The organism is Zeaxanthinibacter enoshimensis (assembly GCF_004362865.1).
Taxonomy (GTDB): domain Bacteria; phylum Bacteroidota; class Bacteroidia; order Flavobacteriales; family Flavobacteriaceae; genus Zeaxanthinibacter; species Zeaxanthinibacter enoshimensis.
This window is the reverse complement of record NZ_SNYI01000003.1, coordinates 346028-402840: the sequence shown is the minus strand read 5'-3', so window position 1 is coordinate 402840 and position 56813 is coordinate 346028. Positions and strand designations below refer to the sequence as shown.

Below are 56813 nucleotides of genomic sequence, written 5' to 3'. Positions count from 1 at the left end.
CGGAACCATCACGACATCCGAATAGTACTCAGGCCTGTTGGGTGATATAAACCTCGGTAGCTCCCATGCCGTATTTCTGGTAATCCGCATCATAGAAGCGCACCCCTTCATACCTGTTGAACAGGTATTTTAATTCTTCCTTCAAAATCCCTTCACCTACCCCGTGGATAAACACCACTTTTTGTATCCGTTTACGAATGGCAAATTCCAGCTGTCTTTTCGCAGTTTCCAATTGCAGTTCGAGTATTTCAAAAGTCTCCAACCGCTTATAGCCCTGGGTAAGTTTCTCTATATGCAGATCCACCTCCATCTGGGGAGCATTACGTTCCTTAGGTCTTGGGGCGGGCTTACGGCGCTTTCCTGACCGTGCTTCCTCGTCCTTCACCCTGGAGATCTCGGAATTACTTATTTCTATAGGGGTCTCCCCGGAGATCCGTACCAATTCCCGCATCTCGAAATTCATAGGGAAACCATCATCAGTCAGGAGTGTAACCACACCACCCTCTATACGGGTCACCGTTCCTGAAATCAGGTCGTCTATAGCCTCTGCCCGGTCGCCCGGTCGCAAAGTGGGTCCTTTCCCATCCGAATTGTATTTGCTCATCCTTCTTCCGGTCTTTCACTGTTCCAGCCCCTGGACGCACGGTATATACCTAGCATCAGCAGAATGATCCCGATACTCATGGCGTATTCATTCTTCAGCAGGGAATTCCCACTGGCCAAAAGACAGGCCCCGGCGGCGATCAACAAAAAATTAATAATTCCTTTTATTTTCATTCCTCAAAAATAGTAGTAATTTTCGGTTGAGGAATCGACCAAGGGATGAAACTCCAACCAACCATACCTGCCATTGCAGGCCAGGAATATATGTTGCCTTGCCTGAACAAACAAATCTTTGGGTTTGAATGCCCCGGTTGTGGAGTACAACGATCCTTTTGGCTGCTGCTGGATGGAAAATTCGGCGAGGCCTTCCTAATGTACCCGGCTATCTATCCTTTAATTCTACTGTTACTTTTTCTCATCGCGGACCGCTTTATCCGGATCCGCTATGCCAACACTATCAGTATCACATTAATGGTCCTCAGCGTTGTAAGTATATTAACCAACTATATTTTCAAATTAATCTAAACCAAATTATGGAACAACAGAAACTACCAAATGTAACCATAGCCATTGTACTCTCTATCTTAGGCTATTTGTGCTGCTGTATCTGGGGAGTCCCCGGGATTGTACTCGGGGGTATAGCCCTCATACTGATCCGCGGGGATGAAAAAAAGTATATGGCTGCCCCGGAAACCTATTCCAATTATAAGCAGCTGAAGACAGCCAAGATCATGGCTATCATCGCTATTGCCCTGGGCGTCCTTACCCTGGTCTATATCCTGTTTACTATATCTCAAATGGGAGGATGGGATGCTTATATGGAGCGTTCTATGGAAATGATGGAAGAATGGGGAATAGAAGAATAAGAATTGTAAATAACTGATATGAACCAATCAACCTTACCGGGTGCGAGTACCACCCTGACCATGGGAATTCTATCTGTCGTGGGAGCACTGATGTGCTGCGGTCCCTTTGCTGCAATATTCAGTGTCATCGGACTTATCCAGGCGAAGAAAGCCAAAAAGCTGTATGAGTCCCAACCCAGCCTGTACACGGGATATGAAAACGTAAAGACCGGGAAGGTCCTGTCCTATGTCGGGCTGGGACTCTCGATCTTCATGCTCTTGTTACTGATCTTGTATTTCGGGGTTATCATTGCCCTGGTGACCACAGGCAATATTGACGATTTCTGAAGTAAAATGTCAGGAAACCTTAATACATAATCTTACAAAATGAAAACACCCCTGGTTTCCCAGGGGTGTTTTTATAGATGCCAACAGGAATCAGTTGGCGACTTCGCTCATAAATTTAAGCCGGTAGAGGCGTAGTTCCTCATCTTCATACTCGCCGTCGAATTCCTTCAGTGCTTTCTCTATATTATCGGAGTCCGCTTCCAGGAAATAATCGTGAATTTCTTCCTGCTGGTCCTCGTCCAGGATCTCGTCTATCCAGTAGCCGAGGTTCAATTTAGTACCGCTAAAAACGATCTGTTCCATTTCCTTGACCAGTTCGGGGATTTCCAGGCCTTTGGCAGATGCTATGTCATCAAGAGGTAATTTCCTGTCAATATTCTGGATGATGTAAAGTTTCAGTGCAGAATTCGCACCTGTACTTTTCACGACCAGGTCATCCGGGCGGACAATATCGTTCTCCTCCACATACTCAGAGATGAGTTTGATAAAGGGCTCGCCAAAGCGTTTGGCCTTTCCTTCCCCTACCCCGTGGATATTGACCAGTTCGTCCATGGTCACCGGGTATTTCAGCGCCATGTCCTGTAGGGACGGGTCCTGGAAAACTACAAAGGGAGGAACATCTCTCTTATGTGCTTCCTTTTTACGTAATTCCTTCAGTAATTTCAACAGGTTTTCATCTGCCACCCCGGCATTAGCCTTGGCAGCACTGACAATAGCATTGTCAGTTTCCTCGTTGTAAGAATGATCTTTTGTCATCATAAAGGAGCCCGGCTTTTCAAGGAAGGCGTGTCCTTTCTCGGTAATGTGCAGTACCCCGTACTGCTCTATCTCTTTTCGTAGCAGCCCTGCTACCAGTACCTGCCTGATCAGTGCCATCCAGTACGACTTGTCACGCTCGGCCCCGCTGCCGAAAACCGACTTGGTATCGGTCTTATGGGATGAAATCAGGGAATTTGTTTTACCGGTCAGGGTTTTAACGATCTCCTTAGCCTTGAACTTTTCACTGGTATCTTTGACCGCCTGCAGTAATTTAACCACGTTCTCTCCGGCTTCTTCTTTTTCTTTAGGATTACGGGAATTATCATCCATGTCTGCACCTTCGCCGTGTACTTCGTCAAAAGCCTCCCCGAAATAATGCAGTATGAATTTCCGTCTCGACATAGAGGTTTCAGCATAGGCTACGATCTCCTGCAATAGGGCGTTACCTATTTCCTGTTCCGCAACAGGTTTCCCGGACATGAACTTTTCCAATTTCTCTATATCCTTGTATGAGTAGAATGCCAGGCAATGACCTTCTCCTCCATCCCTTCCGGCCCGGCCGGTCTCCTGGTAATAACTCTCAATACTTTTTGGGATATCATGATGGATAACATAGCGGACATCAGGCTTGTCTATTCCCATCCCAAATGCGATGGTAGCCACCACCACATCCACTTCTTCCATCAAAAACATGTCCTGGTAGCGGGATCGGGTCTTACCGTCGAACCCGGCGTGGTAGGGAACAGCACTAACTCCGTTCACCTGCAGCACCTGCGCCAGCTCTTCCACTCTCTTCCTGCTGAGGCAGTATATAATTCCGGATTTCCCTGAATTCTTTTTTACAAAGCGAATGATATCAGCATCCACGTTCTTGGTCTTAGGCCTTACCTCGTAGAACAGGTTGGGACGGTTAAAGGAAGCTTTGAATACTTTGGCTTCGGGAATTCCCAGGTTCTTGATGATATCTTCCTGTACTTTTGGAGTAGCTGTAGCCGTTAGGGCGATCACGGGAATGTCATCCCCCAGCCTGTTGATAATACTCCTGAGGTTCCGATATTCCGGTCGGAAATCGTGACCCCATTCAGAGATACAGTGTGCTTCGTCTATAGCGACAAAAGACAGGGGAACAGATCTCAGAAATTCAACATACTCCTCCTTGGTCAGGGATTCGGGGGCTACGTAGAGTAACTTGGTAATGCCCGACTTAATATCGTTCTTAACTTCTTTGACCTCGGTTTTGGTCAGGGAAGAATTGAGTACATGCGCCACCCCGTTATGTGCAGAAACGCTGCGTATGGCATCCACCTGGTTCTTCATCAGAGCAATAAGGGGGGAAACCACAATGGCAGTGCCCTCCTGAATCAACGCAGGTAACTGGTAACACATAGATTTACCTCCTCCAGTGGGCATAACCACGAAAGTGTTATTACCCTTCACTACATTGCTGATCACATCTTCCTGCAGTCCCTTGAACTGCGAGAAACCAAAATATTTTTTTAGTGAGGCATGCAGATCAATCTCATTTAAAATCATGCTGTACTGTTTAATTGCCAATACTTTGTGTCATAGGGATAAAAACCCATTTCATAAAAGGTATGAACTATTTATGGAATTCAGGGTAAGCGGATTCAATTTTAAGACGAACTTTAAGAATCCCTATAAAATAAGTTTCCGTACTTTTGTTTACTTAAATATAAAATAATTCAAAGGATATTATTCCCTCTTAAAGAATAAAATCTGACGCAAATTAGCTAATTTTCAATCGACCTTGAGCAAAAATAATGCCATCCTCGAAATAGCACGAAAAGCTATAGAAACGGAAGCTGACGCTATACAAAATCTAACCTCCTTTCTGGACGATGCCTTCGCAGATGCCGTGACCACTATCCTTGACTCAAAAGGACGGGTCATTGTGTCAGGTATTGGCAAAAGTGCCATCATCGCCTCCAAGATCGTTGCCACCCTGAATTCTACCGGTACTCCCTCCATCTTTATGCATGCTGCAGACGCTATTCACGGGGACCTGGGAATCATTCAGGAGGACGACGTGGTGATATTGATATCTAAGAGTGGGAACACCCCGGAAATCAAGATGCTGGTACCCCTGATTAAACAGGGCCGTAACAAACTGATCGGCATGACGGCTAACCCGGAATCTTCGCTTGGGATACAAGCCGATTACGTGCTGAACACATTTATTGAAAAAGAGGCTTGCCCGAATAACCTCGCCCCTACCACCAGTACCACCGCACAACTGGTAATGGGCGATGCGCTCGCCATATGTCTCCTGGAACTCCGCGGGTTCAGCAGCCGGGATTTTGCGCGCTTCCACCCGGGCGGGACTTTAGGTAAGAAGTTATACCTCAGGGTATCAGATATTATCCTGACGAACATGAAACCCGAGGTCAGTGTAGGATCGGATGTCAAGAAGGTCATCGTGGAGATCTCCGAGAAAATGCTGGGCGTGACTGCAGTAGTTGACGGGAATGAGCTGAAGGGCATCGTAACCGATGGTGATATCCGGAGGATGCTGAACAAATACGACCAGATAAACGGCTTAACGGCCCGGGATATCATGACCACTAACCCCAAGACAATAGAAACAGATGTACTGGCTGTAAAGGCGCTGGAAATCATGCAGGAACATGGAATCTCACAGTTGCTTGCGGTAGACAATGGTGTTTATAAGGGCATAGTACACTTACATAACCTCATTAAAGAAGGTATCCTCTGATGGCAAAAAAGAAAAACAACCCGAACGAGATGTCTTTCCTGGACCATCTTGAAGAATTGAGGTGGCACCTTATTCGTTCTACTGTGGCGGTAGTACTCATCGGTCTTGTTGCCTTCCTGATGAAAGATTTCATCTTTGATACGGTCATTTTCGGACCAAAGAAAGCAGATTTCCCTACCTACGAGATCTTTTGCAAACTCTCTAAATGGCTGGGGTTAAGCGAGGCCTTCTGTGGAGACGGTCCCGCCTTCCGGGTGCAGAGCCGGGTCATGGCCGGGCAGTTCTCCGCCCATATCTGGACGTCGATCTGGGCTGGGTTCATCCTGGGATTCCCCTACATCCTTTACGAGATGTGGAAGTTTATCAGTCCGGGACTCTATGAAAAGGAACGCAGAAGTTCCAAGGGCTTCATCTTTATCGCCTCCTTCCTGTTCTTCCTTGGAGTATTGTTCGGGTATTACGTGGTTGCCCCGCTCTCTATCAATTTCCTCGGTAGTTATACCGTGAGCGATGAGGTATTTAACGACATCGACCTGGGTTCTTATATCTCCACGGTGCGGGCATCGGTCATAGCCTGTGGATTGATCTTTGAACTACCGATCATCATTTTCTTCCTGACCAAAATCGGCTTGGTAACCCCGGAAATCTTAAAAAAATACAGGAAAATAGCCCTGGTAATTGTCCTGATCATCTCTGCCATCATCACTCCGCCTGATGTAGCCAGCCAGATCATTGTCGCAGTGCCCGTACTTATCCTTTATCAAATCAGTATTTATATCTCTAAATTCGTAGTAAAGCGCGATGCAAAAAAAGAACGAAAATAAACCCGATCCCGTAAAGGAATTCAACGATTACCGGGCTCGCATGAATGAAAAGCTGCTCAATAATGACAACAAGATCATTAAACGCATCTTTAACCTGGATACAAATGCCTTTGCCCCCGGTGCCCTGGATGTAAAGACCAAGGAATTACTGGGGTTAGTAGCCTCTGCAGTATTGCGATGCGACGATTGTGTCCGCTACCACCTGGAAAGTTCCATGGAACAGGGAGCTACCAAGCAGGAAGTAATGGAAACCCTGTCTATCGCCACCCTCGTCGGCGGCACCATAGTGATCCCTCACCTCAGGAGAGCCTATGAATACTGGGAAGCACTCGAGGAGAACGAAGGTTAAAAAACCCGTAAAACTTTCGGCTTCCGGAATGAAAGTTTTAGATTTGGCCGAGCAGAACTTATGAAATTAAGGGCAGAAAATATCATGAAATCCTATCGCGGCCGCAAGGTGGTGAAAGGAATTTCGCTGGAAGTGAACCAGGGGGAGATCGTTGGGCTCCTCGGCCCTAATGGTGCCGGGAAAACCACCTCTTTTTATATGATCGTGGGTCTGATCAAACCCAATGGCGGCCAGATCTTCCTGGACTCCATGGAGATCACCAAGTTCCCCATGTATAAGCGCGCACAGAACGGGATTGGCTACCTCGCCCAGGAAGCCTCGGTTTTCCGGAAGCTGAGCGTGGAAAAGAATATCCTGAGTGTACTGCAGCTCACGGATCTCAGTAAGAAAGAACAGCATATGCGTATGGAATCCCTGATCGAGGAATTCGGACTGGGACATATCCGGAAGAACCGGGGAGACCTGCTTTCCGGGGGAGAGCGCCGTAGAACAGAGATTGCACGGGCCCTGGCGACAGATCCAAAATTCATACTGTTGGATGAACCCTTTGCGGGAGTAGACCCGGTTGCTGTTGAAGATATCCAACGGATCGTTGCGCAATTAAAGAACAAGAATATCGGTATTTTGATCACCGACCATAACGTGCAGGAAACCCTGGCCATCACGGAACGCTCTTACCTGATGTTTGAAGGTGGTATCCTGAAATCCGGGATCCCTGAAGACCTGGCAGAAGATGAGATGGTGCGGAAAGTGTACCTGGGCCAGAACTTTGAACTTCGCAAGAAGAAGCTGGATTTCTAAACCGGCATTGCATTTCCTCATTTTTCACTTTAACTATACGGTCTTGCTGGTGGTATCCGATATAAACGATGCGGCCAGGTAGAACAAAAGAATCGCCGGGATCGCCAGGAATTTCAATGTCAGTAACAATACAAAACTGACGATGATAAAAATATAGCGCAGCGAATTATCCCGGAAACTCCAATTTTCAAATTTAAGCGCAAACAGTTTCAAGGAGGAATTCAGGAGATAACTGCTCAGCAATGTTATTCCCAGCAGGAACCAGGTATTCAGGATAATGCTGTTCAGGTAATCATTGGCGTGATAAATTAAAATAAGCGGCAGAGAAAGGATCAGCAAAGCATTGGCAGGTGTAGGCACGCCCACGAAAGAGCTCACCTGGTTCTCATCGATATTGAATTTTGCCAGCCTATAGGCCGAAGCCATGGTGATCAGGAATCCTGCAAAGGGTAAAACAGAAGCAAACCAATCCTCTGAACCACCCAGCATCCCTTCATGATTCCAACCCCCTGTCACCGACATGGATAATAACTGGAACATTACAATACCCGGGACCAGCCCGCTGGTGATCATGTCTGCAAGGGAATCGAGTTGCAGCCCAAGTTCGCTTTTCACGTGTAATAAACGGGCAGCCATCCCGTCAAAATAATCGAAAAAGATCCCGAGAAATACAAATAATGCTGCCAGCTCCATTTGGTTCCGGACCGCAAAGACAACAGCGATACAACCGGATAGTACATTTAAGAGCGTAATTAAATTCGGGATGTGTTTTTTCATAAGGTTGGTATTATTAAAACGAAGATAAATAATAAAATCGCATTATAGCTTAACCGTTTCGGGATGCCACCCGATAACGACAGATCAGAATTAAGCCCTCTTTTGCCCGCAGACATAGCTCAATTATTCTGATATTTGCGCCAGAACCAAAAGAACAGATTTAATTTTTATGCCCATATCCCTGAGAAAGTTATTATTTGCTTTTTTGATTGTGTGGATAACCTCCACGACCTGGTGCAGGGCGCAGTTATCCCCTGAGGCCGAGATCAGCGTGATCACCTGTGGCCCCGGCAGCGAATTGTACGCCTCTTTTGGTCACAGCGCTTTCAGGGTCCGGGATCCTTTAAAGGGGCTGGACCTGGTCTACAATTACGGTACTTTTGATTTTAATACCCCGGGCTTCTATACTAAGTTCGCAAAGGGCCAATTGCTTTACTCCCTCAGCAGGAATTCGTTCGAGAACTTCCTCTATACTTACCAGCTGGAGGATCGATGGGTAAAGGAGCAGCTCCTTTCCCTGGACCAGGAGGAAAAAAACAAGGTATTGCAGTTCCTGGAGTATAACTACCTCCCGGAAAACCGGGATTACCTTTATAACTTCCTGGACGAAAATTGCTCTACAAAGATCCCCGAGGTTCTTGAAAGGGCGCTCCCGGGGCGATTAGCGCTGGACAATAACTACCTGGATCACCGGTATACCTTTCGCCAGCTTATCCAGCAATACCTCAGGACGAACTCCTGGGCCAGCCTGGGAATAGACCTGGCCCTCGGTTCAGTGATCGACAGGAAGGCAAGTCCCAGGGAGCATATGTTCCTCCCCGATTACGTATACCGGCAAATGAATCACGCCCAGCTGAATGGTGACAGCCTGGTAAAAAAAGAACGAAGTATATTGGAGAAGCAGAAGAAAGACCCTCCTGCTGCATTCATATTTACCCCGGCCTTCTGGTTAATTTTATTGTTCATTTTAACTGCCGCTATCACTTATATTGATCTGCGCAAAGGAAGCAGGAGCCGTGCATTGGACGGATTCCTTTTTCTCTTAACCGGGATATTGGGCGTACTGATCATTTTTCTCTGGTTCTTTACTGACCACACGGCCACGTTGTATAATTACAATATTTTATGGGCTTTCCCCTTAAATCTCCTGGCCGGGATAGTATTTCTCAGGAAAAAACCAGGGAGTGAATGGATACCCCGGTACCTTGTCACCATTACCTGCATGCTGTTATTGGCGCCCTTGCTCTGGATATTGAATATCCAGGTTTTCTCACCGCTGATGGTTATTATCTGGGCCTCTCTCGGACTGCGCTACGCTTATTTATACCGTTATTTTAAAACCGGATCAACCCCTGCTCTATGAACCTGATTACTGTTGAAAATATTTCTAAATCTTACGGCGAACGTGAACTCTTCTCCGGAATTTCATTTGGCATTAACCAGGACCAGAAGATTGCATTGATCGCTAAGAATGGAACAGGCAAGACCTCGATATTAAATATCGTAGCGGGGTTAGACAGCCCCGACACCGGCCGAGTTAATTACCGGAAAGGAATTCGAGTCTCCCTGCTGTCCCAGGAACCAGACCTGGACCCTGCACTGACGGTAGAAGAGACGATCTTTACTGCCGATACCGAGATCCTGAAAGTGATCAGGAATTACAACAAGGCATTGGCCGACCCTACGGATGAAACAGCTTATCAAAAAGCATTCGAGGCGATGGAGCGTTTTAATGCCTGGGACTTTGAAACCCAGTATAAACAAATCCTTTTCCAGTTAAAATTACAGGACCTGGATGCTAAAGTAGCGACCCTGTCCGGGGGTCAGAAGAAACGTTTAGCCCTCGCAAATGCCCTGATCAACAAACCCGATCTCCTTCTACTGGATGAACCGACGAACCACCTTGACCTGGAAATGATAGAATGGCTGGAACAATTCTTTGCCCGGGAACAACTTTCCTTCCTGATGGTTACCCACGACAGGTATTTCCTGGAAAGGGTATGTAACGAAATACTGGAATTAGATGATAACCAGTTGTACACCTATAAGGGCAACTACTCCTATTACCTGGAGAAGAAAGAGGCCATGCAGGAACGGCAGGCCATAGAGCAGCACAAATCCAAACTGCTTTACAAGAAAGAACTGGAATGGATGCGGAGGCAGCCCAAGGCCAGGACTACCAAGTCTAAGGCAAGGATAGACGATTTTAAAGACATCAAGGATAAAGCCCACCAAACCAAAGACAGGAGAACGGTAGAACTGGAACTGAATATGGACAGGTTGGGCAGTAAGATCGTAGAATTCCATAAGGTGAGCAAAGCATTCCCTGGCAAGCCGATACTTGACAATTTCTCCTATACCTTTAAAAAAGGAGAACGCGTAGGTATCATCGGGAAGAACGGGACCGGGAAATCTACCTTCCTCAATCTGCTAACCGGCAGAGAATCCCCGGATAACGGGAAGATAGTAGTGGGCGATACCGTCACATTCGGATATTACACTCAAAAAGGAATTACAGATAAAGCAGGCTATAAGGTTATTGATGTCATCAAGGAATTTGGTGATTATATACCTTTAAAAAAAGGCAGGCAGTTATCTGCCCAGCAGTTACTGGAACGCTTCCTCTTTGACAGGAAGAAACAATACGATTTTGTTGAAAAACTGAGCGGGGGAGAACGAAAACGGCTTTATCTCTGTACTGTACTGATACAGAACCCTAATTTCCTGATCCTGGATGAGCCTACGAACGACCTGGATATAGTAACCCTGAACGTGCTCGAGGAGTTCCTGCTCGATTTCCCGGGCTGCCTCCTGGTGGTTTCTCACGATCGCTATTTCATGGACAAGATCGTAGATCATCTCTTCGTATTCAAAGGAGAAGCGGAGATCAAAGATTTCCCCGGCAACTATTCAGATTTCAGGGATTCTGAATCGCTTGCCGCTGCCGAGGAGACCAACAACAAATCAGCCGCCAAAGAAGGCCCGGAAAAGAATACCTGGAGAAATAAAGAGGATGGCAAACTCAGCTATACCGAGCAGAAGGAATACCAGCGCCTGGAAAAAGAAATAGCGAAGCTGGAAAAAGAAAAGATTGCGATACAGGACAAATTCACAGATGAATCCCTGGAAGGGGAAGCAATTGATGCCCTGTCCATCGAACTGAAAACAGTTATGGATCAACTGGAAGAGCAGACCGAACGATGGTTTGAATTGGCTGCAAAGTTGGAATCTCAATAATATAAACCAGAGTAAAAGAGTTTGTTCTACCGTTTCTTAGCATATACCCGGTTTCTTTTCAGGTCGACCAACCAGCATGGAGTTCACTCTCCCTTTGTTTACCAGTATGTGACAAAGGGTCTGTACCGTAATAGTCGTTTCAAAGGCTCCAAAACGGCCAAAGTAGCCCTTAAAAGCCTGGAATATTTTGAGGTCGGCAATATTGATCTCGAAGAAAGTAAGCACGGTCTGGACGCACAGGTAAAATCACACTTCCCGGCCATCAAAAGGAACAGGATGCCGTATGACTTCATTTACCATCCCAGGCCGGAACTGAAAAGCGTGCGCAACCTCCTGGATACGCCGGGCAAAATTCATAACGACACCCTGCTCCTGCTAGACCAGCCCTATCGTAACCCTCAAAGTACCAAGGAGTGGGAAAGTATAAAAGAGATCCCCGGGGTGACCGTCACAATAGACATGTTTCATTGCAGTGCCGTATTCTTCAGAAAGGAACAGGTAAAGGAGCATTTTAGGATTCGAATTTAATGGTGTAATTTTAACCCAATAGTAAAACGCTAATGGAAATCAACATCTATTATGTTCTGGGCGTAGTGATTGTTCTCTACCTGGTCATCACTGTTTACAATAAAAAGAAATCGACCAGGAGACGATCCAGGACCTTTATGGAAGGATACCAGCGCAAGGAAAGAAAGTCCAGAAAATCGCCGGAGACGGATAAAAAAGACCAATGAGCCGAGTCGCTTAATTACTGGCAATAAGAGGAAAACAGACCGATGAAGATATATACGAAGACCGGAGACCAGGGAACAACTGCATTGTTAGGAGGAAAGCGGGTAGCTAAACATCATATCCGTATCGAGAGTTATGGTACGGTAGATGAACTCAATTCGTGGATAGGTCTTATCCGTGACCAGGAAATCCCGGAAAACGCTAAGGACATTCTTAAGAACATCCAGGATAAACTTTTTACTATCGGTTCCATGCTGGCCACTGATCCTGATCAGAAGCCGGGAAAAGCGGGGCAATCCCTGATCAAAATTCCTTCTATAAAAAAAGAGGATATCAGTTTACTGGAAGAAGAGATGGACCGTATGAATGAATCGCTCCCTCCCATGACCCATTTTATTCTCCCGGGCGGGCATACCACCGTGTCATACTGTCATATAAGCAGAACGGTCTGCCGCAGGGCAGAGCGACTGGCATCGCTTCTGAACGAGCACGAGCCCTTTAACCCCGATATCCTTATCTACCTTAACAGGCTTTCTGATTACCTTTTTGTACTGGCACGAAATTTGTCGGATTTTCTCAAAGCTGATGAAGAAAAATGGATTCCTTAAGGAAATACCTAATAATTTTATTATTTCTTCGTTATCTTTTTAATAATTCCGGAAAATCAATCCGGACTTCACGAAATAATCGTGAATTTTCTTGGCTATTTGGCTTTTAAAATTATTTTTGCAAAAAATTAAAATCATACTTGAGCGATGTATTGGACTTTAGAATTGGCATCTTACCTGAGCGACGCACCCTGGCCCGCAACCAAAGATGAATTGATAGATTACGCAATTCGGACAGGTGCGCCACTGGAAGTTGTCGAGAATCTGCAATCCATGGAAGAAGAGGGCGGCGAGATCTACGAATCAATTGAGGAGATCTGGCCTGACTATCCTACAGAAGAGGATTATCTTTGGAACGAGGACGAGTATTGATCCCAAATAACGAATTCGAATTAAAAAGTCTCTTAGGAGGCTTTTTTTTTATGTAATTTTGACAGCCCTTAGGGCCAAAATTGGCATAATTACAATGTGGAATACCTTTTGAGGTTAGAGAAGCACATTATTTGAAATCGATTTTACTTCACAGCAGGTTTCTTCGGGGAGCAGGCTTAATTTACAAGATATACCTATGAATTTTTTAAATTCTGTTTTAAAAGCTTTTGTTGGGGATAAGGCAAAAAAGGATGTTAAGGAATTACAACCCTTGGTTAAAGCGATAAAATCGCACGAAGAAGACCTGGCAAAACTTACACACGACGAGCTTAGAGCAAAGACTACAGGTTTTAAGCAACAATTATCGGAAGCCTGCCTCGAGATCAACGAAAAGATCGCAGAAATAAGGGCCGGGGTTAAGGAGTCTGAAGATATTGATAAGAATGAAGAACTCTACGCCGAGATAGACAAGTTACAGGATGAAGCTTACGTCATACAGCAGAAAACACTTGATGATATTTTGCCGGAAGCCTTCGCAGTCGTAAAAGAAACCGCAAGACGTTTTGCCGAGAACGAGACAATATCCGTAACCGCGACCGAATTTGACAGGAGCCTGTCTGGAGAAAAGGATTACGTAGCACTTCAGGGTGATACCGCTGTATGGCAGAATTCATGGGACGCTGCAGGTAAAGAAGTAACTTGGGATATGGTACACTACGATGTACAGCTCATCGGGGGAATAGCACTGCACCAGGGTAAAATTGCCGAAATGCAGACGGGTGAAGGAAAAACTCTTGTCGCCACCCTCCCACTCTACCTCAATGCACTTACCGGTAACGGTGCTCACCTGGTAACGGTTAACGATTACCTGGCGAAAAGGGATAGTGCCTGGATGGCTCCTATCTTTGAATTTCACGGTCTCACCGTAGATTGTATAGACAAACACCAGCCCAATTCCGATGGCAGAAGGGCAGCTTATAACGCAGACATTACCTACGGTACCAATAACGAATTTGGTTTTGATTACCTGAGGGATAACATGGCGCATAAACCTGACGACCTGGTTCAGCGACCACATCACTATGCTATAGTGGATGAGGTGGATTCCGTACTGATAGACGACGCCCGTACCCCGCTAATTATTTCCGGTCCCGTACCTGAAGGTGACAGGCATGAATTTAATGAACTGAAGCCAAAGGTTGCTGACATTGTACAAAAGCAAAAGCAATACCTTACCGGAGTCCTTGCTGAAGCAAAGAAACTGATCGCTGCTGGGGATACTAAAGAAGGTGGTTTCCAGTTGCTGCGCGTACACCGTGGTCTTCCGAAGAATAAAGCTTTGATCAAATTCCTGAGTGAAGAAGGAATTAAGCAGTTACTGCAGAAGACAGAGAATGTCTATATGCAGGACAACAACCGGGAAATGCACCAGGTTGACGCCGAACTTCTTTTTGTGATCGATGAGAAGAATAACCAGATAGAACTGACCGATAAGGGGATCGAATACATCTCCGGCGACCAGTCCAAAGATTTCTTTGTCATGCCGGATATTGGAAGCGAGATCGCAAAGATCGAGAGCCAGGACCTGGAAATTGAAAAGGAAGCTGCATTGAAAGAAGAGCTCTTCAAAGATTTTGCGATCAAAAGCGAGCGGATCCATACCATGAGCCAGCTGCTCAAAGCCTATACCCTGTTCGAAAAGGATGTAGAGTACGTTGTTATGGATAACAAGGTCATGATCGTTGATGAGCAGACCGGTAGGATCATGGATGGGCGTCGTTATTCTGACGGACTTCACCAGGCTATAGAGGCCAAGGAGAATGTGAAGATCGAAGCTATGACGCAGACATTCGCCACGGTTACCCTGCAGAACTATTTCCGGATGTATAAGAAACTGGCAGGTATGACCGGTACTGCTGTAACCGAAGCAGGGGAATTCTGGGAGATCTACGAATTGGATGTGATGGAGATCCCTACCAACAGACCGATTGCCAGGGATGATAGGAACGATCTTATCTACAAGACCAAAAGGGAAAAATACAACGCCATCATTGATGAGGTGACAAAACTTTCAGAACAAGGCAGACCGGTACTGATCGGTACCACATCTGTAGAGGTTTCTGAATTGCTTTCCAGGATGCTTACCCTCAGAAAGATCAACCATAACGTACTTAATGCCAAATTACACAAGAAAGAAGCGGATATCGTTGCCGAAGCCGGTAAAGCCGGAATAGTTACTATCGCGACCAACATGGCCGGTAGGGGAACGGATATTAAGCTGAGTAAAGAAGTAAAGGAAGCAGGTGGTCTTGCGATCATCGGTACGGAACGGCACGATTCACGTCGTGTGGACCGACAGCTGCGAGGACGTTCGGGGCGCCAGGGAGATCCGGGAAGTTCACAGTTCTACGTGTCCCTGGAAGACAACCTGATGCGCCTGTTCGGATCTGACCGGGTTGCAAAAATGATGGACCGTATGGGGCTTGAAGAGGGCGAAGTGATTCAGCACTCTATGATGACCAAATCCATTGAGCGGGCCCAGAAAAAAGTTGAGGAAAACAACTTCGGGATCCGGAAGCGACTCCTGGAATACGATGATGTGATGAACGCCCAGCGTGAGGTGGTATATAAAAGAAGGAGACACGCTTTACAGGGCGACCGCCTGAAACTGGATATCGCCAACATGATCTACGATACTTCCGAGGTGATCTCCGAGTTTAATAAAACCGCCAATGATTATAAGAACTTCGAGTTTGAACTGATCAAGTATTTCGCTATCACGGCCCCGGTCACTGAAGAGGAATTCGGTAAAATGGGTATTGCTGAACTGGCGAATAAAGTTTACCACGAAGCCTATAAGAACTACCAGCTGAAAATGGAGCGGAGTGCTGCTGCTGCACTACCCGTGATCAAGAGGGTATACGAAGACAACTCGAATTCCTTCGAGAGAATAGTGGTTCCCTTTACAGATGGCATTAAGACCCTGAACGTTGTTACTAACCTGCAGGAAGCCTATGAAAGTAACGGGAAACAACTGGTCAATGATTTTGAAAAGAACATCACCCTCGCTATTATTGACGATGCCTGGAAGACCCACCTGAGAAAAATGGACGAATTAAAACAGTCCGTACAGCTGGCAGTACACGAACAAAAGGATCCTTTACTGATTTACAAGTTTGAAGCCTTTGAGCTCTTCAAAGAAATGATAGAGAAGGTCAACAAAGAAGTAGTTTCTTTCTTATTTAAAGGAGAACTACCATCGGCCAGTACTAACGAGATCCAGGAAGAACGCCAGGTAAGGCGTCCGAAAGAAAAACTGCAGACCTCTAAAGAGGAGATCCCTAACAGTGATGAACTTGCCGCCCAGAACAGGGCTGCAGGACAGACACAGGGTAACAGGCCGTCGGTAACGGAGACCATTACCAGGGAAAAGCCAAAGATCGGGCGAAATGACAGGGTCACTATAAAGAATATCCGCTCCGGGGAGAGTAAGGTTGTTAAGTATAAACAAGCCGAACCGCTGATAGACCGGGGAGAATGGGTCCTGATCGACCAGGATTAAAGCAGTGAACAGAGAAAAAAAGCGACTTTTGCCAGTCGCTTTTTTTATTCTGTGCTGTTGTGGGACAGCCCTGTCTCTCATAATTTTAGGTATAATACCAGGCTGGAAACCAATCAATTCTCCTGGTCATATTTGTAAGAAACTTCTTAAAAGTTTTTGATTATATGACAAAACATATTTAGCTTTACGCCATGTAATTACGTTGCTGCGCTATATTATATCGGTTCTTTTCGTATTTTGAGCAGGCCAATGAACGTAGAAAAAATTGCTCCATGCTTACAACCATACTAGACCAGGACAGGCTGAGAGATAAAGTAAGCCTGACCCTGAGGGTTAGTTATTTCTCTTCTATATTTTCATTTGTCTTCGGCTTGCTGTGCATTTTCTTACTGGATATCATGGAGGTTGTCCCATATATCTTCATAGGATTTGGTGTGCTTAACTTGCTGAATACCCTGGCGTATAAGTATCACAAGAACCTTACGCTTACCTATAATGTTATTTCGATCTCAGGGCTGATCTCGTCCATCATTATTACCCTCTTTACCGGGGGAATCAACAGCTCCTTTATTTTTGTACTGGCCGTGGTTGTCTTCGCAGGTTATACATCTACCCGGAATTACGGGAAGATCTACCTGTATATCAGTATACTCCTGATCATACTGATCTATGTGCAGGGAATCTCCGAGTACTCGCTCACGCAAAACGTGGTGCCTGCTGATTCCCAAAATCTCTTCAGTTTCCTCAGTATCCTTTTTTCTGTGTACCTGCTCGGAGGCGTACTGGGAAAGAACCTTTTAAGAGCGCATCATAACCTCTATAAGACCAAACACGAACTGGAGCAGCAGATCAAAGAGAAAGAGACGCTGCTGAAAGAGGTTCACCACAGGGTAAAGAACAACCTGCAGACGGTTTCCAGCCTGCTGAGCCTGCAGGCGCGCAGTATTTCTGATGAAAGGATGCGTACCCTGATAAAGAGCAGCCAGAACCGTGTGATCTCTATGGCCATGGTTCATGAAATGCTCTACATGCGCGAAGATATCTCGAAGATAGAATACAGCTCCTATGTCCAGGAATTAGGCGAGTACCTCGTAAAGTCAGTTAAAGGCGCTACAGATAATGTAAGTCTCCGCATTGATATCCCGGATATCCAACTGGGAATAGATACAGCTATCCCGCTGGGGCTGCTTATCAACGAAACAATAACGAATGCACTTAAATACGGGATTAAGGACGAGGAAGAAGGTGAGATCCATATTACCCTGAGGAAAGTAGCCCATGAGGAATACGTACTGATGATCGGGGATAACGGGGTAGGATACCCGGAAAACATCAATATGAAAAATTCCAAGTCTCTCGGTTTAAAACTGATCCATAACCTGGCGCGACAGTTAAAAGGGTCTATCAGCAGGGATACCTCGAAAAAAGGGACCAATTATATCCTCAAATTCAGGGAAGTAGGTGAAAATGTTCAATCGGTGATCTGAAAGCCCTGTCCCGGCACTATCATAACCCTTAGCTTCCATAATTTAATTGCTATATTTAAAAGCAAGAAAATTAATGAAAGTACCGAATGAAAAAACTATTACTATTCATGGCATTCTGTTGCCATGCTCTCCTGCCTGCACAAGACTACTTCCTTAAAAACTACCAACCTTACAACCCGGAAATACCAAGCCCTGAAACCTATCTCGGCTACGTGATCGGTGAAATGCATACCAGGCACGATCTTATTGTATCGTACCTGGAGAAACTGGCCGAAGTCTCCGATCGCGCCTCTATCTCCTATTACGGTAAAACCCATGAAGGCCGTAAACTGGTAATGCTTACGGTAACCACACCAGACAAGTTAGAAAAGCTCGAAGAGCTGCGGCAGCAACATCTTAAACTTACCCAACCTGAGAACCAGGAAGCCATACCAGAAAATATGCCTGTTTTCATTAACCTGGCGTACAACGTACACGGGAACGAACCATCCAGTTCAGAAGCGGCCTTACTGGCAGCATATACACTCGTAGCCTCGGAACATCCTGCTATTGCCAGGTACCGGGACCAGGCTGTTATCTTTCTGGATCCCACGATCAACCCGGATGGCAGGGATCGTCATACCCAATGGGCCAATTCTTTCCGGTCTAACCCCTTAGTCGCGGATCCCCAGGATGCTGAACATAACGAAATGTGGCCCGCAGGAAGAACCAATCATTACTGGTTTGACCTCAACCGGGACTGGTTACTCGGGATTAACCCCGAGAGCCGTGGAAAGCTGAACTGGTACCATCATTGGTACCCCAATGTTGTCACTGATTTCCACGAGATGGGAACACAGAGCACCTATTTCTTTGAGCCTATGAAGGCAAATGGAAGCCTGGACCCCATCATGCCTAAAGAAAATTATGAAGATCTCAATAATCTATTCGGGGATTATTTTGCTGCCGCCCTGGACAGTATAGGTTCCCTCTATTTTACCAAAGAAGTATTTGACGGTACCTACCCAGGCTATGGATCATCCTACCCGGATCTCCAGGGCGGGCTCGGTCTTTTATTCGAACAAGCCAGTTCGCGCGGACATAAACAAACCACAGCCTACGGTGAGATCACTTTCCCTTTCACTATCCGCAACCAGTATGTTTCCAGTTTAACTACCGTAAAAGCTGCGGTGGAGAACAAAGAATATTTAAAGGATTACCAGAGGAGATTCTTCAGGTCGGCCCTCAAAAACGCCGATGACTCGCGTATCAGGGGTTATAAATTCAATGCCACGAACGACCAGAACCGGGTAAAGGCTTTTATTGACAAGTTACTGCTGCACAGGATCAAAGTATATGAATCGGCAGATAGTGGGTATGTAGTTCCTACAAAACAACCGCAGTACCGCATGGTGCAGACGATGTTCGAGACCTATGACAAATACAGGGACAGCGTATATTACGATGCATCAGCCTGGTCTGTAGCAAATTTCTACAATATGAATTACCAGCCGGTGAGCAGCCTGAAACTGGGGAATGAGATCAGCAGTGCTGAAACCGTGGTCAATGTCAAGATTGTTGAAAGATCAGACTATGCCTATATCCTGGATTGGGATGATTACAACACCCCGGCAGCTTTGTATTACCTGCAGAAAGAAGGCCTGGTATTAGCCTCAGCATTTAAACCGTTTACGGTCAGGAGTGATAATGGCTCCAAGAAGTTTAATTATGGGGCATTAGTCTTACCTGTACAGCTGCAGAAAAAGGATTCCGGGCAGGTACATGAACTGGTAAAAAAAGCCCAGGAAAAATTCCAGGTACCGGTGCACGCGGTATCTACCGGCCTTAACCTTAATGGTGTGGACCTGGGGAGTCGCTTTATCAAACCTTTAAAGGAACCCAAAGCAGCGATGTTAGTAGGGAATGGGGTTAGATCCTATGAAGCGGGAGAAGTCTGGCACCTGCTGGATACACGGGTTCATATGCCGATCACCAAGATCCCTATGCGCAACCTGGGAAGGGCGGATCTGAGCAAGTATGAAAGTTTAGTGATGGTATCGGGGAATTACCACCTGACCGATGCTGAAAAAGACAAGATCGTTTCCTGGGTAAAGCAGGGAAATACCCTCATCACTATCGGATCTGCATCTGAGTATATCATAGACAAGAAATGGGTAGATGAAAAGCTCACAAAAGTTGAGAAAGACAGCCTGGCTATTCCGGAGCGGCTGCCCTACGTGGATGCGGATGAACACCTTGGGAAAGAAAGTGTAGGTGGTGTCATTTTAAAAGCATCGCTGGATACTACCCATCCCCTGGGCTTTGGTTACAGGGATCAGGTAATCCCGGTCTATAAGAATAACGAAGTTTGGTTAGCCCCCAGCAAGAATGAATACGCTACAGTGGCCAAATATACCGCTAACCCGCACATAGATGGTTTTATTACCAAAAAGAACATGGAAAATTATCTTAAGCCTTCAGCTTCGATCATAACGAGTCCATTGGGAAGCGGTCGGGTAGTCCTCTTCGCGGACAATCCTAACTTCCGGGGCTCCTGGTACGGGACCAACAAACTATTCCTGAATGCACTCTTTCTGGGAGAATATATCGAAATTCCAAACTAACATACTGATGAGAAGACCAATCATATTTGCTTGCCTTTTGGTACTGAACTTATCCTTTGCCTTTGCCCAACAAGGAGAAGGCCCTTTTGACCAGTTGATCATAAGGGGCGTGACGCTTATCAACGGGAATGGGGCACCGCCCCAGGGCCCGATAGATATTGTTGTTGAAGACAACCGCATCAAGCAAATTGAAGTGGTCGGATACCCGGGGGTCGCCATAAAGGATAAGGACCGGCCACAGTTAATACCGGGCGGCAGGGAACTGGATGCAACCGGAATGTATCTATTACCGGGGTTTATCGATATGCACGGGCACATCGGGGGTGTGGCCCAGGGAGCAGAGCCGGATTATGTCTTCAAATTATGGATGGGACATGGGATCACTACAGTTCGTGAACCCAGTGGCCGGGGTGTGGATTTTGCGATGGATCTGAAAAGAAAAAGCGTCAAGAACGAGATCATTGCCCCCAGGGTTATTGTCTATACGGGTTTTGGTCAGACAAGTGCTTCTTTTAATCCATTGAATGATATCCCTATAAGTACCCCGGAACAGGCCAGGAAATGGGTGCGCGCCAATGCTGAAAAAGGAGCGGATGGTATAAAGTTCTTTGGGGCAGAACCCGAGATCATGACTGCTGCCCTGGATGAAAACAAGAAATTGGGTTTAGGATCTGCGGCCCACCATGCGCAGCTCAGTGTAGCACGCTGGAATGTACTCCACTCGGCTCGTGCGGGACTTACGAGTATGGAGCATTGGTACGGATTACCGGAAGCTTTGTTTGATGATAGAACTGTTCAGGATTATCCCTTGGATTACAACTACCAGAATGAACAGCACCGGTTCGAGGAGGCCGGTAAATTGTGGGCACAGGCCGCCGAACCTTATTCAGAACACTGGAACAAGGTGATGGACGAATTGTTAGCCCTCGATTTTACACTGGATCCTACTTTCAACATTTATGAAGCCAGCAGGGACCTGCACCGTGCCAGGCGAGCCGAATGGCATGAAGAATATACATTGCCTTCTTTATGGGAATTCTACCAGCCCAGTAAGATTTCTCACGGATCCTACTGGCATGACTGGGGGACGGAACAGGAAGTAGCCTGGAAAAACAACTATCGTTTATGGATGACCTTTGTGAACGAATATAAGAACAGGGGTGGCAGGGTGACTGCAGGTTCAGATTCAGGTTTTATTTTCCAATTATACGGGTTTGCCTATATCCGGGAACTGGAATTGTTACGGGAGGCAGGGTTTCACCCGTTAGAGGTAATCCGTGCGGCAACCCTTAATGGCGCAGAGGCCCTTGGTATGGCAGACCAGATTGGAACAGTCGCTATAGGGAAACTAGCAGATTTTGTAATTGTGGAAGAGAACCCGTTAAAGAACCTGAAGGTTTTATACGGAACGGGAGCGGTACGGCTTACGGAGGATAACCAAGTAGTTCGTGTTGGCGGAGTTAAATACACCATCAAGGATGGAATTATATATGATGCCAGGGCATTATTAGATGATGTTAAGCAACAGGTACAAAAGGAAAAGGAAAAAACAGGCTACCAGATCAAACAGCCTGGGATCGAGTAATAGCGATTACGACAATTTAGCACTGTTTCTTTTGGTGCGGAACTGGAGTTCCTTTTTTACCAGTGAGTTTTTAGAACGGTAAAGTCTGGCTATGGTCTTTCCATTATCCGCTTCAATCTCTTTTTTATCGTCACCAATCTTATCACCAGCAAACAGAGCAGTGTCCACAGTATCAGCTTTAAGTTGCTCATTAGCATCAGTATTTTGAGCCAGCGCGTTTGCGCTGAAGATTAAGATAAGAGTAAGGGTAAAAAGTGCTTTCATCGGGGCTTTAATTATACTTTAAAGTTAAGTCCGGCGGGAGGCTCATCCCGATGAAAGTCGCTCTAAGCCCTATATTTTTCGGTATCTGACCGATAATCGGTTAAAGTGTTTTTTATCATCGATAAGTGGAAAGCGGGTAAAAAACCAGTGGCCGAAACTGTGTGCATTTCATCGATGCCCCGAGGGTATTAATACAGGGATTTTATTCATCACTGACGCTGAATTGATAATTTGAGAGTAATCGTGGATTACGGCCTGCCTCAGGCAGTATGCAGATCGAAGTTGAAGTTCGAGGTTCGAGGTTTGAGGTTTGATGGGCGCCTTCGGCTGTTCGCTGTTCGCAGTTCGAAGACTGCCTCCGAAAGGTGTATTCTAGCTATTTAGTTTGTGATTAATCTATTTGACGGCGTGACGGCATGACTGTATCCCGGAGTTTCCCTTCCGCGTCACCGCATCACCGCATCACTGTTTCACTAATTATAATAGTTCGAGGCCTGCCTTCGGCCCGTCCGACCGGCACGGGCGGGCAGGTAAATTTGAAGTTCGAGGGAAACCTGCGGTTGTTCACGGTTTGCGGTTTGATGGGCGCCTTCGGCTGTTCGCAGCCTGCCAGGGGCAGGCAAGTTTGCGGTTCGCCGTTCGCTGTTCGCGGTTCGGACTTTTGAAATCTGGGAAATTAAATAGTTTGCCGGTATGACCGTATCCCGGTGTGACTATGTCCGCATCACTGCATCACTGCATCACCCGCCCGAACGTGCCGTTCGGTACGGGCGGGCCGTTTCACTGAGTCGCAACTGTTTGCCGGCGTGACGGCGTGACCGTATCCCGATTTCAACAGTGTGCGACCCACCGTGTCCCCATTGTCCCCCCTGTCCCCTCTGTCCCCCTATGTCACTATGTACCTTTGTACCTATGTAACTGGATAGTTCGAGGTTTGAAGTTTGAAGTTCGAGGGAAACCTACAGTTGTTACGGTTCGCATTGCTTAATTATACTAAGAATTCCTATGTTGACTCTTGCTGCTTGTCCCTCTTTTCCCCCCTGTCATCTTTATCACCCCTATTAAGCCAATTTAGCTTTGTTCCTCTTAGTAGAGAAAGCCAGTTCTTTTTTGATCCTGGAATTCTTGAACTTGTGAAGACGTGCAACGCTGTTCTCGTTTTTAACGGCCATTTCTATTTGAGCGGCAGCAATCTCGACAGCTACTTTAGCGTCTTTAGCCTGGGCAGTGAATCCGATAAAAAGAACGAAGATGATGGTTACAATTGCTTTCATGACTTGGGGTCGTTTTATATAAATAAAACGGCCCCAGGGCATTTGAGCCGGGTTTCGAATCGCTGAAAAACCCTTATTTTTCGGTATCTGGCCGATTATCGGTTCAACGGCAAAAAATTATCGGTGAATGAAACCACCACCCAAAACCACTCCCCGGAAAAGAGTGCATTTAACCGATATAGATGAGGGGTGAAATGTGCAAATGAACCTATCCGGGAGGAATTCAGGGTACACTTAATCGCAATAACAATTCTTTTTGTCGGTGATGCGGCCCGCCCGACAGAACGTCGTTCCTGCCCGCACTGCATACATACAGGCGGGCGGGCGGGTGATGCAGTGATACGGTGATGCAGTGATACGGTGATGCGGTGATGCGGTCACACCATCACACTGTCACACAGTGATTCGGGTGTGCGAAAATACAGAGACATAGTGACTATGGTCTCTTTATCAAACTGCAAACCGTAAACTACAAACGGCAAACTGACCTCCGGGGTTCTTAACCCCGCCCCGGTCTTAAGTTATGGTGTTCTACTGCAAAAAACTTGCAGGGGAAGCGACTATTGTCACGCCGTCAAACCGGATAGAGGTAGGATCAGTGATGCGGCCCGCCCGTACCGAACGGCACGTTCGGGCGGGTGATACGGTGATGCGGGAAAAATTTACCCAGCAAACCACCAACAGTGAACTGCAAACCTCGAACCTCAAACCTCGAACCTCGAACCTCAAACTTCAAACTAACAAACCGGGGTTCTTAACCCCGCCCCGGTCTTAAGTTATGGTGTTCTACTGCAAAAAACTTGCAGGGGGAATCGGCATACCGTCACGCCTTCAAACCGGATAGAGGTAGGATCAGTGATGCGGCCCGCCCGTACCGAACGGCACGTTCGGGCGGGTGATACGGTGATACGGTGATACGGTGATACGGTGATACGATGATACGGAAAAAAGTTTACCCAGAAAATCACCAACAGTGAACTGCAAACCGCAAACCTCGAATTTACCTGCCCGCCCTTGCCGGTCGGACGGGCCGGAGGCAGGCCTCGAACTTCAAACTTCAAACCTCGAACTACCACCCCCCGCTCTACCTGTTTCGTAATTATAGACAGAAAGGAAGCCGGTTACGGGTTTCTTAACAAATTTTAAAACTATATCCGTCCGGATGTTCGTAAATTAAGAGTTTAAAAAAAAAAGACTATGAAATTACTTGTACCCCTGATGATGGCCTTCGCCTTTCTTCTGGCACCCTCCTGCCAGTCCTCTTCTAAAAACGATAAGAAATCCCAGGAAAATGATAACAGTCAGGAAACTGCAAAAGCCGATCTCCCACAGGATCTCTCAGAATACGATACGGCCTATTTCGCAAGCGGTTGTTTCTGGTGCGTGGAAGCTATTTTTGAAAGTGTCCGGGGTGTGGCCGAAGTGGTTTCCGGGTACGCCGGGGGAAAAGAAGAGAACCCAACATACGAAGCAGTAAGTTATGGCCGAACAACCCATGCAGAAGCCGTGAAGGTATATTATGATAAAGAAAAGGTGAGTTTCCAGGAATTGGTGCAGGTCTTTTTTGGATCCCACGATCCCACTACCCTCAATAGGCAGGGTCCAGATCGCGGTCCACAGTATCGTTCTATAGCCTTCTACCAGAACGAATCAGAAAAAGCTTTTATCGAACAGTATATCAAGGCCCTGGAAGAGAACAAGGTTTACGATCAGCCGATTGTTACCGAGGTTGAGCCCCTTGAAAAGTTCTATAAAGCCGAAGAATACCACCAGGATTACGAACATAAGAACCCCGACAATTCATATATCCGGAATGTTTCTATTCCCCGTCTCAACCGGTTTAAACAAAACTTCCCGGGCTACCTGAAAGAAAAGTCAGGTTCCGAACCCCATTAATCTAAAGTGCTATTTAAGTTGCTAGGCCATGCTTTCTTCGTGGCAGAATTATTTATTAGTACTACTTTTCTTACGTATTGCGTAATATTACTTATATTATAATTGGTATTTTTCGTATATTATAATCTGTTTCCCCCGAAACCTTATCCTAATTTTATAGGGTGAGTATAAAAAGTAATATGAACATAGCCCCAATTCTATGTTGAGAAATTACGTATTATTCTTCCTGGTCCTGGGTTTATACCTGGGTTGCAACAAGGGAATCCGCAAGGAAGACCACGATATTAAAGAAGTGGCCTATACCCGGATCCCGCCTGAACTTGATGGTATCGCAGATGATCCCTGCTGGGAAAAAGGACAGTGGCATCTGCTGGATCAGAACTGGAAGGGTGACACCTTCAGCCCGGATGATTTCCAGGGCCGCTATAAACTTAGCTGGAGCACAAATTCTCTTCACTTATTAGTGGAAATCATAGATGACAGTCTTTTTGATAAACAGGCAGACCCCTTAAAATTATGGTGGGATGACGATTCTGTCGAGATCTTCCTGGACGAAGATAATTCCGGAGGCCTCCATCAATACAGTCATAATGCTTTTGCGTACCATGTGGCCCTGGACGGTAACGTCGTCGATGTAGGCCCCAGCAGGAAACCCAGGCTGTATAACGACCACTTAAAGGTCGCCAGGCGAACGGTCGGGAAGAAGAGTACCTGGGAAATGTCTGTTGCATTATTCCCCGACACCTATAACGATGACCAATCACAAACCAGGGTACAACTTTATAAAGATAAGCGAATAGGATTCGCGCTTGCCTACTGCGACAATGATGGAAGTAAGGAGAGAGAAAACTTTATCGGGTCGGTCTTTGTTCCGGGAGATAATAAGAACACGGGATGGATAAATGCAGATATCTTCGGGACCCTGGTATTGGTAGAATAAGTATTACTGCAGGTTAACATCACTGTAATTAGTGCGAATAACTACAGAGTTCGTACTGTTCTTATCCAGGTGAAATCCCTGGAATTTCTGGAAGCCCCCGGATTCGTTTTGCCGGGCTTTGGTCATGAAATCCGGGAGACTCAGTTCATTGGAACTTCCTTCTATAGTAAATTTATAAGCAGATGCCGGTAAACTACATTTCAGCTCCCCGTTCTGCATGTTAATATCTACTTTGTTAAATCCTTCAGAGATCTTTCCGATATTCAGGGATCCCAGGCTGTTTACTATAGTAGCCGTTTTTAAGAGCCTCTCTATACTTACATCTGAAGAATTGGCCCTGAGATCAAGATTATGAACCTCGTCAAGAACGACGTCCCCTGCAAAATCGGTCTTCAGGGAACCGATTTTCCATAATTTTACAGCAACAGGGGAATAGGCCACGTGAATATTCGTGGCCGATCCGTCAATTGTTCTTGCCTGCAGCGAAGCATAGGACAGGTTCGCATCCAGGTTAATGGTCTGTGAAGCCAGCTTCACTTCCCCATGTTTTAGATTCATTTTTATTTTAAGATCCTTAGGCATTTTCACCCTGATAGTCTTCTTTATCTTGAATTTTTTATGCTCGCCTTCTCCGGAGTAATAGAACACATTGGGAGCATCTGAATTACCATCCCGGTGAATAAATACATTTTTCCTCGTCACCCTGGCTTCATCAAGAGCTTTCCTGGCAGCTTCCCTTGCGTACCCCCTGGCTGCTTCCATTTCATCCCGCATTTCTGCCCTGGCCGCTTCCATTTCCTTCCTGGCTTCGGCTCGTACGGCTTCCATTTCTTCCCGCCTCTGCTCTCTTTCCTCACTCATTTTTTCCCGCATTTCTGCGCGTTTCTCCATGCGCTCTGCATAAACCTCCATCCGGTCTGCCATCGACTCTGACCAGGCTTCGAGTTCCTTCTCGTATTTGGCATCAAATCCTTTACGGAATTCCTTTTGCCATTTCTTCATGTATTTTTCCCCGTCCTTTTTGAAAGCTTCGTAATCAAAGTTCTCCTTGGGCATAGGTGGCATGGGTGGCATTTCCGGCATTGGCGGAAGGTCCGGGATCTCCAGGTCGTGGAACAGTAGTTCCATCTGGGGATGCATTTCCATCGCAATATGTGCTTTAGGTGCGGTTGTGAAGTTATAGCTCATGGCCATGGGTGCCCCCATTTCCGTCCTGATCTGGATCTTTTGGCTGTTCCCCAGAATGTTGATGCCGTTTTTCTCAAAATAGGTTTTGGCTTCCTCTTCACTGGCTCCTTCCAGCTCTATCGTAGCTTCGACCAAAACTTCCTGCTTATCCCAGGTCTCGAACTCAAGATCTGCATGAGAGGTGTTTATATCAATAACGGTTTCCGGGTTTACTTTAAAAGACTCCTTGTAGGTCTTGGTTTGTGCCTGTATACTAAGTACGGCCATGAAAAATAAACCCAAGCTCCACGAGCTTGTTTTAAATACTGTGTGATGTAACTGTTTCATTTTTTGATGATTTTAAATAATTGATTTTATCCCTGAGTTTGTAGAGGAGATCCAGGCGCATCTGAAGATTATATATCAGAGCTTCTATGGTCTGGTCATTTGGTCCCAGTTCATTTAATTCTTTTTGTAATTCTTTATATGCATCATTAAGGGTGGCCAATCGGTCCATGTATTCCGAAACCATGACCTGGTTCTCCTCAGAAATCTCTAATTCGGCCAATTCCATGTTGATGCTTGCCAGGTAAAAATTTTCAAGCTTTTCCAGGTCTGGGGACAGATCTCCCAACGAGATGGCCTGATTTGTCTGGACCGGCTGTTCTTCCAAAACCACGGGTTGTTCTTCGGACACCACCCTATCCTCCATTGGGAAAAACAATATTCCGAGCCCAAGAAGAACAACGACTGAAGCGGCCACAGGCCACCAGAATTTTCTACCCTGTGCAGGACTTTTTTGGGCCAGGTCCAGCTTTTCAAGGAACCTTTCTTCATGGCCCTCTCTCATCTGCTTCTTGCTCCCTGTATCCTCCTTAAGTAATTCCCTAAGATCTCGTCCCATGTGTGATACTTTTTAATTGATCCTTTAATTTATTCTTGCCTCTTAAAAGCCGGGTCCGGCAATTGGTTTCACTGATGCCGAGGATTTCACTGATCTCCGAATGGTCATATCCTTCCAGCAGGTACAGCTGCAATACCAGCCTGTATTTAACCGGTAAACGTTCTATCTCCTGCCTTACCTGCTCCGCACTGATATCATGTTCTACCTCCCAGTCACCATCATCCACGAGGTATACCCCGTTTTCATTCAATTCCACGAAGAGTTCTTTCTTCGCCTTTAAAAAATCTATGCAGCGGTGAATTACGATCCGCTTTAACCAGGCTCCGAAACTTACTTCTCCCCTGTACTGCTCAATTTTCTGGAATGCTTTTATAAATGCTTCCTGCAAAACATCCTCCGCATCGTCTTGGTCTTTTAAATACCGGCAGGCTACAATAAACATCCCTTCACAATATTGCCTGTACAGGGTTAGTTGTGCTTTCCTGTCGTTTGCCTTGCAAAGCCTGACCAATTCTAATTGTTGCAGAAGGTTAGTTTCCAATTCTTAGATAGTTGTTATTTAAAGGACGACGCGGAAATCGCCGCGTTGCAAAAAAGTTTACTTTTATTTTATATTTTTTATTCCTTGGAACAAATTACAATTAAAAACCAATGCCTGCGGTTAAACGTCCTTTCGTATGGGGCCATAATCCAGGGGCTAACCCTGATCTCAGGAAACCAGGAACCCGTGGAACTTGTCGTGGGGCTGGAAGACCCTGAAGCATATAAGAAGGACGAAAAATCACTTGGAGCCTGTGTAGGTCGATTTGCAGGCCGGATCTCTGGCGGAGGTTTTATGCTCGATGGCACTTTTTACGAATTATATACTGAAGAAGGTGTTCATCTTCACGGCGGTAAGAAAGGGTTCGGGAAAAGGGAATGGGAAATCCTGGAGATCACCGAAGGCGAAGAACCCTCTGTCTGCCTGGGTTATAACAGTAAACACCTGGAAGAAGGATACCCGGGCAACCTGAAATGCAGGGTAACATATACGCTGAAGGATTGCGGGTTGGAAATATTACACACCGCAACCACGGATCGGCCCACCGTCGTCAACCTTACCAACCATTCCTATTTTCGATTGGATAATGAGAATTCTGTTGCACATTACAAGTTACAGCTTAACTGCCCCGCATACCTGGATACTGATACAAAGCTTATCCCAACAGGGAAATTAAAGGAAATCAGAGGCAGCAGGTTAGACTTTCTGCAACCCCGGCCTATAGGCCAGGTAAAATTAGACACTCCGTTTGTCACCGATAGGACGAGTAAATACGTAGCTATCCTGAACTCGGAACAGTCAGGGATCAGGATGACGGTACAGTCCAATCAGCCCGCCCTGGTCATCTATAGGCCGGAGAAATTAACAGCAATCTGTTTCGAAACCCAGGTTCATCCTGATGCCCCCAACCAGCCCGACTTTCCTTCCGCCGTGCTTCGGCCCGGGGAGAAATATGAAAATCGCACCCTGTTCCGTTTTGAACGATAAAAAATTTTACTTAATCCAGGAGTAAATTTAAATTCACCGTGATATTGTCCTGGGTGGCCTGGCTGAAAGTACATCTTTCATGTGCATCATTTACCAGGGCTTCTCCTGTTTTCTTATCCACTTCAGGGATATAGACATCCAGGGTCGCTTCCAGGAACATACCGTCTTCGTCTTCGTTCCCCGCTATATGTACGGTTACGGTTATATCCTCCAGGGAGTTGATTCCGTGTTCCCCGGCAGCACTCTCTAATGCACCGGCGAAAGAAGCAGCAAAACCGGCGGCCAGTAATTCTTCAGGGGTTGTTGCTTTATTATTATTTCCCTGGGCAGAAGAAGGCATAATATCGAGGTCAATTGTACCCGCATCACTTGCCACATGCCCCTTACTACCTCCTGTATGTGTTGCAGAAGTCTCAAAAATTGTTTTCATGCTATCAGATTTAGTTTGCTTATAAGATAGCATTTGATCCGCAAACGACCAGATGAAGAGAATTAAAAATCTGTGAAATATCGGGTAAAAAAGCTTATCCCTTTCACCACCAACATTTTATAGTTGTTCCCGAACCAATAATGAAATGCGATGGCTTTCAGCCGGATTTTGTAATTTTAATCCACATTCCGAAAACGAGCAGCATGAGAGTACTTAAATGGATAATTATCATATTGGTGGCCCTGGTGCTGTTGTTCCAGTTTGTAGCCAAGCCATATTTGAAAGAACAAACCAAAAAACACAGTCCTCAGATAACAGAATCTTTTGAAAGTGACCAGTTGAAGATAGAGGTTTCGTACAGCAGCCCGTTTAAAAAAGGAAGAGTGATCTTTGGCGAATTAGTGCCTTACGATGTCGTATGGCGAACCGGTGCCAACGAACCCACCACCTTCAGTACAGAAAGCGATATTTCTGTAAAAGGCAATTCCCTGGCAGCGGGCACCTATTCTTTATGGACAAAACCGGGAAGGGAGAGCTGGACCGTTTATTTTAATAGCGAGATCCCGGACTGGGGTGTCACCATCAGCAGTGGTGGCAGGGAAACCACCAGGAACCCTCAAACTGATGTCTTGGTGATAGAGGTCCCTGTAATTGAATTACAACAGACAGAAGAAAGCTTTACCATCGATTTCTCCGAAGAGGAGGTGGTTTACATGAACCTGTATTGGGACACCACGAAGATCAGGGTACCCATTACACCTTAACACTACACGTATCGACACTTCCGGTAACATCCGAAAAACAAGAAAACCCACTCCAGAAGAATTAATACAGGGTATTCGTTCCGGTGACCAGACCGCACTGGCACGTGCAATAACATTGGTGGAAAGCACCAAGGCTGAAGACAGGGAGCTGGCTCACCATATCCTCCAGAAGTCAGCCGACCCCGGAAAAAAAAGTGTCCGTATTGGAATTACCGGCGTACCCGGGGTTGGTAAAAGCACCTTTATTGAAGCCTTCGGGGGCATGCTCACCGCGCGTGGGGAAAAAGTAGCTGTATTGGCCGTAGATCCCACAAGTACCCTGAGCAAAGGAAGTATTTTGGGCGATAAGACCCGGATGGTGACCCTGGTGAATGATCCAAATGCGTATATCAGGCCTTCGGCCTCCGGGGCAAACCTGGGAGGAGTCGCCCGGGCTACCCGCGAGACCATAGCTTTGTGCGAGGCTGCGGGGTACGGAATCATACTGGTAGAAACTGTAGGCGTTGGCCAGAGTGAAACAACAGTACATGGCATGGTCGATTTCTTTCTTCTCCTGAAACTTGCCGGTGCCGGGGACGAACTCCAGGGCATTAAAAGAGGGATCATGGAAATGGCAGATACAATCGTCATAAATAAAGCAGATGGGGAAAATAAAGCTGCTGCCGATCAAGCCATGCAGGAGTTCAGGCGTGCGCTCCACCTCTACCCTCCAAAAGATAACGGGTGGAGTCCCAAAGTTCTCAGTTGCTCCTCTCTTCAAAAAACCGGCATTGAGGAAATCTGGGAGGTGATCGAGAATTATGTCCGGGAAACCCGGGCTTCCGGTAGTTTTGAGTTAAAACGTGAGCAGCAAAATAAAAGCTGGTTCCTTACCGCTGTTGAGGACCGCTTAAAAGAGCATTTCTATAATGATCCAAGGACCAAAAAGATCTTGAATGAGCTGCTGGAAAAAGTGGAACAAGGCAGGATGTCCCCTTTCAAAGCTGCGAGTGAATTGATGGAGAAGGTCTCCGGCATACTAAAATAAATAAACTAAATTTGCCCCATCAAAAACGCTTCCATGAAACCGCTTACCGACTCCCTTCTTTCTGTTGTAGTTCCACTGTATAACGAAGAAGAGAACGTGGTCCTGCTAACCTCGAAGATCCACGAGGCATTGGCAGGCTATACCTACCAGATCGTCTATGTAGACGACTTCTCCAGGGATAATACTAAAAAGGTGGTGAATGCTATGGCCGACCCATTGGTTCATCTGGTGGCGCTTAAAAAGAATTACGGCCAAAGTCTGGCGTTGGCAGCCGGGATAGATTACGCAGAGGGAGAATACATTATTACGATGGATGGAGATCTGCAGAATGACCCCGCAGATATTCCTCAAATGCTTTCCCATGTCATGGAAGGACCCTACGACGTAGTGACCGGGATCCGGCAGAAACGACAGGATTCGTTGGTAAAAAAGATCCCATCCAAAATTGCCAATTTCCTTGTCCGCCGGGTCACTAAACTGGATATTAAGGATAATGGATGCGCCCTTAAAGTGTTTACACGCGATATTGCGAAAGACCTAAACCTGTACGGGGAAATGCACCGTTTTATTACTTTGCTCGCGCACCTGGAAGGCGCACAGATCAAACAGGTACCCGTTAAACACCATGCCAGGCATGCAGGGGTTTCCAAATACGGCCTGGAACGCGTTTTTAAAGTAGTGGCAGATATGATGCTGCTGTTGTTCATCCGAAAATATTTTCAGCGCCCAATACACCTTTTTGGGATTTTCGGGGTGCTGCTTATTATCCTGGGAGTACTCGTCAACTTTTACCTTTTGATCATCAAGCTCGGATTTAATGAAGATATAGGCACCAGGCCCCTGCTGATCTTCGGGATGATGTTCATCCTGGCCGGTATCCAGTTATTTACCATAGGGATCGTCATGGAACTCCTGATCAGGACCTATTATGAATCCCAGAAGAAAAGACCATACCGGGTTAAAAATGTATCTGTAGGTGGGGACGTCTCGTAAAAAGATAACCACTGCCCTGAAGATCATTTTCAGCCTGCTATTGCTGTATTTTATCTTTACCAAGATAGAACCGGCGAAAATCTGGCAGGTTCTGAAAGGATCAGACCCCTTATACTTACTGGCAGCACTTTTATTTTTCATTGTTTCCAAATTCCTTTCTGCGTTCAGGCTGAACCTGTTCTTTCATCAACTGGGTGTCTTCCTAAGCCAGCTCAGCAATCTGAAATTATACTTACTGGGAATGTTCTATAACCTGTTCCTGCCAGGGGGAATTGGCGGGGATGCATATAAAGGTTACCTGGTGTGTAAAAAATTTGAAGTCAAGACCAAAAGAGTGGTTGCGGCACTCATCATCGACCGTCTCAGCGGGATGTTGCTGCTCTTTATCTACGCCTGTTTGCTTGCCATGGTCACCCTGCCATCCTTCCTGCCCGGTTTCGGCATTTACCTCGGGTTCGGGATAGTTCTGAGCATACTGGTATTCTGGTGGTTGCAGAAAAGATATTTCACTTACCTGTTGCCGGTGTTCTGGCCTACTCTGGGCTATTCTGCCCTGGTACAGCTCGCTCAGCTTGCTGCAGCTTTATTTATTCTGAAGGCACTTGCTGTAGACTATGCACACGCAACTTACCTCCTGATATTCCTGCTCTCTTCTATCGTTGCAGTATTGCCATTGACCCTTGGGGGCATAGGTAGCCGGGAGGTTGTATTTTATTATGGAGCGCTCTGGTTTGGACTGGAAGAACAAACCTCGGTTGGGATCAGTATGACCTTTTTCCTGATAACTGCCATGGTTTCCCTGGGCGGTGTGGTTTACCATTTCAGCAAGCCGGAATTGGAAGTGGTTAACCGGGGAGTTAAAAAAACATGAATCTTATGGAGTAAGATGTAACAGGTACATCTTATTCAGAACTTTTTCCCGGGAATCCGGGTTCAGGAAACGAGCCTGTAACCTTGTGATCCTGAACTGATCCACACTGAACTCCTGCCCCCATTGCAGTCCCTTCTTTTCCAGGTTCACCCGTTCTTCCTCTGTTACATATAACCAGGCATTATCCCGTGGTTGCAATTCCTGCAGGTCTACCTTGCTGACAGGCCGCTGATTGTAGAAATCCAGTGCCCACGTATGCCTGTCCGTAAGTTTATATATGTGGTCGACCGGGATTCCTTTACGTGCAACTACTTTGGCCATATTAGAGCCGCCCTGGTAATCCAGCAGCTGGGGATAGAAATGGATATTCAGCATAAGGTTCAACAGTAGTGAACTGGCTACTCCCAGGTACACCAAGCGCTTGTAAGCTCCTGCTTTAGTGGAAAAATACCATGTGGCGAGGCCTGTGATCACCAGTATCCCGGCAAGAATTTTCCCGGTAGTCGTGGGAAAAACATACCAGCCGATCAGCGCGATTGCCAACAGCACCAAGCCAAGGATAAAATACTGGAACCCCAGGAGCCAACGGAAGATCTTTTGATTATTTTTTTCGTGAAGTTCGTACAGGAATAAAGCAGACAGGATGGCGAATAATGGAATGGTAATATTTAAATAGTGCGGCAGTTTGAACTGTGCAAAACTGATAATAATAAAGATCAGGGTTATCCCTCCCAGCGTCAGCAGCTCCAGTCCGGGAAGCCTTGAGAACCGATTTTTCACAAGGGTCTTGAGCCGGTTGCCATACGCGGTAAGCCCAACCACAGTCCACGGCAGGAACACCCACAGGAAAGTATGGAAAAAGAAGAAGTAATCGCTGCTGTTCTTCCCTACTCCTTCCCCACTGAGTCGTTCAAAACTCTGTTCCCAGAAAATAAAGAGTATTCCACTGCGCCCTGAACGGCCGCGGATCACTTTTTCCGGGTGAAGATCAAATTGCTGGTAATAAGCATACAGCATAGGACTGATGGTGAGTCCGAAAACAAAGACCGCCAGTATTACCTTCCAATGGACCAGGGCTCCCCAGTAATTCTTATAAGCTATGTGACAGATCAGCGGTAAACCCAGGACCAGCAACGCTATCTGTCCCTTAGTCGAAAAAGCGATTGCCGCACCAAAAGCTCCTAACAGCACCGCCGTGAGAGATCTCGTCTCCAGGTAGGTTGCCAGTTGCCAGAGTGCGAAAACGGTGAAACCAGTAAGAACGGCATCCGTCCGGACATCTATCCCGGAAAGCACGATTGTCTGGGCAGAGAGAAAGATAAGTGCTGCCAGCCAGCCCACCTCTTTCCTGTACAGGAGTTTACCAAGCCCATAGCAACTGTAGGCCCCTAAGAATGTAGCAAGGATCGCCGGAATTCGATAAGCCCAATCGTGCAGCCCGAACAGTTTATAGGAAAACGCGGCAAGCCAGTAATGCATATGGGGTTTGTCCAGGTATTCTTCAGTACCCTTGATCAAAGTCAGGAAATCATTCTCCTGAACCATCCTCATGGCCATTACCGCGAACTGTGCCGAATCATTCTCAAAAAGAGTGACAAACAAGCCTGCCAGATATACCAGGCTTATAAGGAACAGCATCAGGCGGTATTGAAAAACTTTGATCATCATGCCGTTTTACGAAGAACAATGGTGTAAAGTCCTGAGAAGATCCAGCCAAAGGTTGTCCCCACAGCCATACCGGCCAGTACATCCAGGGGGTAGTGTACGCCGATATAGATCCGACTGTAACCCACCATCACTGCCCATAATAAAAGAAACCAGGCAAAATAGCGCCTGTTGTCCCTGAACAATTGAAAAAAGAATATTCCAACACCCATGGCATTGGCAGCGTGTGCCGAGAAAAATCCGTATTGTCCTCCGCAATATCCCTTTACCTGTCGCAGCACCAGGCTGAGATCCAGGTCGTAACAAGGTCTTGGGCGTGCAAACCCATATTTAAAAAAATTGGAAAGCTGGTCGGTACAGGTAATTAACAGTGCCACCGCTACCAACAGGATCAAAGTTCCTTTTACCTGGTATTTGCGGTACACCAGAACCAGTAAGATCACATACAATGGAATAGCGCTCCATTTGTCGGTCATAAACATCCAGAACCCATCCCAGGCAGGGGTACCCAAGCCATTGAGAAACAGGAAAAGGTCCTTATCATATTGAATCAGGGTATCCTTCATATTACTCTTCGTATCGGCTAACTTCCCGATCGTAAAATGCCGCAGCCTTCTCAATCAGGTCGGCTGCTTCTGTTTCCAGTTCGTTCTCATCCTCCTGTGAAAATTCTTCCAGCCATTCCACTTCATCGTTCTCCAGGTTGATAATAAACCTGGGGTATTCTGTGTGCACGACAAAAATTGCAGTCGGGTAATCCGTATTATCTCCTAGTAAAAATTTCGGGAGTTCCATATTGAGTACTTCTTATATTAATTTATTACGTAAACCTTCCGGGCAATTAAAAGCACTCGGTTTACTGGGGTTCACTTCCAAGCCTGATGAGTCGCTTCGTCATGAAATTGAATCGAATATACAACATAATGGCAGAAGCCGACAAGCCTGCCAGCAGGCCTATCCATATACCTGTGCTCGCCAGGTCTGTATACAATCCCAGGTAAAAACTTACCGGGAAACCGATCAGCCAATACGCGATAAAAGTGATCAGGGTTGGAATCTTCACATCCTGCAGTCCTCTTAATGCTCCAAGTATTACTACCTGCAAACCATCCGAGATCTGGAAAAATGCTGCGACAAGTAGTAATTGGGATGCAAGCAACAATACCTCCATGTTATCCACGTAATTTACCGGGTCCTGTACGTCCAGGTAAATGGTAGGGAACCAGTCTCTTCCCAGGAGAAATAGTGCAGCAAAAACGATTTCCAGCAGTAAGGTCAGTAAGAAAATGGACTGTGCAAGTCTGCGCAATTCTTTAAAATTCCTCAACCCCTTTTGATTTCCTACCCGGATCATGGCTGCCACTCCCAGTCCCATACCAAACATAAAGGTCATGCTGCTAAGGTTCAGCGCTATCTGGTTAGCCGCCTGCGGATTTTTACCAAGTACCCCGCTTAACCAGATAGCTGCAGTAAAAATGGCTACTTCAAAAAACATTTGCAGGGACGAAGGAAAGCCGAGGTCTATGATCTTACTCAGCACTTTCTTCTCCAGCTTCCTGAAATTGAAGCCAGTGACATAAGAAGTAAAGCGGGCATTCTTCTGGAGGATCAGCCAGATGAACAGCACCATGATCACCCTGGATACCAGGGTTCCTATCGCGGCCCCGATAATTCCCAGTTGAGGAAATCCCATTTTCCCGAATATCAGCAGGTAATTAAGTATAATGTTGACCACGTTAGCAATTACAGTGGCGTACATGGGGTACCGTGTCTGTGAAAGTCCTTCCGAAAACTGCTTAAATGCCTGGAAAATGATCAGGGGAATCAGGGAGACGGCTACGAGGTCCAGGTATGGCATGGCCAAGGCTACTACTTCTGCAGGCTGATCCATGAGGTACATCAGGGGTTTGCACAAGAGCATTAATGCGAACAGGGATACCGCCAGCAAGGTACAAAGCACCAAACCGTGTTTCAGTGCACTTTTAGCATCTGCGGCTTGTCCTGCCCCATCCGCTTCTGCCACCAGGGGAGTTATAGCCGTGGAAAACCCTATCCCGATAGACATAGCTATAAATACAAAGCTGTTACCCAGGGAAACGGCCGCCAGTTCTGCGGTACCCAACTGCCCCACCATGATGTTATCCGCAAAAGCAACAAAGGTATGGCCCAGTAACCCGAGGATCACTGGTGTGGCTAGTCGTATATTATATTTAAATTCTTTGGTGTAATCCCCGAACAAAGCGATGTCTTTTTTGGCGTGGCAAATATATGCCGTTAAACCGATTTTCTGGCTGGCCAGAACGTCTTATTAATCAGGCTTTTTTAGCCTCCTCCCAGAAGACATCCATCTCGGCAAGGCTCATTTCTTTCAGGCTCCTGCCGGATTCCTTTGCCTTGGATTCCAGGAACTGGAACCTCCTGATGAATTTCTTATTGGTGCGCTCAAGTGCATTTTCAGGATTAACATTCAGGAAACGGGCATAGTTTACCATAGAGAACAATACGTCTCCGAATTCTGCTTCTATGCGGTCTTCAGCCCCGGAATTGACTTCCTGCTCCAGTTCTGCAAGTTCCTCCTGCACCTTCTCTAAGACCTGCTCCGGCCGCTCCCAGTCAAAACCAACTCCGGCCACTTTATCCTGGATGCGGTTGGCCTTTACAAGGGCCGGGAGACTTGCGGGTACTCCTTCCAGTACGCTGCTCTTTCCTTCTTTTAATTTAATGTTCTCCCAGTTCTTCTTCACCTCTTCCTCGGTCTGGGCAGAAACATCCCCGTAGATATGGGGATGGCGGTGGACCAGTTTTTCCGAGATCCCATTGGCCACGTCAGCGATATCAAAATCCCCCGTTTCAGATCCGATCTTAGCATAAAATACTATATGCAGCAGCAGGTCTCCCAATTCTTTCCGGACCTCGTCCAAATCGTTATCCAGGATTGCATCACCCAGTTCATAGGTCTCCTCTATGGTCAGGTGACGCAGGCTCTGTAATGTCTGTTTCTTATCCCAGGGGCATTGCGCTCTTAATTCGTCCATTATGGTCAGTAGACGGTCTATTGCTTTTAATTGGGATTCCCTGGAATTCATATCGATCAATTTGGGCAAAAGTACAAATACACACAAAATAACGCTCGCATATTTTGCCCCATACTTCTATATCTGAAAAGGAATTGATCAGATATGCACTATTTGAGAGAGAAGGATTAGGTACCTTTATTAAACAATATAAATCTTAAAAGATGCTTATTACCAAGGTATTATTAGCAGCTATAGGAGCCTGCTTCCTGTCCGCCGCCCCAGGGAACCGCGATGCCGGGAAGTCAGACATGCAGGACAGTACCAGGCAGATAGTGAGCCATCTCCAGACTATTGATGTCACTACCCTGGATCGGCAAATAGTTCTGGATACAGCTGTTCACCTGGAAGCACCTAACTGGACCCCGGACGGGAAAAGTCTTATCTATAACAGCAAGGGACTCCTTTACCGGATTCCCCTGCAAGGTGGCACTCCTGAATTAATCAACACTGGATTTGCCAAACGCATCAACAACGACCACGGGATATCTCCCGATGGAAAGATGCTGGTGATCAGCGACCAGACCGAGAACGGAAGTTCGCTTATCTATACTTTGCCCCAGGAAGGAGGAGCCCCCGTTAAGATTACTCCAAAAGGCCCTTCGTACTGGCATGGCTGGTCACCAGACGGTGAAACCCTGGCATATTGTGCCGAAAGGAATGGCAATTACGATATATACACCATTCCTGTCACCGGGGGTGATGAACAACGACTGACAACTGCCGACGGACTGGATGATGGCCCTGACTACTCCCCGGACGGGAAGTACATCTATTTTAATTCGGTTCGGACCGGTACCATGCAGATCTGGCGTATGGAGAACGATGGAAGTAATCCCGAACAACTGACAACAGATGAAAAGAATGACTGGTTCCCCCATCCTTCCCCGGATGGGCGCTGGGTCGTCTTTGTCAGCTTTTCCAAGGATGTACCGCCCGGGCAGCATCCCCCGGAAAAGAATGTGGAATTGAGACTGATGAACCTGCAAAGCGGGGAGATCAAAGTCCTGGCTTCGCTCTTCGGGGGCCAGGGTACCATAAATGTGCCATCCTGGTCGCCGGACAGTAAAAGAGTGGCCTTTGTCAGTTATTCCTATACCCAACCATAAATTATTTCAAACCATGACCAGATTTAAGAAATTATCGTATACCCTGATCAGTCTCGTCCTGTTAACTTCATGTTCAGAAACCGTTGAATATGATGTGATAATCAGGAACGGCCAACTTGTTGACGGCACCGGCAACCCGGCCTATGCCGGGGATATCGCCATTAATGCAGACACCATCGCAGCTATAGGAAACCTTGACAATGCGGAGGGCAGAAAGGTGATCAATGCCAAAGGCCTGGTTGTTGCCCCGGGTTTTATCAATATGCTGAGCTGGGCGAATGTTTCCCTGCTGGAGGACGGGCGCTCGCAGGGGGATATCCGGCAGGGGGTTACCCTTGAGGTAATGGGAGAAGGCCATTCCATGGGGCCACTGAACGAACGCACTAAAAATGAAATGCGCCTTTCGCAGCAGGATATCAAATACGATATACCCTGGAACAGTTTGGGGGAGTACCTGGAATACCTGGAAGAAAAAGGGGTGTCAACCAATATCGCCTCGTTCGTTGGAAACGGGACACTAAGGGAATACGTGATGGGCTATGAAAACCGGAAGCCCAGCAGTGAAGAAATGGAAGAAATGAAATCGCTCCTGGAACAGGCGATGCAAGAAGGTGCTGTAGGACTATCCACTTCGCTTATATATGCTCCCAGCGGACATGCAGATACAGAAGAGATCATAGAACTGGCAAAAGTTGTTTCAGCCTATGACGGAATGTATATTTCCCATATCAGGAGCGAGGAGGACAAACTCCTTGAGGCGGTGGACGAGGTGATACAGATTGCAGCAGCGGCTGAAGTACCAGCCGAAATCTACCACTTTAAAGCATCGGGAACGGAAAACTGGGATCTCCTGGATCCCGCCATTGCCAAGATCGACAGTGCCCGTGCAGCCGGACTGGCCATAACCACGGATATGTACATGTATAACGCCAGCTCTACGGGACTCAATATCCTCCTGCCCGACTGGGCAAAAGAAGGCGGCCATGCGGCTACCATGGAAATGATCAATCAGCCGAAAAAACGGTCCGCCATGATCTCTGAAATTGATTTTCACGTGCCGCCGGAGAATATTTTACTGGTGGGATTTAAGAACAAAGCACTGAGAGGCCTGATCGGGAAAACCTTGCTCGAGGTCGCAGAGGAGAGGAACACTTCCCCGGAAGAAACAATCGTCAACCTTATACAGGAGGATGACAGCAGGATACAAGTGGTTTACTTTTCTATGGATGAAGCCAATATCGAGAAGAAATTAGCACTCCCCTATATGTCTATCTGTTCAGACGCAGGTTCTTATACCAACGAAGGAATATTCCTGGAACAAAGCACCCATCCCCGGGCATACGGGTCTTTTGCGCGTTTGCTGGGACATTACGTGCGGGACCGGAAAGTCATTCCGCTGGAAGAAGCGATCCACAGGCTGACAGGGCTGCCGGCCTCCAACCTTAAAATACAGCAAAGGGGAAGTTTAAAAGAGGGGTATTTTGCAGACATCGTGATATTTGATCCAGATAAAATCCAGGACCATGCCACATTTGAGAAACCCCACCAGTATGCTACTGGTGTAGAATATGTTCTTGTCAATGGCACCCCGGTGCTTGAGGAAGGAGAACATACGGGTTCAACCCCGGGAAGAGTAGTTCGGGGACCAGGGTATCAAAAGAAAGAGGAATAATGAAGATGAACAGAAATTTTGCAGCACTCCTGCTACTGCTGTTGGTTGGTTGTAATCCCTCTGATCATGGGCTGATAGCAAATGACGGGAGCCTCACCCTTGTGGCCGATGGGTTCCAATTCACCGAAGGACCTGCTTCGGACAGCCTGGGTAATGTCTATTTTACAGACCAGCCCAACAACAGGATACTGAAATGGGATTCCTCCACGGGAAAAGTCTCCGTCTACCTGGAACCCGCCGGAAGGGCCAACGGACTTTATGTAGACCGCCAGGGCCACCTGGTAGCAGCGGCTGACGAGGTTTTCCAATTATGGAAGATTGACCGGAACAAGCAGCATGAAATCCTGGCAGCCGATTTTGAGGGCCGAAAATTCAATGGTCCCAACGACCTGTGGATCGATAAGCAAGGCGGCATATATTTCACGGATCCTTATTACCAGAGGCCGTATTGGGATCGAACCGAAAAAGAAATAGAACAGGAAAGGGTTTATTACCTCAGCCCTGGTAAAAAAGAGATAAGAGTAGCTGCAGATAACCTGGTACAACCCAATGGAATTATCGGCAGCGCGGATGGAACTACATTATATATTGCAGATATAGGCGATAGTAAGACCTATGCCTACGAAATTGCAGAAAATGGGGAACTGGTTAACAGGAGATTATTTGCGGGCATGGGCTCTGATGGGATGACCCTGGATGAACATGGCAACCTGTACCTGACCGGGGACGGTGTTACCGTTCTGGATGCGAGCGGGAAAAAGATCCTCCACATTCCCGTCCCGGAAGAATGGACCGCAAACGTGACTTTTGGAGGAAAAGACCAGAAAACCCTTTTTATTACGGCTATGGACGCATTGTATTCCCTGCCCATGAAAGTAAAAGGCACGCGATTTTAAGTAAGACGGCATTTTTATATCTTTAGAGAGCCCGTACCGACAAACCCGAGATTACTATGTGTTATGATATAAAGAGCAGTAAGGAAGCACAACTGAAAAGGGCTAAGCGAAGCGGGGATGAGGATGCTGTAAAGGAAATTGAACAAACCATCCTCCCATTGACTGATCTCCCGCTCTTCCACGCTTCAGGCTTTCAGCATCCAAAGTTACTGATCTACACTGAAGAATCACCCTATATGCCCATAGTAGCACAATGGGGCCTGGTACCGCATTGGGTAAAAGACAGGGCGCAACAGCAGAAGTTCTGGAATAATACCCTCAATGCCCGGGGAGAAACGATATTTGAAAAACCTGCTTTCCGGGATGCCGCTAAAGAACATCGCTGTCTTGTTTACGTTGACGGTTTTTATGAACATCATCATTTTAAAGGAAAGACCTACCCTTATTTTATTTCTTTCAAAAGCGGGGAGCCAATGGTGTTTGCAGGGCTCTGGAATACCTGGACCGACCGTGACAACGGAGAACACCTCACCACCTTCAGTATCGTGACCACTACGGGCAATCCCCTGCTGGCCAGGATTCATAACAACCCTAAACTCGAGGGGCCCCGCATGCCTTTTATTATACCTGAGGGCATGGAAGAGGAGTGGCTGAGAGCTGCAGATACTCCACCGGATCAGAAAGCCCTGACCGATATGATCCGCAGTTACCCTGCTGACAGCCTACAGGCACATACCGTAAGAAGACTCCGTGGGAAAGAATATGCCGGGAATATCCCGGAAATATCTGAACCTTTTCACTACCCGGAACTGGAGGCTGTAACCTGAGCAAACATTAAAATAAAAACAACCAACATTGATATGAACCATGAAAAAACCGATTCTCTTTCTTCTTAGCTTCCTTCCTTTTCTTTTAACCGCACAGGAAGTCATTGAACTTCCGTATACAGAACCTAGCACAGTCAGCTGGACAGGAAGCGAAAAAGAATACTTTTCCCAGATCTGGGACACCGAAGTGACCACGAATGTATCTGTTCCCCGGATGGAAGTTTTTCGCCCGGAGAACCCCAATGGAACTGCCGTGATCATTGCACCCGGGGGTGGGTTATATGCCCTGAGTATTGAAAGCGAGGGAAGAATGGTGGCCGAATGGTTAAAGGATAAGGGTATCACTGCCTTTGTTTTAAAGTACAGGCTGGTGCCTACAGGAGAGGATGGAGTAAAGGAAATTACGACCGCATCCCAATCGAACCCAGCTGAGATCATGAAGAACGTCTCCGACCTTATTTCTTTTTCCGTGGAAGACGGGCTCAATGCTGTATCCTTCGTAAGAGAAAAGGCTGATTCCTTTAATGTTGATCCGGTAAAAATAGGATTTATGGGGTTTTCAGCCGGTGGTGCCGTGCTGATGGGAGTAGCCTACGGCTATGAAAGTTCTGACAGGCCGGATTTCCTCGTCCCGGTATACCCCTGGACGACTGCTATGCCTGTACAGGAAGTTCCCGAAAATGCCCCCCCTATGTTGGTGATCTGTGCCTCGGACGATCCGTTAATGCTCGCCCCCGGTAGTATTGCCTTATATAATTCCTGGTTAAATTCAAGTAGGGTAGTCGGACTTCATATGTACTCAAAAGGCGGCCATGGTTTCGGGATGAAAAGCCAGGGCCTGCCTGTGGATGACTGGATAGAACGCGTATATGACTGGATGCTCGCCGAAGCATTAACCACCAAATAGAATTATGATATAGATGATGAGAAAATTACTATCACTTCTTTTTACCATTGCTTTCCTGGCAACGTCAGCACAACAACAACATCCTTTCCAGGAGGAAGTCAATACGATAATAAAGCGATATGATACTATCTGGACCCCCCGGGACTCGACCATAGTTTTCACGGGCAGTTCCAGTATCCGCATGTGGCAAGGTTTACAGGATTTATTCCCCCGGTACCAGGTGATCAACTCCGGCTTTGGGGGTTCAATGACAGCCGACTTACGTCATTTTTCTGAAGATCTTATTTTCAGGTATGATCCTGACAAAGTGATCATTTACGAGGGAGACAACGATCTTAATGACAACCTGAGACCTGCTGATATCCGGAGGCAGATGAAGCAACTTGTTCACGAGATCAAGATCAGGCAGGAAGGAGTGCAGATACTACTGATCGCAGCGAAACCCAGCCCCTCCCGCTGGCACCTGAAGGGGCGATTTAAACGGTTGAACAGGAAATTAAAAAGACTTTGCCAGGGCGATGAACAATTAACATTTGTCAATATCTGGGATCCTATGATCCGGGAAGACCGGCAAGTGCGCACCGATATCTTTCTCGAAGATGGTCTGCATATGACCGAGGAAGGCTATCGTATTTGGCACCATGTCCTTAAAAATCATATAAATTAATTAAACCAATATTACCAGAAATGAAGCATCTCATCCTTCACCGAACTCTCCTCCTATTATTAGGGGTTACCATTCACCTCTCCTGTAATCAAAAGGAAGAGAAAGGAATAACATATCCGCCCACTGACCTGGAACAGGCAGCACTGATCCCGAAACCCGTCCACGTTGAAGCTACCGGGGACGCCTTTGGCCTTGACAAGAACACCAAACTGTTTATCGACACAGACCCTGTTGAGTTCAGGGAAGTCGGTCGTTTCCTTTCCGAAAAGATTGCAGCGGTTACCTCCCTGGAATTGCCATTAAAACCGACGGAACCCCTGATCTCCGAGCGGGGTATATTTATTATGAAATCGGAAGATACGCTTTATGACAACCCGGAAGCCTATAAGCTGAAGATCAGCCGGGATTCTATCCTGCTGGAAGCACATACACCGGAAGGCGCATTCAGGGGAGTTCAGACCATAAGACAGCTCATCCCGAATTTCGCCAATGATACCCTGGCCGAACACCCCATCTGGCCAATTCCGACTGGCGTTATCAAAGACAAACCATCCCTGGCCTACAGGGGAGCTATGCTGGATGTAGCCCGACACTTCTTTAGTGTTGATGAGGTTAAAAAGTACATTGACGCCCTGGCCTATTATAAGTATAACATTTTCCACATCCATCTTACGGACGACCAGGGATGGAGAATTGAAATTAAATCCTGGCCGAAACTTACAGAGGTAGGCGGGCAAACTGAGGTTGGCGGTGAAGCCGGTGGATTTTATACCCAGGAAGAGTATGTGGACCTGGTAAATTACGCGGCCAAACACTATATCACCGTAGTGCCGGAAATAGATATGCCGGGACATACGAATGCTGCTTCTGTAGCCTACCCCGAGCTCAATGGCAATGGAAAAAAACCAGAGTTATATGAAGGAACCAAGGTAGGTTTCAGTACCTGGGACACCCGCAAGGAAAAAGTTTATGAATTTATCGACGAGGTGATAGGGGAACTGGTCACCATGACGCCCGGGCCGTATATACATATCGGGGGCGATGAAAGTCATGCCACCAAGAAGAACGACTACGTTTATTTTATAGAGAAAGTAGAAAAGATCGTTGAAAAACATGGGAAGACCATGATCGGATGGGATGAAATTGCCACAGCCAACGTAAGCAAGAACAGCATTGCCCAATTCTGGGCAAGTGAAGAAAATGCCGCCGAAGCGGTTAAAAAAGGATTAAAGGTGATCATGTCTCCCGCCAAGAAGGCTTACCTGGATATGCAGTACGATCCTTCCTCCAAACACGGACTTCACTGGGCTGCCTATATCCCGGTAGACAGTGCCTATACCTGGAGCCCGGTCACCTACTCTTCAAAAATTCCCAGGGAACATATCCTTGGAATCGAAGCTCCACTCTGGTCGGAGACCATCAGCAACAGTGAAGAATTGGAATACCTGGCATTTCCCAGGGCCATCGGTTATGCGGAATTGGGATGGACCCCGGATGAGAAGCGCGACTGGGAAGATTACAGCAAACGTCTTGCCCGTCAATTACCTTATTTACAGCGAATGAATATTGCATACTACCCATCTTCCAGGGTCGATTGGGAACTGGGAGAACTTGAGTTAACCCCAAAATCGGAGGAAGATGAATAGCAGAGTAAGGATCTTAGCCGTATGCCTTGTCTTTTTTGGCATCGCATTACAGGCACAGCAATCGAAAGATACGATCCCTGAGGCGGAGGTCGCTACGACCATTCAGCAGGTGAACGTGGGTGGCAATACGATCTACCTCACCGCAAAAGCAGGTACTTTTAAGGTGAGGGATGAAAATAACAAACCCATCGCTCTGATGGGCTTCACCTATTACGCTAGGGATACCAGGCGGGGAGTCGCTACCAGGAGGAGACCTGTGGTTTTTGCCTTTAACGGGGGCCCGGGATCTTCATCTTTCTGGTTACATATGGGGGTGCTGGGGCCAAAACGTATTGTCGTGGAAGACCCGGTACCGACACCGGCTGCTCCCTACCGGATTGTCAATAACAACCACTCTATCCTTGACGTCGCAGACCTCGTAATGATAGACCCGGTAGGCACAGGATTAAGTATCCCGGTAGGCGAAGCAAAATTCGAAGATTTCTGGGGAGTAGATCAGGATATCCGGAGCCTTTCGTTGTTCATCACCCAGTTCCTTATTGAATATGACAGGATGAACAGCCCTAAATACCTGTTGGGAGAGAGCTATGGAACTTTCAGGAACGCCGGTCTTATGAATAAGCTCCTGGAGCAGGGAATTGCAATGAATGGTGTGATCATGGTCTCCGCAGTATTTGACCTTAGAACATTACTTTTCCCCCCTGGGGATGATCTGCCATATATTGTACACTTCCCGACCTATGCTGCAACAGCATGGTATCACGACAAGATCCCGGACAAATCAGAAGACGTTTATACTTTTCTCGATGAGATAAGGAATTTTACAGAACAGGAATATACTACGGCGCTCTTTAAAGGTGATCAGATCGATCCCCAGGCGAAGGAAGCCATTGCCGGGAAACTCGGTCAGTATACAGGGACCAGCAAGGACTTCTGGTTAAAAGCCGACCTGCGGGTGTCTGCCAGCGAATTCTTTGCGGAATTACTACGGGAAGAAGGAGAATTAGTTGGGAGGCTCGATTCCCGTTTCGTTGGCATCAACCAGGACCTGCTGTCCCAGGACGGGGATTACGATCCGCAAAGCCTGGCAATATCTCCGGCTTATATCGCCGGTTTCCTCGATTATTTTTACGGTGACCTCAAGGTAGACAAAGGACTGACCTATTCGATCACCGCCGGGAGAAGGAAAGGGTTTAAATGGGATTGGAAACACGAAGGGAATTCGCGCTGGGGAACTCAGGCCGCCATCAATACGGGGATCGACATGGCACAGGCGCTTTCAAGGGATCCGAATATGAAAGTATTAGTGCTTAATGGTATTTACGATCTTGCCACGGTATTCTTCGGGGTAGAGCACAGCATCAATCACCTGGGGCTCAAGGAGGAGATTAAGAATAATATCGAGATGAAGTACTACGAGGCGGGACATATGATGTATACCCACCAACCTTCCCTCGAAAAATTTAAGGAAGATGTAGCCGAATTCATTAAAAGGACTTCCCGTTGAAAAAGCCCATAAAAAAAGCCTTCAAAATGAAGGCTTTTTCTTTTATTCTTTTTCTTCCGATGTTTTTTCTTCTTCGGGCTCACTAAAATCCGTGATCCCATTATCGTGGAGCAGGTTGTACCATTGAACCACCTTCTTGATATCACTGGCATATACCCTGTCCTCATCGTAATTGGGCAGTACCTCAAAGAAGTATTCTTCCAGTTTTATCTTATCGTCCTTATGCTTCACACTGGTTTTTCCGCCGTTCTCCTTTTCCTTGATCTTCTGGAACACAGCCCTTAACGGCAGTTCTTCTTCCAGGGTATAGATCGCGATCTCGGAGAGGACGCTGACATTATTAGTCATTCCTACTGTGATCTTTTTACCATCCTGCAGGGATTCTGCGACAAAACCGGTCCTGGTCTGGGTCAGCAGCTTATACAATCCGGGACGTCCACCAATAGATAATATCTTTTCTAAACTCATAGGCTTTTTTGAAATAGGGGGCAAAGATTAAAATTTTGTATGGATTAATGAATTCGTTAACGTGCTTTTTTCAACTCCGGAAAACGCATACGGTAATCGACATTTACCTTCCCTTTGGAAATGTTGCTGAGCTTTCCTTTAAGCAGGCGTTTTTTAAGCGATGACAATTTATCGGTAAAGAGAATTCCCTCGATGTGATCGTATTCATGCTGGATCACCCTTGCCAGCAACCCGTCATAGGTTTCCTCGTATTGTTTAAAGTTCTCATCCATATAGCGGATGGTTATCTTCTCGTTGCGTTGAACATCTTCCCTCACTTCGGGTATACTCAGGCAGCCTTCGTTAAAAGCCCATGGATCACCATTTTCTTCGAGGATCTCGGCATTGATGAATACCTGCTTAAAATCTTCCAGTTGCTTTCTTTCCGCTTCCGGCAAATCTTCGTCTTCGGCGAAAGGAGATGCATCAACCAGGAACAAACGTATGGGTAAGCCGATCTGAGGAGCTGCCAGCCCTACCCCGTTAGCGTGGTACATAGTCTCCCACATATTTTCTATAAGCTCGTTCAGCTTAGGGTAATCCTGGTCTATTTCCTCCCCTACCTTCCTGAGTACTGGATCTCCGTACGCGATAATCGGTAAAATCATTCTAATAATATTTTAAATCATCAATGCCCTCCGGCTCCGGAGGATTGTATTATAACAAAACTAAGCGGGAAAGAACCCTACCTACTGACGTTCCATATAGGCCTGGAGAATGATCGTTGCACTGATCTCATCCAGTAACTCTTTTTTCCTCCGGTGCTTTTTCTTTGCACCACTGGCTATCATGGATTGCGCCGCCATTTTAGAGGTGAACCGTTCATCCTGCCGGTCTACCGGGATTCCCGGTAATTCTGACTGTAATTTCTCAAGGAACGGTTGTATCAGTGCTTCTGATTCCGAAGGCGTATTGTCCATCTGCCGTGGTTCCCCTACGACGATCTGGCTTACATATTCCTGCTGTACGTATTGCTTCAGAAAAGTCAGCAGCTCCTTAGTCGGAACTGTCGTCAAACCCGAAGCGATCAATTGCATTTCATCGGTGACCGCGATTCCGGTTCTAACCTTTCCAAAGTCTATTGCGAGGATCCTTCCCATATTTTTGGCAAAAATAGCGGTTTAATTGTTATAGCTGTAAAATTAGCCTACTTATTAGGGTTGCAGCACCTATATTTGCAGAAATTTTAACAGGTATGCAGGATCTACAGCAACGCATTGAGAAGGCATGGGAAGACCGTGATCTTTTAAAACAACAGGAAACCCAGGACAGTATACGCGAGGTTATCCGGCTCATTGATGAAGGAACCCTGAGATGTGCTGCCCCCACCGACTCGGGATGGCAGATCAATGAATGGGTTAAAAAAGCTGTAGTGCTGTATTTCCCTATCCAGAAAATGCAAACCCTGGAAGCTGGAATCTTTGAATACCACGATAAGATCCCGCTGAAGAAAGGATATGAAGCTAAAGGCATCCGTGTAGTCCCTAATGCAGTCGCAAGACACGGAGCATATATAGCACCGGGTACCATCCTGATGCCCAGTTACGTGAATATCGGGGCCTATGTAGACACCGGTACCATGGTGGATACCTGGGCGACAGTGGGAAGTTGCGCCCAAATAGGGAAGAATGTTCACCTCAGTGGTGGCGTAGGTATCGGCGGGGTCCTGGAACCCCTGCAGGCATCACCCGTTATCATAGAAGATAATGCGTTTATCGGCAGCCGCTGTATAGTTGTAGAAGGTGTCCGGGTGGAAACCGAAGCTGTATTAGGAGCAAACGTGGTCCTAACTGGCTCTACCAAGATCATCGATGTCACCGGCAAGGAAGCCAGGGAATACAAAGGAATTGTCCCGGCCCGTTCTGTTGTCATCCCCGGCAGCTATACCAAGGAATTTCCAGCCGGTAATTTCCAGGTTCCCTGTGCCCTGATCATTGGGCAACGGAAGGAAAGCACCAATAAAAAAACATCGCTGAACGATGCCCTCAGGGAGTACAATGTAGCGGTGTAAAGAGCCAACTTTTTTAAACATAAAATACTATTTTCTCTTTTAATTAGTTATAGTTTTGTAGGTCTTTAAGAAGAGACTACCTACTTATGCCAGTTTTATGAGTAAGACTAAAGAGAAAATATCGGCCCTCATCATTACCTATAACGAGATGGGGTACATACAGAAATGCATTGATTCCGTGAGCTTTGCGGATGAGATCATCGTGGTGGACTCGTTCAGCACAGACGGTACTTATGAGTACCTCAGCGCTCATCCCAAGGTGAAGGTGATACAACACCCATTTACCAATTTCACACTCCAGAAATCTTACACCCTTAAACAGGCCTCCCATGACTGGGTACTGTTCGTTGACGCCGATGAAGTAGTTTCTGATGCACTCAAAGATGAGATCCTCGCCACTATCAATAACAATACTGATTGTGTCGCCTACTGGTTTTACAGGAAATTCATGTTCCAGAATGAGCCCCTGAACTTCAGTGGTTGGCAGACGGATAAGAATTACCGCCTATTCCGTAAGAGTAAAGTGAGCTTCTCTGATAAGAAAATTGTACACGAGACCCTGAATGTCAATGGCAAGTCGGGTATCCTGAAAGAAAAGCTGACCCACTACTGTTATAAGAATTACGAAGACTACAAGGCTAAGATGCTCTCTTACGGCAGGTTGAAAGCTAAGGAAGATTTTTACCGGGAAAGCCCGTACAATGTATTGTACATGATCTTTAAACCCGCCTGGAAGTTCTTTAACCATTACATCCTGCGCCTGGGTATCCTGGATGAAAAAAAAGGGCTAACGATCTGTTACCTGAATGCCCTCGGAGACCTTGAGCGCTACCGGGAACTAAAGAAATTGGAGAAAAAGAACGAGCTTACCTATTATTTGGTGATGCCGTAGTGCGTCCATACCCGTTTTTCCTTTTTGGTCTTTTTACGGATAGACATATTCTTTTCTATTGATTCCTGGGTCTTGTACCCTCGTTTATGATCCAGGTGTACGCATACTGCACTATACCTCAGCTGCTTGGACTTTATACCGAAATTAAAAAGTCTTTCTCCCAGCTCCCTGTCCTGACCCCCGTACTGCATTCGTTCGTCAAAACCATTCACATTCATTATATCTTTCTTCCATCCGGAGGCATTATGCCCGTTCCAACTGGCATTGGTTGGCGTTATGGTATTCAATATCTTGGAGAGGATACCCCTGGAAGAAAGCTTGTTATTCTTAAAAGTCTTGGGGATGCCTTTTTCTTTTAACCAGGGTAAAGAGAAACATCGCTGCTGTTCTATGTCCTCCCGGGTGATCAGCTTGGAGATATTCATCGGCAACATATAATACCCGCCCGAAATAAAATACCCCTCTTCTTTGTTGATATAGTGTACCTCGACAAAATCCTCCCGCGGGATACAATCGCCATCGGTCATGATGATGTAATCCGTATTACAGGCCACTACAGCTTTGTTAAGGATTCGCGATTTCTGAAAACCCTCATCTTCCTGCCATACGTGGATAATGGGGTAAAATACCTCTTCCCTCATCTTCTCGATGAGTTCCCTGGTCTTTGGCCCCGAACCATCATCGGCAATGATCACCTCGAAATTCCGGAAGGTCTGGCAATTAAACCCCCAGAGCACTTTCTCCAGCCATTCTTCTGCATTGTAGGTACTTACGATCACCGAGATGTTTAATCCCTCCATGTTAAAGTGGTTATTTCCTGCCAAAAATATGAAAGTCTTATTGTTTATCTTTGCATCCGCTTTGTTTTTAAAACAATACATGCTTAAAAAACTCTTTTACGGCCTTCTCAAGAAACTAAAGTTCCTCCCCCAGCATCTTTACGTAAGGATCTATTATGAATATTACACAGGGAAGAAACTTAACCTGGAGGATCCCAAGGAATTCAACGAAAAGGTACAATGGCTGAAAGTGCATTACCGGCCAAAGATTCTCAACAAACTGGTCAATAAATACGAGGTCAGGGAATACGTCCGTGAGAAAATTGGTCCTGAATACCTCAATAACCTGCTGGCCGTATACAGGAATGCTTCCGCAGTAGACCTCGATACCCTTCCCGACCGTTTTGTTTTAAAAGCTGCACATGGTTATGGCTTTAATCTCATCGTACCTCAAAAATCAAAACTGAATTCCGGCAAAGCCCGTTACTTGTTCCATAAGTGGTTTTTGAGAAATCAATATTACCGGGGTGGATTGGAATGGGCATACAAGGATAGTACTCCCTACATCGTTGCCGAGGAATTCCTGGAAGAACCGGGTAAGAATGTATTGAATGATTACAAGATCTATTGTTTTGGCGGGAAAGCGAAATTTGTACAGGTAGACCGTGACCGGGGAGGAGATCATCACAAATATTTCTTTGATCGTCAGTGGTGCCTGATGCCCTTTTCAAAAGGCGTGGGCAAAGTATCTAAGGAAGCTATCGCTCCCCCGGAGAACTGGGAAAAGATGTTTGAGCTGGCTGAAAAGCTGGCCGACAAATTCCCGTTTGTGAGGGTCGATTTTTACAACCTTTCCGGCCGCATAATTTTTGGCGAAATGACTTTTTATCCAGGGGATGGACGCCAGGAATTTTACCCGGATATCTACAACAGGATCATAGGTGATTACCTGGAACTGCCGGATTTGGGTGATCGTGAATACATTAAGCAATATGGATAAGAAACCAACGACAGATCTCTCCAAAGAGATCAGTGAATGTGTAAAAGTCCTGCAGGAAGGAGGACTGATTCTCTACCCTACAGATACCGTTTGGGGAATTGGATGCGACGCTACGAACGAAGCCGCAGTGGCAAAAGTTTACGAATTGAAGAGACGGCCGGACTCGAAGGCACTCATCTGCCTGGTAGCAAATGACTTTATGCTGGAAAAACATGTGGAAGAAGTCCCGGACCTGGCCTACGATCTCATGGACATGTCTACCAAACCCACCACTATTATTTATGACCGTCCTAAGGGTCTTGCAAAAAACCTTGTTGCAGAAGACAATACTTTGGCGATCCGGGTGGCTAGCGATGATTTTTGTCGTAAGCTGATTGGCAAGTTCGGTAAACCAATTGTTTCTACCTCGGCCAATATTAGCGGGGAACCTACCCCAAAATCATTTTCTGAAATCAGCAGCGATATTTTAAAAGGAGTGGACTATGCCGTAAATTTGCAACGTCAAGTAATTAATAACACTCCTTCAGCGATCATCCGTTTGGCGACAGACGGCACCGTGAAGGTGATCCGTACCTGAACAATGCAGAAGAAATATCCAGAAGCCTTACAAGATCCGATTTTTTCCAACATTTCCTCCGTGGCATCCCGGGAAGGGGTAGCCACCTATGTGATCGGTGGGTTCGTGCGGGACTTCCTGCTGGATCGTGGGAAACCTGTTGATATTGATATAGTGGTGGTAGGCAGCGGGATCGATATCGCTAAAAAGGTTGCAGCCAGTCTTCCTGGCAAACCCGAGGTCAACGTATTCAAGAACTTTGGTACGGCGATGATCAAGCACAAGAACCTTGAACTGGAGTTCGTCGGCGCCAGGAAGGAGAGTTACCACCATGACAGCCGAAAACCTGTGGTTGAGAACGGCACCTTGGAAGATGATCAGAAACGAAGGGATTTTACCATTAATGCGCTGGCCCTTTCATTGAATGAGACGGATTATGGTACTTTACTGGACCCGTTTAACGGGATCTCGGACCTGGACAACAAGATCATACGTACTCCCCTGGAACCCGGGATCACCTATTCCGATGACCCACTCCGGATGATGCGTGCCATTCGTTTTGCCACACAATTGCGGTTCGAGATCCACCGCGAATCCCTGGAAGCCATTTCGGCGCACAAGGAGAGGATCAATATCATCTCCAAAGAAAGGATCGTAGAGGAACTACATAAGATCCTGCTCAGTCCGGAGCCCTCCATAGGATTTTCCCTGCTCCACCAGACCGGCCTGCTCCATATCATTCTTCCCGAGCTTACGGCGCTACAGGGCATAGAAGAAATTGAGGGGCAAAAGCATAAAGATAATTTCTGGCATACCCTCGAAGTTGTGGATAACATTGCCAAAGCCACCGATGATCTCTGGTTGCGCTGGGCAGCTTTACTTCACGATATCGGGAAAGCCCCCACCAAACGATTTGACAAGAAGATCGGCTGGACCTTCCATGCACACGAGTTTGTCGGGGCCAAAATGGTCTATAAACTGTTTAAAAGGATGCGTCTCCCCCTGAACGAAAAGATGAAATTTGTTCAGAAAATGGTACTGATGAGTTCCCGCCCCGTAGTACTATCCCAGGAAAACGTAACCGATTCTGCAATCCGTCGCCTGGTATTTGACGCGGGCGATCATGTTGATGACCTGATGACCTTATGCGAGGCAGATATCACCACCAAGAACCCCAAAAAACAAAAGAGATACAAGAACAATTTTAAGCTGGTCCGCAGGAAAATAGGGGAAGTGGAAGAAAGAGACCATATCCGGAACTTTCAACCTCCCGTCAGCGGGGAAGAGATCATGTCTACCTTTAACCTGAAACCATCAAGAGAGATCGGGGTTATTAAAGAAGCTATCAAGGAAGCAATCCTGGATGGCGAGATTCCCAATGAATACGAAGCCGCCAGGAATTTTATGCTCTCCAAAGGCAGGGCCATGGGGCTCAGCGTTCAGGATGAACAATAATACGATCCCCCGCAGGTCCTCTAAACGAAGCGGGGAATTAGTTTGCTTATGAAAAAGAATTACAGGAAAATTGCGAAGGTCTCCCTTATTCTGGTCTACCTGGTGATTATTGCCGGTGCAGTGGTGAGAATGACAGGTAGCGGGATGGGATGCCCCGACTGGCCAAAATGTTTTGGATATTATATTCCCCCCACTGAGATCACCGACCTGGAATGGCAGCCCGGCCGGGAGTATAAAGAAGGGCAGGTGATCATCCGCGATAAAACATTACAGGTCGCTGCAGGCGACTTTCGTTCCGGGGATACCTACAATCCCGGGCAATGGAATGGATATACGCGTCACGACTATGCTGAGTTCAACGCTTTTCATACCTGGGTGGAGTTCCTTAATCGTCTCATGGGTGCGCTGGCAGGGCTGGCTACCCTGGTCCTGGCTGTAGCTTCAATATCATACTGGAAGCAGGATAAGTTTGTGACCTTAGGCTCCTGGTTCGTAGTACTGGCCATGGGTTTCCAGGCATGGCTGGGAGCAACCGTGGTATACTCGGTGCTGGCCCCGGCCAAGATCACTATCCACATGCTGATGGCCCTGGCCATTGTTGCCATACTGCTCTTGCTCATTTATCGTACCTCCCAAGGGAATAAAGAACATAAGAGAGATACATTATTACGTAATTTACTGATCCTGGGCTTAGGGATGACAGTGGTACAGGTTGTCCTGGGAACCCAGGTACGTCAATTAGTGGATCACAGCATAGATCTTGTCGGCGATGATGCCAAAGATCTCTGGCTGAACGATCCCGGGCTTTCATTTTACATCCATCGTTCGTTCTCCATCCTGGTCGTATTGCTCAATGCCTTTATCGCCTACCGCATATTTAAATTTCGGCTTGGTTACAATAAAATTAAATGGGTCCTGGGACTTATACTGACAGAGATCCTCACCGGTATTGCGATGGTGTACCTGGATTTCCCCTTCGCCTCGCAGCCGCTGCACCTGGTCCTGGCAGCACTCTTATTCGGGCTTCAGTTTTATTTGGTATTGGAGGTAGTATATGCTGGCAGGAACCTTAAAACTTTGTAACTTTGCCCATTCCAAAATCAGGAGCTTATGATCTATAAAATAAGGATAATTCTGGATGCGCCGGAAGACATTTTCAGGGATATTGAAATTGAGTCCGGGGATACCATGGAAGAGTTCCACAACGCTATAACACAGGCCTTCGGTTTCCTTGGAACCGAAATGGCGTCGTTCTATACTTGTGACGAGGAATGGAACCAGGATGAAGAAATTGCCTTATTTGACATGAGCGAGGGCGGCTCTGATGTCCGCCTGATGAATGAGACTACCCTGGATGAC

59 protein-coding genes (2 of these 59 running past the window's edge) are annotated in these 56813 nt (G+C 46.6%); 40 read left to right on the top strand and 19 right to left on the bottom strand.

What is annotated here, in order from left to right:
- A protein-coding gene (locus tag CLV82_RS13495; protein WP_133644873.1) for a hypothetical protein crosses the window boundary here: on the top strand, window positions 1-25 show its final stretch. It extends 482 nt beyond the left edge of the window; the window shows 25 of its 507 coding nt (coding positions 483-507); the start codon falls outside the window, past its left edge; its stop codon occupies window positions 23-25.
- Window positions 26-28: 3 nt separating this feature from the next.
- Here the strand turns inward: CLV82_RS13495 and CLV82_RS13490 are convergent, their stop codons facing one another.
- On the bottom strand, window positions 29-604 hold the full coding sequence (locus CLV82_RS13490; RefSeq protein ID WP_133644872.1) for a Smr/MutS family protein: 576 nt from the start codon (window positions 602-604) through the stop codon (window positions 29-31).
- Window positions 601-777, bottom strand: coding sequence for a hypothetical protein (locus tag CLV82_RS14785; protein ID WP_166636717.1), 177 nt, complete (start codon window positions 775-777; stop codon window positions 601-603). Before CLV82_RS14785 ends, CLV82_RS13490 begins: the two co-directional genes overlap by 4 nt.
- 45 nt (window positions 778-822) lie before the next feature.
- Here CLV82_RS14785 and CLV82_RS13485 point away from each other — a divergent pair, with 45 nt between their 5' ends.
- Genes CLV82_RS13485 through CLV82_RS13475 form a run of 3 tightly spaced genes read left to right on the top strand, consistent with a single transcriptional unit; the run spans window position 823 to window position 1796 of the window.
- Window positions 823-1128 carry a DUF2752 domain-containing protein gene (locus CLV82_RS13485; protein ID WP_133644871.1) on the top strand — a complete coding sequence of 102 codons (306 nt, stop codon included), beginning with the start codon at window positions 823-825 and terminating at the stop codon, window positions 1126-1128.
- A gap of 8 nt (window positions 1129-1136) precedes the next feature.
- Window positions 1137-1469 (top strand): CCC motif membrane protein, encoded by a 333-nt coding sequence (locus CLV82_RS13480; RefSeq protein WP_133644870.1) that lies wholly within the window; start codon window positions 1137-1139, stop codon window positions 1467-1469.
- 18 nt (window positions 1470-1487) lie between these two features.
- The gene (locus CLV82_RS13475) at window positions 1488-1796 is read left to right on the top strand and encodes a CCC motif membrane protein (protein ID WP_133644869.1); all 309 of its coding nucleotides are present in this window, start codon (window positions 1488-1490) and stop codon (window positions 1794-1796) included.
- A gap of 90 nt (window positions 1797-1886) precedes the next feature.
- Here the strand turns inward: CLV82_RS13475 and recQ are convergent, their stop codons facing one another.
- Entirely contained in the window at window positions 1887-4088 is a 2202-nt protein-coding gene (recQ, locus tag CLV82_RS13470; protein WP_133644868.1) for a DNA helicase RecQ, read from the bottom strand.
- A gap of 235 nt (window positions 4089-4323) precedes the next feature.
- Here recQ and CLV82_RS13465 point away from each other — a divergent pair, with 235 nt between their 5' ends.
- Genes CLV82_RS13465 through lptB form a run of 4 tightly spaced genes read left to right on the top strand, consistent with a single transcriptional unit; the run spans window position 4324 to window position 7263 of the window.
- Window positions 4324-5289, top strand: a complete 966-nt coding sequence (locus CLV82_RS13465) for a KpsF/GutQ family sugar-phosphate isomerase (protein ID WP_133644867.1) — start codon at window positions 4324-4326, stop codon at window positions 5287-5289.
- Entirely contained in the window at window positions 5289-6113 is an 825-nt protein-coding gene (gene tatC / locus CLV82_RS13460; RefSeq protein WP_133644866.1) for a twin-arginine translocase subunit TatC, read from the top strand. Before CLV82_RS13465 ends, tatC begins: the two co-directional genes overlap by 1 nt.
- A complete protein-coding gene (locus tag CLV82_RS13455; RefSeq protein ID WP_133644865.1) occupies window positions 6091-6462 on the top strand; it encodes a carboxymuconolactone decarboxylase family protein in 372 nt (123 codons plus the stop codon). Before tatC ends, CLV82_RS13455 begins: the two co-directional genes overlap by 23 nt.
- Window positions 6463-6522: 60 nt before the next feature.
- Entirely contained in the window at window positions 6523-7263 is a 741-nt protein-coding gene (gene lptB / locus CLV82_RS13450) for an LPS export ABC transporter ATP-binding protein (RefSeq protein ID WP_133644864.1), read from the top strand.
- A gap of 33 nt (window positions 7264-7296) precedes the next feature.
- Here lptB and CLV82_RS13445 read toward each other — a convergent pair whose 3' ends face one another.
- Window positions 7297-8040: a CDP-alcohol phosphatidyltransferase family protein gene (locus CLV82_RS13445; RefSeq protein WP_133644863.1), complete on the bottom strand. Its 744-nt coding sequence runs from the start codon at window positions 8038-8040 to the stop codon at window positions 7297-7299.
- Between the two features lie 211 nt (window positions 8041-8251).
- Here CLV82_RS13445 and CLV82_RS13440 point away from each other — a divergent pair, with 211 nt between their 5' ends.
- The 10 genes from CLV82_RS13440 (at window position 8252) to CLV82_RS13400 (ending at window position 22226) form a co-directional block, all read left to right on the top strand.
- Window positions 8252-9403: an Lnb N-terminal periplasmic domain-containing protein gene (locus tag CLV82_RS13440; RefSeq protein WP_243744232.1), complete on the top strand. Its 1152-nt coding sequence runs from the start codon at window positions 8252-8254 to the stop codon at window positions 9401-9403.
- Window positions 9400-11277, top strand: coding sequence for an ABC-F family ATP-binding cassette domain-containing protein (locus tag CLV82_RS13435; protein ID WP_133644861.1), 1878 nt, complete (start codon window positions 9400-9402; stop codon window positions 11275-11277). The genes CLV82_RS13440 and CLV82_RS13435 overlap by 4 nt, the downstream gene beginning before the upstream one ends.
- 21 nt (window positions 11278-11298) lie before the next feature.
- Window positions 11299-11805 (top strand): hypothetical protein, encoded by a 507-nt coding sequence (locus CLV82_RS13430; protein WP_133644860.1) that lies wholly within the window; start codon window positions 11299-11301, stop codon window positions 11803-11805.
- A 32-nt stretch (window positions 11806-11837) separates the two neighbouring features.
- Entirely contained in the window at window positions 11838-12011 is a 174-nt protein-coding gene (locus CLV82_RS14780) for a hypothetical protein (protein WP_166636716.1), read from the top strand.
- 42 nt (window positions 12012-12053) lie between these two features.
- Entirely contained in the window at window positions 12054-12617 is a 564-nt protein-coding gene (locus CLV82_RS13425) for a cob(I)yrinic acid a,c-diamide adenosyltransferase (protein WP_133644859.1), read from the top strand.
- Window positions 12618-12764: 147 nt separating this feature from the next.
- A complete protein-coding gene (locus CLV82_RS13420; RefSeq protein ID WP_013551418.1) occupies window positions 12765-12989 on the top strand; it encodes a DUF2795 domain-containing protein in 225 nt (74 codons plus the stop codon).
- 196 nt (window positions 12990-13185) lie between these two features.
- A complete protein-coding gene (gene secA / locus CLV82_RS13415; RefSeq protein ID WP_133644858.1) occupies window positions 13186-16551 on the top strand; it encodes a preprotein translocase subunit SecA in 3366 nt (1121 codons plus the stop codon).
- A 272-nt stretch (window positions 16552-16823) separates the two neighbouring features.
- Window positions 16824-18038 carry a sensor histidine kinase gene (locus CLV82_RS13410; protein WP_133644857.1) on the top strand — a complete coding sequence of 405 codons (1215 nt, stop codon included), beginning with the start codon at window positions 16824-16826 and terminating at the stop codon, window positions 18036-18038.
- An 86-nt stretch (window positions 18039-18124) separates the two neighbouring features.
- Window positions 18125-20641: a M14 family metallopeptidase gene (locus CLV82_RS13405; RefSeq protein WP_133644856.1), complete on the top strand. Its 2517-nt coding sequence runs from the start codon at window positions 18125-18127 to the stop codon at window positions 20639-20641.
- Window positions 20642-20648: 7 nt separating this feature from the next.
- Window positions 20649-22226 carry an amidohydrolase family protein gene (locus CLV82_RS13400; protein ID WP_133644855.1) on the top strand — a complete coding sequence of 526 codons (1578 nt, stop codon included), beginning with the start codon at window positions 20649-20651 and terminating at the stop codon, window positions 22224-22226.
- A gap of 6 nt (window positions 22227-22232) precedes the next feature.
- On the opposite strand, the gene CLV82_RS13395 is transcribed toward CLV82_RS13400, so the two are convergent.
- Both CLV82_RS13395 and CLV82_RS13390 read right to left on the bottom strand, forming a co-directional pair.
- On the bottom strand, window positions 22233-22490 hold the full coding sequence (locus tag CLV82_RS13395) for a hypothetical protein (protein ID WP_133644854.1): 258 nt from the start codon (window positions 22488-22490) through the stop codon (window positions 22233-22235).
- Window positions 22491-23551: 1061 nt separating this feature from the next.
- Window positions 23552-23764, bottom strand: coding sequence for a hypothetical protein (locus CLV82_RS13390; protein WP_133644853.1), 213 nt, complete (start codon window positions 23762-23764; stop codon window positions 23552-23554).
- Window positions 23765-24961: 1197 nt separating this feature from the next.
- On the opposite strand from CLV82_RS13390, the gene msrA reads away from it, so the two are divergent.
- On the top strand, window positions 24962-25660 hold the full coding sequence (gene msrA / locus CLV82_RS13385) for a peptide-methionine (S)-S-oxide reductase MsrA (protein ID WP_133644852.1): 699 nt from the start codon (window positions 24962-24964) through the stop codon (window positions 25658-25660).
- Between the two features lie 199 nt (window positions 25661-25859).
- Window positions 25860-26600 (top strand): sugar-binding protein, encoded by a 741-nt coding sequence (locus tag CLV82_RS13380; protein WP_133644851.1) that lies wholly within the window; start codon window positions 25860-25862, stop codon window positions 26598-26600.
- Between the two features lie 3 nt (window positions 26601-26603).
- On the opposite strand, the gene CLV82_RS13375 is transcribed toward CLV82_RS13380, so the two are convergent.
- Genes CLV82_RS13375 through CLV82_RS13365 form a run of 3 tightly spaced genes read right to left on the bottom strand, consistent with a single transcriptional unit; the run spans window position 26604 to window position 29212 of the window.
- The gene (locus tag CLV82_RS13375) at window positions 26604-28115 is read right to left on the bottom strand and encodes a DUF4097 family beta strand repeat-containing protein (protein ID WP_133644850.1); all 1512 of its coding nucleotides are present in this window, start codon (window positions 28113-28115) and stop codon (window positions 26604-26606) included.
- Window positions 28087-28671: a hypothetical protein gene (locus CLV82_RS13370; RefSeq protein ID WP_133644849.1), complete on the bottom strand. Its 585-nt coding sequence runs from the start codon at window positions 28669-28671 to the stop codon at window positions 28087-28089. Before CLV82_RS13370 ends, CLV82_RS13375 begins: the two co-directional genes overlap by 29 nt.
- Window positions 28655-29212 (bottom strand): RNA polymerase sigma factor, encoded by a 558-nt coding sequence (locus CLV82_RS13365; protein WP_243744221.1) that lies wholly within the window; start codon window positions 29210-29212, stop codon window positions 28655-28657. The genes CLV82_RS13370 and CLV82_RS13365 overlap by 17 nt, the downstream gene beginning before the upstream one ends.
- 84 nt (window positions 29213-29296) lie before the next feature.
- On the opposite strand from CLV82_RS13365, the gene CLV82_RS13360 reads away from it, so the two are divergent.
- Window positions 29297-30199 carry an aldose epimerase family protein gene (locus CLV82_RS13360; RefSeq protein ID WP_133644848.1) on the top strand — a complete coding sequence of 301 codons (903 nt, stop codon included), beginning with the start codon at window positions 29297-29299 and terminating at the stop codon, window positions 30197-30199.
- A 10-nt stretch (window positions 30200-30209) separates the two neighbouring features.
- Here the strand turns inward: CLV82_RS13360 and CLV82_RS13355 are convergent, their stop codons facing one another.
- Window positions 30210-30629 (bottom strand): Ohr family peroxiredoxin, encoded by a 420-nt coding sequence (locus CLV82_RS13355; protein ID WP_133644847.1) that lies wholly within the window; start codon window positions 30627-30629, stop codon window positions 30210-30212.
- Between the two features lie 203 nt (window positions 30630-30832).
- Here CLV82_RS13355 and CLV82_RS13350 point away from each other — a divergent pair, with 203 nt between their 5' ends.
- The 4 genes from CLV82_RS13350 to CLV82_RS13335 are packed head-to-tail and all read left to right on the top strand — an operon-like array spanning window position 30833 to window position 34284.
- Window positions 30833-31393: a DUF2911 domain-containing protein gene (locus CLV82_RS13350; RefSeq protein WP_133644846.1), complete on the top strand. Its 561-nt coding sequence runs from the start codon at window positions 30833-30835 to the stop codon at window positions 31391-31393.
- Window positions 31353-32420: a methylmalonyl Co-A mutase-associated GTPase MeaB gene (meaB, locus tag CLV82_RS13345; RefSeq protein ID WP_133644845.1), complete on the top strand. Its 1068-nt coding sequence runs from the start codon at window positions 31353-31355 to the stop codon at window positions 32418-32420. The genes CLV82_RS13350 and meaB overlap by 41 nt, the downstream gene beginning before the upstream one ends.
- A gap of 33 nt (window positions 32421-32453) precedes the next feature.
- Window positions 32454-33413: a glycosyltransferase family 2 protein gene (locus CLV82_RS13340; RefSeq protein ID WP_133644844.1), complete on the top strand. Its 960-nt coding sequence runs from the start codon at window positions 32454-32456 to the stop codon at window positions 33411-33413.
- Window positions 33397-34284 carry a lysylphosphatidylglycerol synthase transmembrane domain-containing protein gene (locus CLV82_RS13335; RefSeq protein WP_133644843.1) on the top strand — a complete coding sequence of 296 codons (888 nt, stop codon included), beginning with the start codon at window positions 33397-33399 and terminating at the stop codon, window positions 34282-34284. Before CLV82_RS13340 ends, CLV82_RS13335 begins: the two co-directional genes overlap by 17 nt.
- Before the next feature lie 3 nt (window positions 34285-34287).
- On the opposite strand, the gene CLV82_RS13330 is transcribed toward CLV82_RS13335, so the two are convergent.
- The 5 genes from CLV82_RS13330 to mazG all read right to left on the bottom strand — a co-directional run bounded on the left by CLV82_RS13330 (window position 34288) and on the right by mazG (window position 39035).
- On the bottom strand, window positions 34288-35952 hold the full coding sequence (locus CLV82_RS13330; RefSeq protein WP_317128293.1) for an ArnT family glycosyltransferase: 1665 nt from the start codon (window positions 35950-35952) through the stop codon (window positions 34288-34290).
- Window positions 35949-36515, bottom strand: coding sequence for a phosphatase PAP2 family protein (locus CLV82_RS13325; RefSeq protein WP_133644842.1), 567 nt, complete (start codon window positions 36513-36515; stop codon window positions 35949-35951). Before CLV82_RS13325 ends, CLV82_RS13330 begins: the two co-directional genes overlap by 4 nt.
- Window position 36516: 1 nt before the next feature.
- Entirely contained in the window at window positions 36517-36744 is a 228-nt protein-coding gene (locus CLV82_RS13320) for a hypothetical protein (RefSeq protein ID WP_133644841.1), read from the bottom strand.
- A 61-nt stretch (window positions 36745-36805) separates the two neighbouring features.
- On the bottom strand, window positions 36806-38188 hold the full coding sequence (locus tag CLV82_RS13315) for an MATE family efflux transporter (RefSeq protein WP_133644840.1): 1383 nt from the start codon (window positions 38186-38188) through the stop codon (window positions 36806-36808).
- A 73-nt stretch (window positions 38189-38261) separates the two neighbouring features.
- Window positions 38262-39035 carry a nucleoside triphosphate pyrophosphohydrolase gene (gene mazG / locus CLV82_RS13310; RefSeq protein ID WP_133644839.1) on the bottom strand — a complete coding sequence of 258 codons (774 nt, stop codon included), beginning with the start codon at window positions 39033-39035 and terminating at the stop codon, window positions 38262-38264.
- 152 nt (window positions 39036-39187) lie between these two features.
- Between mazG and CLV82_RS13305 the strand changes: the two genes are divergently transcribed.
- The 8 genes from CLV82_RS13305 to CLV82_RS13270 are packed head-to-tail and all read left to right on the top strand — an operon-like array spanning window position 39188 to window position 48254.
- Window positions 39188-40132, top strand: coding sequence for a TolB family protein (locus CLV82_RS13305; RefSeq protein WP_208107994.1), 945 nt, complete (start codon window positions 39188-39190; stop codon window positions 40130-40132).
- 13 nt (window positions 40133-40145) lie between these two features.
- Window positions 40146-41804 (top strand): N-acyl-D-amino-acid deacylase family protein, encoded by a 1659-nt coding sequence (locus tag CLV82_RS13300; protein ID WP_133644838.1) that lies wholly within the window; start codon window positions 40146-40148, stop codon window positions 41802-41804.
- The gene (locus CLV82_RS13295; protein WP_243744220.1) at window positions 41804-42700 is read left to right on the top strand and encodes an SMP-30/gluconolactonase/LRE family protein; all 897 of its coding nucleotides are present in this window, start codon (window positions 41804-41806) and stop codon (window positions 42698-42700) included. The genes CLV82_RS13300 and CLV82_RS13295 overlap by 1 nt, the downstream gene beginning before the upstream one ends.
- A gap of 56 nt (window positions 42701-42756) precedes the next feature.
- Window positions 42757-43527, top strand: a complete 771-nt coding sequence (locus CLV82_RS13290) for an SOS response-associated peptidase (protein WP_133644837.1) — start codon at window positions 42757-42759, stop codon at window positions 43525-43527.
- A gap of 40 nt (window positions 43528-43567) precedes the next feature.
- Complete coding sequence (locus tag CLV82_RS13285; RefSeq protein WP_133644836.1) at window positions 43568-44434, top strand: alpha/beta hydrolase; 867 nt, start codon at window positions 43568-43570, stop codon at window positions 44432-44434.
- A 13-nt stretch (window positions 44435-44447) separates the two neighbouring features.
- The gene (locus CLV82_RS13280) at window positions 44448-45101 is read left to right on the top strand and encodes a GDSL-type esterase/lipase family protein (RefSeq protein WP_133644835.1); all 654 of its coding nucleotides are present in this window, start codon (window positions 44448-44450) and stop codon (window positions 45099-45101) included.
- A gap of 20 nt (window positions 45102-45121) precedes the next feature.
- Window positions 45122-46747, top strand: a complete 1626-nt coding sequence (locus CLV82_RS13275; RefSeq protein ID WP_133644834.1) for a beta-N-acetylhexosaminidase — start codon at window positions 45122-45124, stop codon at window positions 46745-46747.
- Window positions 46740-48254 (top strand): S10 family peptidase, encoded by a 1515-nt coding sequence (locus CLV82_RS13270; RefSeq protein ID WP_133644833.1) that lies wholly within the window; start codon window positions 46740-46742, stop codon window positions 48252-48254. Before CLV82_RS13275 ends, CLV82_RS13270 begins: the two co-directional genes overlap by 8 nt.
- A 42-nt stretch (window positions 48255-48296) precedes the next feature.
- Here the strand turns inward: CLV82_RS13270 and CLV82_RS13265 are convergent, their stop codons facing one another.
- The 3 genes from CLV82_RS13265 to ruvX form a co-directional block, all read right to left on the bottom strand.
- Window positions 48297-48722 carry a DUF5606 family protein gene (locus CLV82_RS13265; protein ID WP_133644832.1) on the bottom strand — a complete coding sequence of 142 codons (426 nt, stop codon included), beginning with the start codon at window positions 48720-48722 and terminating at the stop codon, window positions 48297-48299.
- A gap of 56 nt (window positions 48723-48778) precedes the next feature.
- Window positions 48779-49369: a peptide deformylase gene (gene def, locus CLV82_RS13260; protein ID WP_133644831.1), complete on the bottom strand. Its 591-nt coding sequence runs from the start codon at window positions 49367-49369 to the stop codon at window positions 48779-48781.
- An 81-nt stretch (window positions 49370-49450) separates the two neighbouring features.
- The gene (gene ruvX / locus CLV82_RS13255) at window positions 49451-49861 is read right to left on the bottom strand and encodes a Holliday junction resolvase RuvX (RefSeq protein WP_133644830.1); all 411 of its coding nucleotides are present in this window, start codon (window positions 49859-49861) and stop codon (window positions 49451-49453) included.
- A 95-nt stretch (window positions 49862-49956) separates the two neighbouring features.
- Between ruvX and CLV82_RS13250 the strand changes: the two genes are divergently transcribed.
- A complete protein-coding gene (locus CLV82_RS13250; RefSeq protein ID WP_133644829.1) occupies window positions 49957-50772 on the top strand; it encodes a 2,3,4,5-tetrahydropyridine-2,6-dicarboxylate N-succinyltransferase in 816 nt (271 codons plus the stop codon).
- Window positions 50773-50869: 97 nt separating this feature from the next.
- The gene (locus CLV82_RS13245) at window positions 50870-51664 is read left to right on the top strand and encodes a glycosyltransferase family 2 protein (protein WP_133644828.1); all 795 of its coding nucleotides are present in this window, start codon (window positions 50870-50872) and stop codon (window positions 51662-51664) included.
- Here CLV82_RS13245 and CLV82_RS13240 read toward each other — a convergent pair.
- Window positions 51646-52464 (bottom strand): glycosyltransferase family 2 protein, encoded by an 819-nt coding sequence (locus CLV82_RS13240; RefSeq protein WP_133644827.1) that lies wholly within the window; start codon window positions 52462-52464, stop codon window positions 51646-51648. The two genes, CLV82_RS13245 and CLV82_RS13240, sit on opposite strands and share 19 nt — an antisense overlap.
- Window positions 52465-52543: 79 nt before the next feature.
- Between CLV82_RS13240 and CLV82_RS13235 the strand changes: the two genes are divergently transcribed.
- The 5 genes in view from CLV82_RS13235 to CLV82_RS13215 are tightly spaced (at most 48 nt apart) and all read left to right on the top strand, a layout consistent with a single transcriptional unit that may run on beyond the window.
- Window positions 52544-53443, top strand: coding sequence for an ATP-grasp fold amidoligase family protein (locus CLV82_RS13235; protein WP_133644826.1), 900 nt, complete (start codon window positions 52544-52546; stop codon window positions 53441-53443).
- Complete coding sequence (locus CLV82_RS13230) at window positions 53436-54020, top strand: L-threonylcarbamoyladenylate synthase (protein ID WP_133644825.1); 585 nt, start codon at window positions 53436-53438, stop codon at window positions 54018-54020. Before CLV82_RS13235 ends, CLV82_RS13230 begins: the two co-directional genes overlap by 8 nt.
- A gap of 3 nt (window positions 54021-54023) precedes the next feature.
- Window positions 54024-55454 (top strand): CCA tRNA nucleotidyltransferase, encoded by a 1431-nt coding sequence (locus CLV82_RS13225; protein ID WP_133644824.1) that lies wholly within the window; start codon window positions 54024-54026, stop codon window positions 55452-55454.
- Window positions 55455-55502: 48 nt separating this feature from the next.
- Entirely contained in the window at window positions 55503-56537 is a 1035-nt protein-coding gene (locus CLV82_RS13220) for a COX15/CtaA family protein (RefSeq protein ID WP_133644823.1), read from the top strand.
- A gap of 27 nt (window positions 56538-56564) precedes the next feature.
- Window positions 56565-56813: the 5' portion of an IS1096 element passenger TnpR family protein gene (locus CLV82_RS13215; RefSeq protein WP_133644822.1), read on the top strand. 246 nt of this gene lie beyond the right edge of the window; 249 of the gene's 495 nt are visible here — the first part of the coding sequence; the start codon lies at window positions 56565-56567; its stop codon lies off the right edge, out of view.

What these genes read in the sequence shown, in the direction of transcription:
- CLV82_RS13490 (WP_133644872.1), bottom strand. Translation starts at nt 604, where the DNA reads ATGAGCAAATACAATTCGGATGGGAAAGGACCCACTTTGCGACCGGGC.
- CLV82_RS14785 (WP_166636717.1), bottom strand. Translation starts at nt 777, where the DNA reads ATGAAAATAAAAGGAATTATTAATTTTTTGTTGATCGCCGCCGGGGCC.
- CLV82_RS13485 (WP_133644871.1), top strand. Translation starts at nt 823, where the DNA reads ATGAAACTCCAACCAACCATACCTGCCATTGCAGGCCAGGAATATATG.
- CLV82_RS13480 (WP_133644870.1), top strand. Translation starts at nt 1,137, where the DNA reads ATGGAACAACAGAAACTACCAAATGTAACCATAGCCATTGTACTCTCT.
- CLV82_RS13475 (WP_133644869.1), top strand. Translation starts at nt 1,488, where the DNA reads ATGAACCAATCAACCTTACCGGGTGCGAGTACCACCCTGACCATGGGA.
- recQ (WP_133644868.1), bottom strand. Translation starts at nt 4,088, where the DNA reads ATGATTTTAAATGAGATTGATCTGCATGCCTCACTAAAAAAATATTTT.
- tatC (WP_133644866.1), top strand. Translation starts at nt 5,289, where the DNA reads ATGGCAAAAAAGAAAAACAACCCGAACGAGATGTCTTTCCTGGACCAT.
- CLV82_RS13455 (WP_133644865.1), top strand. Translation starts at nt 6,091, where the DNA reads ATGCAAAAAAAGAACGAAAATAAACCCGATCCCGTAAAGGAATTCAAC.
- lptB (WP_133644864.1), top strand. Translation starts at nt 6,523, where the DNA reads ATGAAATTAAGGGCAGAAAATATCATGAAATCCTATCGCGGCCGCAAG.
- CLV82_RS13445 (WP_133644863.1), bottom strand. Translation starts at nt 8,040, where the DNA reads ATGAAAAAACACATCCCGAATTTAATTACGCTCTTAAATGTACTATCC.
- CLV82_RS13435 (WP_133644861.1), top strand. Translation starts at nt 9,400, where the DNA reads ATGAACCTGATTACTGTTGAAAATATTTCTAAATCTTACGGCGAACGT.
- CLV82_RS14780 (WP_166636716.1), top strand. Translation starts at nt 11,838, where the DNA reads ATGGAAATCAACATCTATTATGTTCTGGGCGTAGTGATTGTTCTCTAC.
- CLV82_RS13425 (WP_133644859.1), top strand. Translation starts at nt 12,054, where the DNA reads ATGAAGATATATACGAAGACCGGAGACCAGGGAACAACTGCATTGTTA.
- CLV82_RS13420 (WP_013551418.1), top strand. Translation starts at nt 12,765, where the DNA reads ATGTATTGGACTTTAGAATTGGCATCTTACCTGAGCGACGCACCCTGG.
- secA (WP_133644858.1), top strand. Translation starts at nt 13,186, where the DNA reads ATGAATTTTTTAAATTCTGTTTTAAAAGCTTTTGTTGGGGATAAGGCA.
- CLV82_RS13410 (WP_133644857.1), top strand. Translation starts at nt 16,824, where the DNA reads ATGCTTACAACCATACTAGACCAGGACAGGCTGAGAGATAAAGTAAGC.
- CLV82_RS13405 (WP_133644856.1), top strand. Translation starts at nt 18,125, where the DNA reads ATGAAAAAACTATTACTATTCATGGCATTCTGTTGCCATGCTCTCCTG.
- CLV82_RS13400 (WP_133644855.1), top strand. Translation starts at nt 20,649, where the DNA reads ATGAGAAGACCAATCATATTTGCTTGCCTTTTGGTACTGAACTTATCC.
- CLV82_RS13395 (WP_133644854.1), bottom strand. Translation starts at nt 22,490, where the DNA reads ATGAAAGCACTTTTTACCCTTACTCTTATCTTAATCTTCAGCGCAAAC.
- CLV82_RS13390 (WP_133644853.1), bottom strand. Translation starts at nt 23,764, where the DNA reads ATGAAAGCAATTGTAACCATCATCTTCGTTCTTTTTATCGGATTCACT.
- msrA (WP_133644852.1), top strand. Translation starts at nt 24,962, where the DNA reads ATGAAATTACTTGTACCCCTGATGATGGCCTTCGCCTTTCTTCTGGCA.
- CLV82_RS13380 (WP_133644851.1), top strand. Translation starts at nt 25,860, where the DNA reads ATGTTGAGAAATTACGTATTATTCTTCCTGGTCCTGGGTTTATACCTG.
- CLV82_RS13375 (WP_133644850.1), bottom strand. Translation starts at nt 28,115, where the DNA reads ATGAAACAGTTACATCACACAGTATTTAAAACAAGCTCGTGGAGCTTG.
- CLV82_RS13370 (WP_133644849.1), bottom strand. Translation starts at nt 28,671, where the DNA reads ATGGGACGAGATCTTAGGGAATTACTTAAGGAGGATACAGGGAGCAAG.
- CLV82_RS13355 (WP_133644847.1), bottom strand. Translation starts at nt 30,629, where the DNA reads ATGAAAACAATTTTTGAGACTTCTGCAACACATACAGGAGGTAGTAAG.
- CLV82_RS13350 (WP_133644846.1), top strand. Translation starts at nt 30,833, where the DNA reads ATGAGAGTACTTAAATGGATAATTATCATATTGGTGGCCCTGGTGCTG.
- CLV82_RS13340 (WP_133644844.1), top strand. Translation starts at nt 32,454, where the DNA reads ATGAAACCGCTTACCGACTCCCTTCTTTCTGTTGTAGTTCCACTGTAT.
- CLV82_RS13330 (WP_317128293.1), bottom strand. Translation starts at nt 35,952, where the DNA reads ATGATGATCAAAGTTTTTCAATACCGCCTGATGCTGTTCCTTATAAGC.
- CLV82_RS13325 (WP_133644842.1), bottom strand. Translation starts at nt 36,515, where the DNA reads ATGAAGGATACCCTGATTCAATATGATAAGGACCTTTTCCTGTTTCTC.
- CLV82_RS13320 (WP_133644841.1), bottom strand. Translation starts at nt 36,744, where the DNA reads ATGGAACTCCCGAAATTTTTACTAGGAGATAATACGGATTACCCGACT.
- mazG (WP_133644839.1), bottom strand. Translation starts at nt 39,035, where the DNA reads ATGAATTCCAGGGAATCCCAATTAAAAGCAATAGACCGTCTACTGACC.
- CLV82_RS13305 (WP_208107994.1), top strand. Translation starts at nt 39,188, where the DNA reads ATGCTTATTACCAAGGTATTATTAGCAGCTATAGGAGCCTGCTTCCTG.
- CLV82_RS13300 (WP_133644838.1), top strand. Translation starts at nt 40,146, where the DNA reads ATGACCAGATTTAAGAAATTATCGTATACCCTGATCAGTCTCGTCCTG.
- CLV82_RS13295 (WP_243744220.1), top strand. Translation starts at nt 41,804, where the DNA reads ATGAAGATGAACAGAAATTTTGCAGCACTCCTGCTACTGCTGTTGGTT.
- CLV82_RS13290 (WP_133644837.1), top strand. Translation starts at nt 42,757, where the DNA reads ATGTGTTATGATATAAAGAGCAGTAAGGAAGCACAACTGAAAAGGGCT.
- CLV82_RS13285 (WP_133644836.1), top strand. Translation starts at nt 43,568, where the DNA reads ATGAAAAAACCGATTCTCTTTCTTCTTAGCTTCCTTCCTTTTCTTTTA.
- CLV82_RS13280 (WP_133644835.1), top strand. Translation starts at nt 44,448, where the DNA reads ATGATGAGAAAATTACTATCACTTCTTTTTACCATTGCTTTCCTGGCA.
- CLV82_RS13275 (WP_133644834.1), top strand. Translation starts at nt 45,122, where the DNA reads ATGAAGCATCTCATCCTTCACCGAACTCTCCTCCTATTATTAGGGGTT.
- CLV82_RS13270 (WP_133644833.1), top strand. Translation starts at nt 46,740, where the DNA reads ATGAATAGCAGAGTAAGGATCTTAGCCGTATGCCTTGTCTTTTTTGGC.
- CLV82_RS13265 (WP_133644832.1), bottom strand. Translation starts at nt 48,722, where the DNA reads ATGAGTTTAGAAAAGATATTATCTATTGGTGGACGTCCCGGATTGTAT.
- def (WP_133644831.1), bottom strand. Translation starts at nt 49,369, where the DNA reads ATGATTTTACCGATTATCGCGTACGGAGATCCAGTACTCAGGAAGGTA.
- ruvX (WP_133644830.1), bottom strand. Translation starts at nt 49,861, where the DNA reads ATGGGAAGGATCCTCGCAATAGACTTTGGAAAGGTTAGAACCGGAATC.
- CLV82_RS13250 (WP_133644829.1), top strand. Translation starts at nt 49,957, where the DNA reads ATGCAGGATCTACAGCAACGCATTGAGAAGGCATGGGAAGACCGTGAT.
- CLV82_RS13245 (WP_133644828.1), top strand. Translation starts at nt 50,870, where the DNA reads ATGAGTAAGACTAAAGAGAAAATATCGGCCCTCATCATTACCTATAAC.
- CLV82_RS13240 (WP_133644827.1), bottom strand. Translation starts at nt 52,464, where the DNA reads ATGGAGGGATTAAACATCTCGGTGATCGTAAGTACCTACAATGCAGAA.
- CLV82_RS13235 (WP_133644826.1), top strand. Translation starts at nt 52,544, where the DNA reads ATGCTTAAAAAACTCTTTTACGGCCTTCTCAAGAAACTAAAGTTCCTC.
- CLV82_RS13230 (WP_133644825.1), top strand. Translation starts at nt 53,436, where the DNA reads ATGGATAAGAAACCAACGACAGATCTCTCCAAAGAGATCAGTGAATGT.
- CLV82_RS13225 (WP_133644824.1), top strand. Translation starts at nt 54,024, where the DNA reads ATGCAGAAGAAATATCCAGAAGCCTTACAAGATCCGATTTTTTCCAAC.
- CLV82_RS13220 (WP_133644823.1), top strand. Translation starts at nt 55,503, where the DNA reads ATGAAAAAGAATTACAGGAAAATTGCGAAGGTCTCCCTTATTCTGGTC.